This is a genomic window from Cellulomonas sp. NPDC058312 (genome assembly GCF_042880135.1).
In the GTDB taxonomy this organism is placed as follows: Bacteria; Actinomycetota; Actinomycetes; order Actinomycetales; family Cellulomonadaceae; genus Cellulomonas.
The window spans coordinates 638,610-695,994 of sequence record NZ_JBHVZE010000002.1 but is presented as its reverse complement, the minus strand read 5'-3'; the positions used below and the strand labels follow the sequence as shown (position 1 = coordinate 695,994).

The 57,385-nt window shown below is 75.3% G+C and carries 49 protein-coding genes (2 of these 49 only partly in view); 28 read left to right on the top strand and 21 right to left on the bottom strand.

All coding sequences use genetic code 11. The features are described 5' to 3' along the window. The 3 genes from ACFVXN_RS07695 to ACFVXN_RS07685 form a co-directional block, all read left to right on the top strand. On the top strand, positions 1 to 209 hold the 3' end of the coding sequence (locus tag ACFVXN_RS07695; RefSeq protein ID WP_389229769.1) for a DUF4192 family protein. It extends 1,051 nt beyond the left edge of the window; 209 of the gene's 1,260 nt are visible here — the last part of the coding sequence; its start codon lies off the left edge, out of view; the stop codon is at positions 207 to 209. A gap of 127 nt (positions 210 to 336) precedes the next feature. Further along, positions 337 to 735 carry a universal stress protein gene (locus ACFVXN_RS07690; RefSeq protein WP_389229766.1) on the top strand — a complete coding sequence of 133 codons (399 nt, stop codon included), beginning with the start codon at positions 337 to 339 and terminating at the stop codon, positions 733 to 735. A 311-nt stretch (positions 736 to 1,046) separates the two neighbouring features. Further along, positions 1,047 to 2,591, top strand: a complete 1,545-nt coding sequence (locus tag ACFVXN_RS07685; RefSeq protein WP_389229763.1) for an RNA polymerase sigma factor — start codon at positions 1,047 to 1,049, stop codon at positions 2,589 to 2,591. A gap of 439 nt (positions 2,592 to 3,030) precedes the next feature. Here the strand turns inward: ACFVXN_RS07685 and ACFVXN_RS07680 are convergent, their stop codons facing one another. After that, the gene (locus ACFVXN_RS07680) at positions 3,031 to 3,291 is read right to left on the bottom strand and encodes a hypothetical protein (RefSeq protein ID WP_389230533.1); all 261 of its coding nucleotides are present in this window, start codon (positions 3,289 to 3,291) and stop codon (positions 3,031 to 3,033) included. Positions 3,292 to 3,399: 108 nt separating this feature from the next. Between ACFVXN_RS07680 and ACFVXN_RS07675 the strand changes: the two genes are divergently transcribed. From ACFVXN_RS07675 to ACFVXN_RS07665, 3 genes are all read left to right on the top strand, one after another. Then, complete coding sequence (locus tag ACFVXN_RS07675) at positions 3,400 to 5,592, top strand: type IIA DNA topoisomerase subunit B (protein WP_389229760.1); 2,193 nt, start codon at positions 3,400 to 3,402, stop codon at positions 5,590 to 5,592. 80 nt (positions 5,593 to 5,672) lie between these two features. Beyond that, the gene (locus ACFVXN_RS07670; RefSeq protein WP_389229757.1) at positions 5,673 to 6,722 is read left to right on the top strand and encodes a GNAT family N-acetyltransferase; all 1,050 of its coding nucleotides are present in this window, start codon (positions 5,673 to 5,675) and stop codon (positions 6,720 to 6,722) included. 16 nt (positions 6,723 to 6,738) lie between these two features. Continuing rightward, entirely contained in the window at positions 6,739 to 7,230 is a 492-nt protein-coding gene (locus ACFVXN_RS07665) for a MarR family transcriptional regulator (protein ID WP_389229754.1), read from the top strand. Positions 7,231 to 7,600: 370 nt separating this feature from the next. Here the strand turns inward: ACFVXN_RS07665 and ACFVXN_RS07660 are convergent, their stop codons facing one another. Continuing rightward, entirely contained in the window at positions 7,601 to 10,114 is a 2,514-nt protein-coding gene (locus tag ACFVXN_RS07660; protein ID WP_389229752.1) for a DNA topoisomerase (ATP-hydrolyzing) subunit A, read from the bottom strand. Between the two features lie 134 nt (positions 10,115 to 10,248). Here ACFVXN_RS07660 and ACFVXN_RS07655 point away from each other — a divergent pair, with 134 nt between their 5' ends. The 4 genes from ACFVXN_RS07655 (at position 10,249) to ACFVXN_RS07640 (ending at position 15,673) form a co-directional block, all read left to right on the top strand. After that, positions 10,249 to 13,107, top strand: coding sequence for a GNAT family N-acetyltransferase (locus ACFVXN_RS07655; RefSeq protein ID WP_389229749.1), 2,859 nt, complete (start codon positions 10,249 to 10,251; stop codon positions 13,105 to 13,107). A gap of 131 nt (positions 13,108 to 13,238) precedes the next feature. After that, positions 13,239 to 13,808, top strand: a complete 570-nt coding sequence (locus tag ACFVXN_RS07650) for a DUF5998 family protein (RefSeq protein ID WP_389229746.1) — start codon at positions 13,239 to 13,241, stop codon at positions 13,806 to 13,808. Positions 13,809 to 13,810: 2 nt separating this feature from the next. Further along, the gene (locus tag ACFVXN_RS07645) at positions 13,811 to 14,989 is read left to right on the top strand and encodes an alkaline phosphatase family protein (RefSeq protein ID WP_389229743.1); all 1,179 of its coding nucleotides are present in this window, start codon (positions 13,811 to 13,813) and stop codon (positions 14,987 to 14,989) included. Positions 14,990 to 15,013: 24 nt separating this feature from the next. Beyond that, entirely contained in the window at positions 15,014 to 15,673 is a 660-nt protein-coding gene (locus ACFVXN_RS07640) for a thymidine kinase (RefSeq protein ID WP_389229740.1), read from the top strand. Between the two features lie 40 nt (positions 15,674 to 15,713). Here ACFVXN_RS07640 and sepH read toward each other — a convergent pair whose 3' ends face one another. Continuing rightward, on the bottom strand, positions 15,714 to 16,829 hold the full coding sequence (sepH, locus tag ACFVXN_RS07635; protein ID WP_389229737.1) for a septation protein SepH: 1,116 nt from the start codon (positions 16,827 to 16,829) through the stop codon (positions 15,714 to 15,716). Positions 16,830 to 16,932: 103 nt separating this feature from the next. On the opposite strand from sepH, the gene ACFVXN_RS07630 reads away from it, so the two are divergent. From ACFVXN_RS07630 to ACFVXN_RS07620, 3 genes are all read left to right on the top strand, one after another. Further along, the gene (locus ACFVXN_RS07630; protein ID WP_389229734.1) at positions 16,933 to 17,733 is read left to right on the top strand and encodes a trimeric intracellular cation channel family protein; all 801 of its coding nucleotides are present in this window, start codon (positions 16,933 to 16,935) and stop codon (positions 17,731 to 17,733) included. A 156-nt stretch (positions 17,734 to 17,889) separates the two neighbouring features. After that, complete coding sequence (locus tag ACFVXN_RS07625; protein ID WP_389230530.1) at positions 17,890 to 18,684, top strand: inositol monophosphatase family protein; 795 nt, start codon at positions 17,890 to 17,892, stop codon at positions 18,682 to 18,684. A gap of 124 nt (positions 18,685 to 18,808) precedes the next feature. After that, positions 18,809 to 19,108 (top strand): DUF4193 domain-containing protein, encoded by a 300-nt coding sequence (locus ACFVXN_RS07620; protein WP_146835284.1) that lies wholly within the window; start codon positions 18,809 to 18,811, stop codon positions 19,106 to 19,108. A gap of 42 nt (positions 19,109 to 19,150) precedes the next feature. Here the strand turns inward: ACFVXN_RS07620 and ACFVXN_RS07615 are convergent, their stop codons facing one another. Beyond that, positions 19,151 to 19,699, bottom strand: a complete 549-nt coding sequence (locus ACFVXN_RS07615; RefSeq protein WP_389229730.1) for a DUF3093 domain-containing protein — start codon at positions 19,697 to 19,699, stop codon at positions 19,151 to 19,153. Between the two features lie 40 nt (positions 19,700 to 19,739). On the opposite strand from ACFVXN_RS07615, the gene dut reads away from it, so the two are divergent. The 4 genes from dut (at position 19,740) to ACFVXN_RS07595 (ending at position 22,213) form a co-directional block, all read left to right on the top strand. Next, positions 19,740 to 20,213, top strand: a complete 474-nt coding sequence (dut, locus tag ACFVXN_RS07610; RefSeq protein ID WP_389229727.1) for a dUTP diphosphatase — start codon at positions 19,740 to 19,742, stop codon at positions 20,211 to 20,213. 74 nt (positions 20,214 to 20,287) lie between these two features. Then, on the top strand, positions 20,288 to 21,103 hold the full coding sequence (locus ACFVXN_RS07605) for a DUF3710 domain-containing protein (RefSeq protein ID WP_389229724.1): 816 nt from the start codon (positions 20,288 to 20,290) through the stop codon (positions 21,101 to 21,103). A gap of 11 nt (positions 21,104 to 21,114) precedes the next feature. Then, positions 21,115 to 21,483 (top strand): OB-fold nucleic acid binding domain-containing protein, encoded by a 369-nt coding sequence (locus ACFVXN_RS07600; RefSeq protein ID WP_389229721.1) that lies wholly within the window; start codon positions 21,115 to 21,117, stop codon positions 21,481 to 21,483. Beyond that, positions 21,476 to 22,213 carry a DUF3159 domain-containing protein gene (locus ACFVXN_RS07595; protein WP_389229719.1) on the top strand — a complete coding sequence of 246 codons (738 nt, stop codon included), beginning with the start codon at positions 21,476 to 21,478 and terminating at the stop codon, positions 22,211 to 22,213. Before ACFVXN_RS07600 ends, ACFVXN_RS07595 begins: the two co-directional genes overlap by 8 nt. On the opposite strand, the gene ACFVXN_RS07590 is transcribed toward ACFVXN_RS07595, so the two are convergent. Next, positions 22,122 to 22,820, bottom strand: a complete 699-nt coding sequence (locus tag ACFVXN_RS07590; RefSeq protein ID WP_389229716.1) for a potassium channel family protein — start codon at positions 22,818 to 22,820, stop codon at positions 22,122 to 22,124. The two genes, ACFVXN_RS07595 and ACFVXN_RS07590, sit on opposite strands and share 92 nt — an antisense overlap. After that, a complete protein-coding gene (locus tag ACFVXN_RS07585; RefSeq protein ID WP_389230527.1) occupies positions 22,817 to 23,467 on the bottom strand; it encodes a potassium channel family protein in 651 nt (216 codons plus the stop codon). Before ACFVXN_RS07585 ends, ACFVXN_RS07590 begins: the two co-directional genes overlap by 4 nt. Positions 23,468 to 23,584: 117 nt before the next feature. On the opposite strand from ACFVXN_RS07585, the gene ACFVXN_RS07580 reads away from it, so the two are divergent. The 5 genes from ACFVXN_RS07580 (at position 23,585) to ACFVXN_RS07560 (ending at position 30,837) form a co-directional block, all read left to right on the top strand. Beyond that, complete coding sequence (locus ACFVXN_RS07580; RefSeq protein ID WP_389229713.1) at positions 23,585 to 25,588, top strand: APC family permease; 2,004 nt, start codon at positions 23,585 to 23,587, stop codon at positions 25,586 to 25,588. Continuing rightward, positions 25,578 to 26,861, top strand: a complete 1,284-nt coding sequence (locus ACFVXN_RS07575) for a class I SAM-dependent RNA methyltransferase (protein ID WP_389229710.1) — start codon at positions 25,578 to 25,580, stop codon at positions 26,859 to 26,861. The genes ACFVXN_RS07580 and ACFVXN_RS07575 overlap by 11 nt, the downstream gene beginning before the upstream one ends. A gap of 99 nt (positions 26,862 to 26,960) precedes the next feature. Next, on the top strand, positions 26,961 to 27,143 hold the full coding sequence (locus ACFVXN_RS07570; RefSeq protein ID WP_389229707.1) for a translation initiation factor 2: 183 nt from the start codon (positions 26,961 to 26,963) through the stop codon (positions 27,141 to 27,143). Positions 27,144 to 27,335: 192 nt separating this feature from the next. Further along, positions 27,336 to 30,164: an aconitate hydratase gene (locus ACFVXN_RS07565; protein WP_389229704.1), complete on the top strand. Its 2,829-nt coding sequence runs from the start codon at positions 27,336 to 27,338 to the stop codon at positions 30,162 to 30,164. A 106-nt stretch (positions 30,165 to 30,270) separates the two neighbouring features. Further along, positions 30,271 to 30,837 carry a GNAT family N-acetyltransferase gene (locus ACFVXN_RS07560; RefSeq protein WP_389229701.1) on the top strand — a complete coding sequence of 189 codons (567 nt, stop codon included), beginning with the start codon at positions 30,271 to 30,273 and terminating at the stop codon, positions 30,835 to 30,837. A gap of 15 nt (positions 30,838 to 30,852) precedes the next feature. Here the strand turns inward: ACFVXN_RS07560 and ACFVXN_RS07555 are convergent, their stop codons facing one another. From ACFVXN_RS07555 to ACFVXN_RS07525, 7 genes are all read right to left on the bottom strand, one after another. Then, positions 30,853 to 31,275 (bottom strand): DUF1801 domain-containing protein, encoded by a 423-nt coding sequence (locus ACFVXN_RS07555; RefSeq protein WP_389229699.1) that lies wholly within the window; start codon positions 31,273 to 31,275, stop codon positions 30,853 to 30,855. Positions 31,276 to 31,309: 34 nt separating this feature from the next. Then, positions 31,310 to 32,224, bottom strand: coding sequence for an aminoglycoside phosphotransferase family protein (locus ACFVXN_RS07550; protein ID WP_389229696.1), 915 nt, complete (start codon positions 32,222 to 32,224; stop codon positions 31,310 to 31,312). Positions 32,225 to 32,275: 51 nt separating this feature from the next. Beyond that, positions 32,276 to 33,070, bottom strand: a complete 795-nt coding sequence (locus ACFVXN_RS07545; protein ID WP_389229693.1) for an EI24 domain-containing protein — start codon at positions 33,068 to 33,070, stop codon at positions 32,276 to 32,278. Between the two features lie 10 nt (positions 33,071 to 33,080). Further along, entirely contained in the window at positions 33,081 to 34,592 is a 1,512-nt protein-coding gene (locus ACFVXN_RS07540) for an MATE family efflux transporter (protein ID WP_389229690.1), read from the bottom strand. Between the two features lie 129 nt (positions 34,593 to 34,721). Then, positions 34,722 to 35,411: an NUDIX hydrolase gene (locus ACFVXN_RS07535; RefSeq protein WP_389229687.1), complete on the bottom strand. Its 690-nt coding sequence runs from the start codon at positions 35,409 to 35,411 to the stop codon at positions 34,722 to 34,724. Continuing rightward, complete coding sequence (locus ACFVXN_RS07530; RefSeq protein WP_389229684.1) at positions 35,408 to 36,112, bottom strand: type 1 glutamine amidotransferase; 705 nt, start codon at positions 36,110 to 36,112, stop codon at positions 35,408 to 35,410. Before ACFVXN_RS07530 ends, ACFVXN_RS07535 begins: the two co-directional genes overlap by 4 nt. 20 nt (positions 36,113 to 36,132) lie before the next feature. After that, entirely contained in the window at positions 36,133 to 37,587 is a 1,455-nt protein-coding gene (locus ACFVXN_RS07525; RefSeq protein ID WP_389229681.1) for a GuaB1 family IMP dehydrogenase-related protein, read from the bottom strand. Between the two features lie 137 nt (positions 37,588 to 37,724). Here ACFVXN_RS07525 and dxs point away from each other — a divergent pair, with 137 nt between their 5' ends. The 3 genes from dxs to pflA all read left to right on the top strand — a co-directional run bounded on the left by dxs (position 37,725) and on the right by pflA (position 43,000). After that, positions 37,725 to 39,611 (top strand): 1-deoxy-D-xylulose-5-phosphate synthase, encoded by a 1,887-nt coding sequence (gene dxs / locus ACFVXN_RS07520; RefSeq protein ID WP_389229679.1) that lies wholly within the window; start codon positions 37,725 to 37,727, stop codon positions 39,609 to 39,611. A gap of 139 nt (positions 39,612 to 39,750) precedes the next feature. Then, on the top strand, positions 39,751 to 42,018 hold the full coding sequence (gene pflB, locus ACFVXN_RS07515) for a formate C-acetyltransferase (RefSeq protein WP_389229676.1): 2,268 nt from the start codon (positions 39,751 to 39,753) through the stop codon (positions 42,016 to 42,018). Between the two features lie 94 nt (positions 42,019 to 42,112). Further along, entirely contained in the window at positions 42,113 to 43,000 is an 888-nt protein-coding gene (pflA, locus tag ACFVXN_RS07510) for a pyruvate formate-lyase-activating protein (RefSeq protein ID WP_389229673.1), read from the top strand. A 10-nt stretch (positions 43,001 to 43,010) separates the two neighbouring features. Here pflA and ACFVXN_RS07505 read toward each other — a convergent pair whose 3' ends face one another. The 4 genes from ACFVXN_RS07505 to ACFVXN_RS07490 all read right to left on the bottom strand — a co-directional run bounded on the left by ACFVXN_RS07505 (position 43,011) and on the right by ACFVXN_RS07490 (position 48,072). Beyond that, positions 43,011 to 45,245, bottom strand: coding sequence for a 3-hydroxyacyl-CoA dehydrogenase NAD-binding domain-containing protein (locus ACFVXN_RS07505; RefSeq protein WP_389229670.1), 2,235 nt, complete (start codon positions 45,243 to 45,245; stop codon positions 43,011 to 43,013). A 116-nt stretch (positions 45,246 to 45,361) separates the two neighbouring features. Further along, a complete protein-coding gene (locus ACFVXN_RS07500) occupies positions 45,362 to 46,690 on the bottom strand; it encodes an HRDC domain-containing protein (protein WP_389229667.1) in 1,329 nt (442 codons plus the stop codon). A 66-nt stretch (positions 46,691 to 46,756) separates the two neighbouring features. Continuing rightward, on the bottom strand, positions 46,757 to 47,353 hold the full coding sequence (locus ACFVXN_RS07495; RefSeq protein WP_389229664.1) for a response regulator transcription factor: 597 nt from the start codon (positions 47,351 to 47,353) through the stop codon (positions 46,757 to 46,759). Positions 47,354 to 47,490: 137 nt separating this feature from the next. After that, positions 47,491 to 48,072 carry a DUF3000 domain-containing protein gene (locus ACFVXN_RS07490; protein ID WP_389229661.1) on the bottom strand — a complete coding sequence of 194 codons (582 nt, stop codon included), beginning with the start codon at positions 48,070 to 48,072 and terminating at the stop codon, positions 47,491 to 47,493. A 111-nt stretch (positions 48,073 to 48,183) separates the two neighbouring features. Here ACFVXN_RS07490 and gndA point away from each other — a divergent pair, with 111 nt between their 5' ends. Next, on the top strand, positions 48,184 to 49,623 hold the full coding sequence (gene gndA / locus ACFVXN_RS07485; RefSeq protein ID WP_389229658.1) for an NADP-dependent phosphogluconate dehydrogenase: 1,440 nt from the start codon (positions 48,184 to 48,186) through the stop codon (positions 49,621 to 49,623). Continuing rightward, positions 49,620 to 50,885, top strand: a complete 1,266-nt coding sequence (locus ACFVXN_RS07480; RefSeq protein WP_389229655.1) for a hypothetical protein — start codon at positions 49,620 to 49,622, stop codon at positions 50,883 to 50,885. The genes gndA and ACFVXN_RS07480 overlap by 4 nt, the downstream gene beginning before the upstream one ends. A gap of 70 nt (positions 50,886 to 50,955) precedes the next feature. Here the strand turns inward: ACFVXN_RS07480 and ACFVXN_RS07475 are convergent, their stop codons facing one another. Together ACFVXN_RS07475 and ACFVXN_RS07470 are read right to left on the bottom strand one after the other, a co-directional pair. Further along, complete coding sequence (locus ACFVXN_RS07475; RefSeq protein ID WP_389229652.1) at positions 50,956 to 51,441, bottom strand: hypothetical protein; 486 nt, start codon at positions 51,439 to 51,441, stop codon at positions 50,956 to 50,958. Between the two features lie 30 nt (positions 51,442 to 51,471). Continuing rightward, positions 51,472 to 52,278 carry a dihydrofolate reductase family protein gene (locus tag ACFVXN_RS07470; RefSeq protein WP_389229649.1) on the bottom strand — a complete coding sequence of 269 codons (807 nt, stop codon included), beginning with the start codon at positions 52,276 to 52,278 and terminating at the stop codon, positions 51,472 to 51,474. A 68-nt stretch (positions 52,279 to 52,346) separates the two neighbouring features. Here ACFVXN_RS07470 and zapE point away from each other — a divergent pair, with 68 nt between their 5' ends. Beyond that, entirely contained in the window at positions 52,347 to 53,414 is a 1,068-nt protein-coding gene (gene zapE, locus ACFVXN_RS07465; RefSeq protein ID WP_389229646.1) for a cell division protein ZapE, read from the top strand. Between the two features lie 278 nt (positions 53,415 to 53,692). Here the strand turns inward: zapE and treZ are convergent, their stop codons facing one another. After that, entirely contained in the window at positions 53,693 to 55,630 is a 1,938-nt protein-coding gene (treZ, locus tag ACFVXN_RS07460) for a malto-oligosyltrehalose trehalohydrolase (RefSeq protein WP_389229643.1), read from the bottom strand. Next, positions 55,627 to 57,385: the 3' portion of a malto-oligosyltrehalose synthase gene (gene treY, locus ACFVXN_RS07455; RefSeq protein ID WP_389229640.1), read on the bottom strand. Its footprint extends 773 nt past the window's final position; 1,759 of the gene's 2,532 nt are visible here — the last part of the coding sequence; the start codon falls outside the window, past its right edge; its stop codon occupies positions 55,627 to 55,629. The genes treZ and treY overlap by 4 nt, the downstream gene beginning before the upstream one ends.

Sequence of the window (57,385 nt, the reverse complement as noted above, 5' to 3'; positions counted from 1 at the left end):
AGTCGCTGGTCGCCCACGGGCGCCGCGGTCGGCAGGCACCCGCTCTCACGCTCCTCGCGATGCTGGCCTGGTGGGGCGGCGACGCGGTCCGGGCGTCGGTGCTCGTCGAGCGCGCGCTCGACGACGACCCGGGCCACCGGCTCGCGGAGCTCGTGGAGCGGGCGCTCGGCGCGGGCCTGCCGCCGGGCTGGCTGCGTCGCCGCTGCTGAGCGCGCCGCGGCCGGTCGTGCGCGGCACGACGTTCCGGTACCGTCGGGGCACGGTCCACTGCCGCACCCGCGCGACGCGCCGGCGGTGCCGTGCCGTAGACGCAGAGCACACGTGCGAGGAGCACTCATGAGCATCGTGGTCGGGTACCTGGCGACGGTCGAGGGGCGCGCAGCCCTGACCGCGGCGACGGGCGAGGCGGTCCGTCGCTCGGAGCCGCTCGTCGTCGTCGTGACCGAGCGGGGCGACGAGTCCGACGAGCAGAAGGCCGAGCTCGCCACCGCCCTGGACGAGGTCCGCGGCTCGCTGGAGTCGCGGGGCCTGCCGCACGAGGTGCGGGTGATCCCCGGCGGCCGCGACGTCGCCGAGACGCTGATCGGCACGGCGGAGGAGACCTCGGCGTCGCTCATCGTCATCGGCCTGCGGCGGCGGAGCCCGGTGGGCAAGCTCATCCTCGGCGCGAACGCCCAGCGGATCCTGCTCGACTCCCCGTGCCCCGTGCTCGCGGTCAAGCCCGACCCCAGCTGAGCACCTCCCTCGCCGGGGCGGACCCCGGCCGAGCAGGACGCCGCCACCCGGACGGCTGAGTCGCCGCGACCGCGCGCTCGGCCGTCCGGGTGGTGCCGTCCTGCGCCGCCACGCCGCCGTGGGCGGGCTCACGGCCGGTGACCGGGGAATCCTCGTGCAGGCCCGCGCGTTGACCACTCCTGACAGGTACACCGGCACGCGCGAGCGCCCTCTCGCCGCCCGCTCCGCAGGTCCCGGCAGGGACGCGGGCCGGTACAATATCGAGGTACCCGATGCGCCGAACCGGGTCCCTTGCTGCCGAAAGGTCATTCGTGACGCCCCAGACTCCCACCCCCACCCTCCCGCGTGAGTTCGAGCACCCTGCCCTGCAGGACCTCGTCCGCGTCGGGCGCACCCAGGGCAGCGTCGACGCCGCCGCCCTGCGCTCGGCGTGCGAGGCCGCACAGGTGGAGGACGCCAAGCGGCTGAAGGCCGTCGTGCGCGGTCTGGCGAACGCCGGCATCACCGTCTCGGAGCCCACCACGGCTCCGCCCGCTCGCCGCGTCGCCGCCGCGACCACCGCCAAGGCGCGCCCCTCGACCAAGGCCGTCGTCTCGTCCGAGGCCGGCGACGACGCCGCGACGCCCGCGGCGAAGAAGACGCGCGCCGCCGCGGCCAAGCCGGCCGCCAAGAAGACCACCACGAAGGCCGCCGCGGCCAAGCCCGTCAAGGCGACGAAGGCGACCGCGGCGAAGTCCGACGAGGACGAGGTCGAGCTCGAGGACGTCGAGATCGAGGACGTCGAGATCGAGACGACCGACGAGGAGACGACCGAGACCGCCGAGGGCGAGGAGACGCCCGCCAAGGCGACCGCCGCCAAGGAGGAGGAGTCGACCGACGCCGGCTTCGTGGTCTCCGACCGCGACGAGGACGACGCTCCCGTGCAGCAGGTCGTCACCGCCGGTGCGACGGCCGACCCGGTCAAGGACTACCTCAAGCAGATCGGCAAGGTCGCGCTGCTGAACGCCGAGCAGGAGGTCGAGCTCGCCAAGCGGATCGAGGCCGGCCTGTTCGCCGAGGAGCGTCTCGCCGCGATCGCCGACGAGCTCGAGCCGAAGGCCCGGCGCGAGCTCCAGTGGATCGCGGGCGACGGCCGTCGCGCGAAGAACCACCTGCTCGAGGCCAACCTCCGCCTCGTCGTCTCGCTCGCCAAGCGCTACACCGGCCGCGGCATGCTGTTCCTGGACCTGATCCAGGAGGGCAACCTCGGTCTGATCCGCGCGGTCGAGAAGTTCGACTACACCAAGGGCTACAAGTTCTCGACGTACGCGACCTGGTGGATCCGGCAGGCCATCACCCGCGCGATGGCCGACCAGGCCCGGACCATCCGCATCCCGGTGCACATGGTCGAGGTCATCAACAAGCTCGCCCGCGTCCAGCGGCAGATGCTCCAGGACCTGGGCCGCGAGCCCACGCCCGAGGAGCTCGCCAAGGAGCTCGACATGACCCCGGAGAAGGTCGTCGAGGTCCAGAAGTACGGCCGCGAGCCCATCTCCCTGCACACCCCGCTCGGCGAGGACGGCGACAGCGAGTTCGGCGATCTCATCGAGGACTCCGAGGCCGTCGTGCCCGCGGACGCGGTGAGCTTCACGCTCCTGCAGGAGCAGCTGCACCAGGTGCTCGACACGCTCTCCGAGCGCGAGGCCGGTGTCGTGTCCATGCGGTTCGGCCTCACCGACGGCCAGCCGAAGACCCTCGACGAGATCGGCAAGGTCTACGGCGTGACGCGCGAGCGCATCCGGCAGATCGAGTCCAAGACGATGTCGAAGCTCCGGCACCCCAGCCGCTCGCAGGTCCTGCGCGACTACCTCGACTGACCCGCACCGACGACGGGCCCGCCTCCACCTGGAGGCGGGCCCGTCGTCGTCCCGGACGCCGGTGCTTCCTGAGCGCCCTGAGCTGCCCCGCACCCACGGCTGCCGCCGACGAGTGGTCACGACACGCCGCCCGCCCCCCCCCCCCCCCCCACGGGTGGCGACACCGCGGGGAGGGGCCGGCCCCGCGCGGGCCGCGCGACCCGGGCGCCGCCCCCCCCCCCGCCCCCCGGCGCCCCCCTCCGCCCCCCCCCCCCGCCGGCGCCCCGCGGGGGTGCCCCCCCCCGCGGGCCCCCCCCCCCCCCCCCCCCGGGTGCCGCCACCACTCGTCGGGATGCGCGGGACGCGGGACGCGCGGACAGCGGACGGGCCCGCCCGGCGTCAGCCGGACGGGCCCGTCGGGGTCGTCCTGGTGCGGAGCAGGTGCGCTCCGCGGTGCGGCTCAGCGAGCGGCGCCCGCTCCGGCGCCGTGCTCGGCGAGGAGCTTGTCGGTCTCGTCCTGCACGGAGGTCGCGACCTCCGAGTACTTGGGCGCGTGCTCGCGGGCGTGGTGGGCGCAGAACAGGAGCTCGCCCACGGGCAGCAGCACGCGGACGTAGGCCTGAGCGCCGCAGCGGTCGCAGCGGTCGGCTGCGGTCAGCGGGTTCGTGGTCTCGATCGTCTCCGTCACGTTGTCATACAACCATCTCCGGCCTGGATCCATCCCGTCGGGGGCGGGTGGTTCGCTCACCGCGAAGCCGATGTCACCCCGCCGTCACACCCCGGCAACACGAGGCGCACCGGAAGCAGAGGTTCCTCTGCCGTGCGCGGCATGGCAGCAGGGGACTGTCGGCGGGAGCGATTACGCTCGGGCCTCGTGTCGACCGCATCCGCCGAGTCCAGCTACACCGCTCGCCACCTCTCCGTCCTGGAGGGGCTCGAGGCCGTCCGCAAGCGCCCGGGCATGTACATCGGGTCCACGGACTCCCGCGGCCTCATGCACTGCCTGTGGGAGATCATCGACAACTCTGTCGACGAGGCCCTCGCCGGCCACGGCAACCGGATCGACATCGTGCTGCACGCCGACTCCTCGGTCGAGGTCCGCGACACCGGTCGCGGCATCCCGGTGGACGTCGAGCCGAAGACCGGCCTGACGGGCGTCGAGGTCGTGCTGACCAAGCTGCACGCGGGCGGCAAGTTCGGTGGCGGCTCCTACGGCGCGTCGGGCGGTCTGCACGGCGTCGGCGCGTCCGTCGTGAACGCGCTGTCCTCGCGCCTGGACGTCGAGGTGGACCGCGGCGGGAAGACGCACCGGATGACGTTCCACCGCGGAGAGCCGGGTGTCTTCGACGACGCCGCGGGTCGCAGCCCGGAGTCGCCGTTCGAGCCGTTCGTCGCGCGGTCGGAGCTGCAGGTCGTCGGCAAGGTCGCGAAGGGCCGCACCGGCACGCGCATCCGCTACTGGGCGGACCGGAACGTGTTCCCGACGTCGGCGGTGTTCTCCTACGACGAGCTCGTGACGCGGGCGCGGCAGACCAGCTTCCTCGTGCCCGGCCTGACGATCACCGTGCGCGACGAGCGCGGGCTGCCGGGCACCCCCGGTGCGGACGGCCCGACGGAGGAGGTGTTCCGCCACGACGGCGGCACCGTGGACTTCGCGGAGTTCCTCGCGCCAGACGCCCCGGTCACGGACACGTGGCACCTCACCGGCCAGGGCTCGTTCACCGAGACGGTGCCCGTCCTCGACGCGCGCGGGCACATGTCCCCCCAGGAGGTGCAGCGCGACTGCGAGGTCGACGTGGCGCTGCGCTGGGGCACCGGCTACGAGACCGAGGTCCGCACCTTCGTCAACATCATCGCCACGCCCAAGGGCGGCTCTCACCTCGCGGGCTTCGAGACCGCCCTGCTGCGTACGCTGCGCAAGCAGGTCGAGGCGAACGCCCGCCGGCTGAAGATCTCCGCGAAGGACGGCGGCGACCGGATCGAGAAGGACGACGTCCTCGCCGGGCTGACCGCGGTGGTGACCGTGCGCCTGGCCGAGCCCCAGTTCGAGGGCCAGACCAAGGAGGTCCTGGGCACCGCCCCCGTGCGCGGCATCGTCGCGAAGGTCGTGGACACCGAGCTCGCGGCGATCATGACCTCGCCCAAGCGGGAGCACAAGGCGCAGTCGGCGCTGCTGCTCGACAAGGTCGTGGGGGAGATGCGCGCCCGAGTGTCGGCGCGCAAGCAGAAGGAGATCTCCCGTCGGAAGACGGCGCTGGAGTCCTCCTCGCTGCCCGCCAAGCTCGCCGACTGCCGCAGCGACGACGTCGACCGCACCGAGCTGTTCATCGTCGAGGGCGACAGCGCCCTGGGCACCGCGAAGCTCGCGCGGTCCTCGGACTTCCAGGCGCTGCTGCCGATCCGCGGCAAGATCCTCAACGTCCAGAAGGCCTCGGTGTCCGACATGCTCCGCAACGCGGAGTGCGCGGCGATCATCCAGGTGCTCGGGGCGGGTTCGGGGCGCACGTTCGACCTCGACGCGCGCCGGTACGGCAAGGTCGTGCTGATGACCGACGCCGACGTCGACGGCGCGCACATCCGCACCCTGCTGCTCACGCTGTTCTTCCGGTACATGCGCCCGCTGGTCGAGGCCGGCCGGGTGTACGCGGCCGTGCCGCCGCTGCACCGCATCGAGGTCATCGGCGCGGGCAGCCGCAAGAACGAGTACGTCTACACCTACTCCGAGGCCGAGCTCGCGGCGACGCTGAAGAAGCTCGACAAGGCCGGCAAGCGCTACAAGGACGACATCCAGCGCTACAAGGGCCTGGGGGAGATGGACGCCGACCAGCTCGCGGAGACCACGATGGACCCGCGGCACCGCACGCTGCGGCGTGTCACCCTCCCGGCCGCCGAGTCCGCGGACGCCCTCGTCCGGAGCGCGGAGGAGACGTTCGAGCTCCTGATGGGGTCCGACGTGGCCCCGCGCAAGGACTTCATCGTGGCCGGGTCGTCCAGCCTGGACGCGTCGCAGATCGACGCCTGACCCCGCACGCCCCGCGAGGCGGACGCCGGTCGGGGGTTTTGCGCGTGACAGGTCGCGCGGGCTCCGGCACCGTGGACGTCATGCCTGAGACCGACGACGCGACCCGCACGACCACGCCGATCGCCGAGCGCGCCGCCGCGCCGGACGCGCTGCCGGAGCCGGATCCCACCGCGACCGGTCTCGCGTGGCGCCCGCTCGCGCGCGGGGACGCACCCGCGCTGGCCACGCTGGTGGCCCGGGTCGAGGAGTTCGACGCCCAGCCGTTCCGGACCAGCCAGGTCGAGGTCGAGGAGTGGTTCGACGGGGACTGGAAGGACCCGGTCGCCGACTCGCGCGTCGGTGTGGACGCCGACGGCGCGCTGCGCGCGTGGGTGACCACCGAGGCTCCGCCCGGAGACGTCCGCACCGTGCGGGTGCACGTCAGCGGCGGTGTCGACCCGCGATGGCGTGGCCGGGGCGTCGGTCGGTCGCTCGTGGCGTGGGGCACGGCGCGCGCCCGGCAGAAGCTCGCCGCGTCCGGCAAGGACGTGCCCGGCCGCATCGCCGCGTACCTCGAGGACCACCGGGACGACGCGCGGGCGTTGTACACCGCCGCCGGGTACACGCCGATCCGGTACTACACGGACATGCGGCGCGACCTGGCCCAGCCGTTGCCGGAGGTCCGCGCGCCCGAGGGGGTGCGGATCGTGCCCTGGTCCGACGATCTCGACGACGCGGTGCGGCTGGCGCACAACGAGGCGTTCGCCGACCACTGGGGGAGCGAGCCGCGCACACCCGAGTCCTGGCAGGTCGGCCGGGCGATGTTCGCCCCGCAGTGGAGCCACGTGGCGGTGGACGAGGCCACGGGTGAGGTCGTCGGCTACACGGTCGCGGGACGGTACGAGCAGGACTGGCCGGTGGCGGGCTACACGTCCGGGTACACCGAGCTGCTCGGTGTCCGCCGGGCGTGGCGCGGCCGGGGCGTCTCCGTCGCGCTGCTCGAGGCGGCGATGCGGTCGTTCCGCGCGGACGGCATGGAGTACGCCGAGCTGGACGTCGACACCGCGAACCCCTCGGGCGCGCACGGGCTGTACGCGCGGCTGGGCTACGAGGTCACCCACGGCTCCGTCCTCTACTCGATCGAGGTGTAGCCCTACGCTGTGGGCCATGACGGCAGTGGAGGACGGTCGCGAGCGGGTCGCCGTGGGTCCGGTCGACGAGGACACGACGTGGCGGATGTACCTCGGGCTGTCCCGGGAGATGTTCACCGCGCTGGAGCGCGGCCTCGGGGCCGACGCCGGGGTCTCCGTGGCGGACCTGGAGCTGCTCGAGCCGCTGCTGGCCGCGGGGGAGCCCGGACTGCGCGCGAAGGACCTGGCGGCGGCGGCGGAGTGGCAGGACAGCCGGGTCTCCCACCAGCTGCGGCGGATGGAGACCCGCGGCCTGGTCACCCGGTCCCGGGACCGCTCGGACGCGCGGGGGACCGTCGTCGGCCTCACCGCGGCGGGGACCGCCGCGGCGGTGGCGGCCCAGCAGACCCGGCGCGCGTTGGTCCGCGAGCTGCTGCTCGCGCCGCTCGACGAGTCCCAGGTCCGGGCGCTGGTCGAGGTGTCGGCCCTGGTCCGCGCGCGCATCGCGGAGTCGGGCCGGGCGCGCTGAGCCGCGTCGCGCCCGGGCCCGCCCGCCGAGACAGGTCCGCCGCGTCGAGTCAGGGCCTCCGGACGTCCTGAGTCGAGGCCGCGGACCTGTCTCGGGGCGGCCCGGGGGGGGCCCCGCCGCGGGGGGGGCCCCCGGCCCCGCCCGGGGGGGCCGAGGGTGGGCCCCCCCGGGCCGGCGGGGGGGGGGGTAGGGCCCGCCGCCCCGGGGGCCCCCCCGCGCCCGCGGGGTGGGGGGCGGGGGGCGGGCCCCGCGGCGCCCCGGCGCCCCCCGCCCCTCCCGCGCCCGCGGCGCAGTCTCCGGCCCCCCGGGCGCCGGGGTCGTGCGGCCCCCCCCCTGCCGCCCCGCGCCGCGGGGCGCGCCGAGACGGGGGTCAGCCGACGGCCAGCGCCGGGGCGGCCAGAGGCTGGCCCGAGCCGTCGCGGCGGTCGTCGGTCTCCGGCAGCTCGACCGGCTGACCGCCCGACCCGGTGGCACGGGCGGGAGCGGCACCGACCCAGGCGAGCAGGAGCGTGTCCTCGCCCTTGAGGAACCGGTGCGCGCGCACACCGCCGGTCGCGCGGCCCTTGCCGGGGTAGCGGCTGAACGGCGTGACCTTGGCGCTGCCGGACTGGGTGCCGGGCAGCGCGTCGGACGACCCGGCGACCGTCACCACGACCGGCCCGCCGTCCTCCTCGGTCCCGGCCGCGGCCTGCTCGGGCAGCGCCCCGAAGTGCACGACCCGCTGGCCGGCGCCGAGCTTGATGCCCGCCATGCCGCCCGCGGGCCGGCCCTGCGGTCGCACAGCCGAGGCCGCGAAGTGCAGCAGCGCGGCGTCCGAGGTGACGAACACCAGCTCGTCGGTCTCGCCGACGGCCGCGCAGCCGACGACCTCGTCGCCGTCCTTGAGCCCGATGACCTCCCACGAGTCGCGGTTGGCGGGCGGCTCGCCGGGGGTGACGCGCTTGACGACGCCCTGGGCGGTGCCGATCGCGAGCGTCGGGGCGTCCGCCGCCACGGACACCAGGCCGACGACGCGCTCGCCCTTGTCCAGCGCCAGCAGCTCGGTCAGCGGCAGCCCGCCGGACAGGTTCGGGGCGCCGTCGGTCGGCGGCAGCGCGGGCAGGTCCAGGACGGAGACCTTGCGCACCACGCCGCGGGAGGTGAGCACGCCGACCTCGCCGCGCACGCTCGTCGCGACCGTGCCCGCGAGGACGTCGTGCCGGGACCGTCGGGCGTCGGGTGCCGGGCGCAGCTGCACGTCGGTGCTGCCGGTGCGGGCCACCAGGCCGGTCGCGGACAGCAGCGCGTAGCAGGGCGTGTCGGCGATCTCGAGCGACAGCGCGGGGGCGGACCGGCCGGACCGGGGCGCGGGCGCGCCCTCGGCGGCGGTGACCCCGCCACCGGCGGACTCCAGCAGGATGGTCCGGCGCGGGGTGCCGTACGTCGCGGCGACCTCGGCCATCTCGTCGGACACCGTCGTCCGCAGCAGCGCCTCGTCGCCGAGGATCGCGCGCAGGGCGGCGATCTGCTCGGTGAGCTCGTCGCGCTCCTTCTCCAGCTCGATGCGGGAGAACCGGGTCAGGCGGCGCAGGCGCAGCTCGAGGATGTACTCGGCCTGCGGCTCGGACAGGTCGAACACGTCGCGCAGGCGGGTGCGCGCGGTGTCCGCGTCGTCGGAGGACCGGATGACCTGGATGACCTCGTCGATGTCGACGATCGCGACGAGCAGGCCCTCGACCAGGTGCAGCCGCTCGAGCCGCTTGCGCAGCCGGAACTCGCTGCGCCGCCGCACCACGCTGATCCGGTGGTCGACCCAGACCTGCAGCAGGTCCCGCAGCCCGAGCGTGCGGGGCTGGCCCTCGACGAGCGCGACGTTGTTGATGGAGAACGAGTCCTCGAGCGGGGTGTACCGGTACAGCTGCTCGAGCACCGCGTCGGGGTCGAAGCCGGTCTTGACCTCGATGACCAGGCGCAGGCCGTGCTGGCGGTCGGTGAGGTCGAGCGCGTCGGAGATGCCGGAGAGCTTCTTGGACTGCACGCCCTCCTTGATCTTCTCGATGACCTTCTCCGGGCCGACCGTGTACGGCAGCTCCGTGATGACGATGCCCTTGCGCCGCGGCGTGACGTTCTCGATCCGCGCGGTGGCCCGGGTCCTGAACGCTCCGCGGCCCGTGCGGTAGGCGTCGCGCACGCCGTCGAGGCCGATGATCTTGCCGCCGCTCGGCAGGTCCGGGCCGGGGACGAACCGCATCAGCTCGTCGAGGGTGGCCTGCGGGTGCAGCACCAGGTGGCGGGCCGCGGCGACGACCTCGACCAGGTTGTGCGGGGCCATGTTGGTGGCCATGCCGACCGCGATGCCGGACGCGCCGTTGACCAGCAGGTTCGGGATCGCCGCGGGCAGCACGCCGGGTTGGGTCAGCTTGTTGTCGTAGTTCGGGACGAAGTCGACGACGTCCTCGTCCAGGCCGGCCGTCATCGCCAGCGCGGCCGGCGCCATCCGGGCCTCGGTGTACCGGGGGGCGGCCGGCCCGTCGTCGAGCGAGCCGAAGTTCCCGTGCCCGTCGACCAGCGGCAGGCGCAGCGAGAACGGCTGGGCCATGCGGACCATCGCGTCGTAGATCGCGGTGTCGCCGTGCGGGTGCAGCTTGCCCATCACCTCGCCGACCACGCGCGCGGACTTCACGTGCGCGCGGTCCGGGCGCAGGCCCATGTCGTGCATCTGGAACAGGATGCGGCGCTGCACCGGCTTCAGGCCGTCGCGCGCGTCCGGGAGGGCGCGCGAGTAGATGACGGAGTAGGCGTACTCGAGGAACGAGCCCTCCATCTCGCTGGTGACGTCGATGTCGACGATGCGCTCGGCGACGTCCTCCGGCGGGAGGTCGGGGGTGCTGCTGCGGCGCGCCATGCGGATGCGGCTCCCGTTCGGTCGGGGTGGGGCGGTGCCCGGCGGGCCGGGCGGGGGACGGCGCCCATTGTCCCCGCAGACCGGGGCTGTGGACGACCACGACGCGCGGCAGGTGCGACGTTAGGCTCGTGGGCATGGCTCAGGGGACGGCAGACGCGCAGGCGCACGGCGCCGCAGGTGAGCCCTACCCGGCCGGCTGGGAGGCGGACGTCGTGCTGCGCGACGGCAGCACCACGCACATCCGGCCCATCCGCCCCGACGACGCCGACGCGCTCCAGGCGTTCCACGTCGGGCAGTCCGAGGCGTCCACGTACCTGCGGTTCTTCGCGCCGCTCGAGCGGCTGCCGGACCGCGACCTCGCCCGGTTCACCACCGTCGACCACCGCGACCGCGTGGCGCTCGTGGCCGTCACCGCGGACGACGCGATCATCGGCGTCGCGCGCTACGACAAGGTCGGCCCCGAGGAGGCCGAGGTCGCGTTCAACATCGCCGACGCCCACCACGGCCGCGGGCTCGGGTCCGTGCTGCTGGAGCACCTCGCGGCCGCGGCGCGCGAGCGCGGCGTGCGACGGTTCACCGCCGAGGTGCTGCCCCAGAACGGCCGGATGATCGCCGTGTTCCGCGAGGCCGGGTACTCGCCCCAGCAGCGGCTCGACGACGGCGTGGTCACCGTGGGGTTCGACATCGACCCCACGGACCGGTCCCTCGCCGTGATGATGGCGCGCGAGCGGTCGGCCGAGGCCCGCAGCGTGCAGGGGCTGCTGACCGCGCGGTCGGTGGTCGTGCTCGGGTCGTCGACGGCCGAGCCGGGGTCGCTGGAGGACCGTCGCGCGGCCCGGGTGCTCGGCGACCTGCTCGCCGGGGGCGGGCGCGGCGACCAGCCCGAGGACCGGACCGGCGCGGTGACCCCCGCAGGCGGGGACGAGCGGCCGGTCCAGGTGCACGTGGTCGGGCGGATCGCGCCCGGAGCCGACGCCACGGACGTCCCCGACGGCTCGGACGCCCTCGACGGCGCTGAAGGCCCCGGCGCCCCCGTGCCGCGCGACGGGGTCCGGTACTGGGCGACGCTCGACGACGTCCCCGGCCCCGTCGACCTCGCCGTGCTCGCGATGCCCTCGTCCGAGGCCGTCGTCGCGGTCCGGTCCCTCGGCCGGCTCGGGGTGCGCGGCGTGGTCGTGCTGTCCGGCGGCTACGCGGAGCAGGGTCCGACGGGCCTCGCGCTGCAGCGCGCCCTGCTGCGGGCTGCGCACGCCGCCGGGCTGCGGGTGGTGGGTCCCCGGTCGTACGGGCTGCTCGCGCACGCCGCCGGCGGGCTGCTCAACGCCTCCCTCACCGAGGACCCGCCGCCCGCGGGCCGGATCGGCCTGTTCTGCCAGTCGGCGTCGACCGCCGTGTCGATCCTCGGCTCGGTCCGCCGCCGGCACCTCGGCCTGGCGCACCTGGTGTCCGCGGGCAACCGCGCGGACGTGTCGGGCAACGACCTCATGCAGTTCTGGCAGGACGACGACAGCACCGACGTCGTCGCCCTCTACCTCGAGTCCATCGGCAACCCGCGCAAGTTCTCCCGCGTCGCCCGCCGGCTCGCGGCCGTGAAGCCGGTCGTCGTCGTCACCGCGGGGCGGTCCGGGCACGTCGTCCCCCCGGGCCACGCCGTGCGCCCGACCCAGACCTCCCGGCACACGCTCGAGGAGGTGATGCGGCGCTCGGGCGTCGTGCTGGTCGACAACACCCACCAGATGCTCGAGGTGGCGCAGCTGTTCGCGCTCCAGCCGCTGCCGCCCGGCCGGCGTGCCGCCGTCGTGGCGTCCTCGTCCGCGATGGCGGCGCTCGTGTCCGAGGCCGCGCACGCCGCCGGCCTGCTCGTGGAGCGCGCGCCCGCGATCCTGCCCGAGGACGCCGACGACGACCGCGTCGAGCGGGTGTTCCGCGACGTGTACGCCGACCCGGACGTGGACGTCGTCGTCACCGTGCACGTCCCGACCGTCGGGCCGCGCGACGACCGGGTCGCCGGCGCCCTCGCGCGGCACGCCGCGGACTCCGGGCGCACGTCGGTCGCCTGCCTGCTCGGGCTGCACGGATCGACCCCGGCGCTCACCGCGCCCGGTGCCGACGGCCGGCTGCGGACGATCCCCGCGTACACGACGCCCGAGGACGCCGTGCTCGCGCTCGGCCAGGCGGTCCGGTACGCGACGTGGCGGTCGGCCGACCGGGGGCGGCTCGTGCACCCCGAGGGGATCGACGCCCGCGAGGCGCGGCGGCTCGTCGACGGCTGGCTCGCCGAGGCCGGCGGTCCCGCCTCGCTCGACCTCGGGCCGGCGCGGACCGCCGAGCTGCTCGCGCAGGCCGGCGTCCGGGTGTTCCCCGCGGTGGGCGTGCACGACGCGGACGAGGCCGTCGCCGCGGCGGACCGGCTCGGCTGGCCCGTGGCGCTCAAGTCCACCGTGCCCGCACTGCGCCACCGGTCCGACCTCGGCGGGGTGCGGCTCGACGTGCACGACGCCGCCGAGCTGCGGGCCGACGTCGCGCAGGTCCTGGCGCTCGCGGGCGGGCACGAGCCCGAGCCCGGTCGGGCGCCGCTCGAGGTGCAGGCGATGGCACCGCACGGCGTCGCCTGCCTGATCCGCTCGTCGGAGGACCCGCTGTTCGGCCCGGTGCTGGGCTTCGGGCTGGGCGGTGACACCACGGACCTGCTGGGCGACGTCGCGTACGCCGTGCCGCCGCTCACCGACGTGGACGTCGCCGACATGGTGCGCGCGCCGCGGTCCTCGCCGCGCCTCTTCGGCTACCGCGGCGTGCCGCCCCTGGACGTCGACGCGCTCGAGGACGTGCTCGCCCGCGTGTCGGTGCTCGCCGACCAGCTGCCGGAGATGCTCGCGCTGGAGCTCAACCCCGTCGTCGTCGCCGAGCGCGGGGCGTACGTCCTCGGGGCCACCGCCCGTGTCGGCGCGGCGGCGGTCCGCGCGGACGGGCCGCGGCGCGCGCTCCCGGTGTGAGCCCGACCCGACCCCGCCCGACCCGACCCCGCCCGACTCGACCCCGCCCGGCGTGACCGCCGGGCCGGTGCCCGACGTGGCCCCCGGGCCGGTGTGTGACGGCTGCGCCCCCCGGGTGGGAGGATGTCCGGGTGCCTGCACCGTCGACCGACCTGATCCGTGACCTGCACCGCGCCGGGTACTACCCCGACCTGGTGGCGGACGTCCTCGACGTCGCCCTGGCGGACGAGCCCGTCCTGGCGCACCTCGTGCACCCCGAGACGACGTTCGACGCCGCGGAGGTCCGCCGGCACGTCACCGTCCTGGCGCTGACCCCGACGCGCCTGGTCGTCGCGCACGTCGACGACCACCCGGCCGACAGCGAGCACCCGTCGGCCAGCGCCGCCGCCACCACCGAGGCCGTCCCGCTCTCCGAGCTCCGCTCCGTCGCGCTGACGCACGTGATCGGCACGCCCGAGCAGCACACCCCGGGCCAGCCGGCCACCGAGCTCACCCTGGCGATCGGCTGGGGCGCCGTCTCCCGCGTGGACCTCGAGCCGGCCACCTGCGCGGACCCGCAGTGCGACGCCGACCACGGCCTGACCGGCACGCTCACCCCGGACGACGTCGTCGTGCGTGTCAGCGCCGTGGCGGAGGGGGCCGGTGCCGTGCGCGACGCCGTGGCCTTCGCCCGGCGGCTGTCCGCGGCGAGCGCCCGCTGACGATGACGGCTGCCGCGTCCACCACCGTCCCCGCCCGGCTCGCGGACGCGGGCCTGGTCCCGCCGGACTACGACGGCCCGTCCCTGTCCGGCCTGCTGCCCGCCGTCGCCGACGCCCTGGGCGTCCCGGTCGACGGCGGTGCCGCGCGGCGCGCGCAGCTCGGGCTGCCGAGCACGCACCGGGTGTGCGTCGTCCTGGTCGACGGCCTCGGGTACGAGAACCTGGCCGAGCGCGCGGGCCACGCGCCGTTCCTGCGGTCGCTGCTCGACGGCGCGCAGGTGCTGTCCGCCGGCTACCCGTCCACCACCGCCGCGTCGATGGGGTCGTTCGGCACGGGCACCAACCCCGGCCGCACCGGTCTGGTCGGCTACACGGTGCGCAACCCGCGCGACGGCCGGCTCGCCAACATGGTGTCGTGGGACGGCCTCGGCCCCGCGCGCGAGTGGCAGCGCGAGCGGACCGTCTTCGAGTCCCTGGTCGCGCACGGCGTCACCGTCACGACCGTCGGCCCGCGCAAGTTCATGGGCTCCGGGCTGACCGAGGCGGCCCTGCGCGGCGGGGGGTACCGCGCCGCCGAGTCGCTGCCCGACCGGGTGGACGCCGCGCTCCGGCTGCTGCGCGAGCCCGGACTGGTGTACCTGTACTGGGGCGACGTCGACAAGACCGGGCACCACGAGGGCGTCGGCTCCTGGCAGTGGGGGGACCAGCTCGAGGCCCTCGACGGCGAGCTGCGCCGCCTGGTCCGGTCGCTCCCCGGGGGCGCCTCGGTCGTCGTCACGGCGGACCACGGGATGGTCGACGTCGACCCGCAGCGGCGCTGGGACGTGGGCACCGACCCCGCGCTGGCGGCGGACGTCGCGCTGGTCGCGGGGGAGCCGCGCGCCCTGCACGTGCACCTCGTGCCGGACGCCGACCCCGAGGTCGTCGCGGCGCGGTGGACGGACGTGCTCGGCGACGCGGCCGTGGTCCTGACCCGCGCGCAGGCCGTGGGTGCGGGCCTGTTCGGCCCCGTGTCCGCCCACGTCGAGCCGCTGCTGGGGGACCTGGTCGTGGCGACCGCAGGCCGCGCCACGGTCGTCGACTCCCGGACGCAGACGCCCGCGTCGATGCGGCTCGTGGGCGTGCACGGCTCGTTGACGACGGCGGAGCTGCGCGTCCCGCTGCTCGCCGTGCACACCTGACCCGCACGACGGAACGAGGAGAGCGTGGCCGAGCTGGTCTTCTTCTGCGGCACGATGGACTGCGGCAAGTCCACCCTGGCGCTGCAGATGCACCACAACCACACCGCCCGTGGGCGGGGCGGGGTGCTGTTCACCCGGGACGACCGCGCCGGCGAGCACCGGCTGTCCTCGCGCCTCGGGCTGTCCGTCCCGGCGCACGAGGTCACCGACGCCACGGACTTCTGGGACGAGGTCGTCGCCCGGCGCACCCGCGGCGAGGCCGTGGACTTCCTGATCTGCGACGAGGCGCAGTTCTACTCCGCCGCGCAGGTCGAGCAGCTCGGCCGGGTGGTGGACGACCTCGACGTGGACGTGTTCGCGTTCGGCATCACCACCGACTTCCGGACGCGGCTGTTCGCGGGGTCCGCGCGGCTGCTCGCCCTGGCCGACCGGGTGGAGACGCTGCAGGTGCAGGCCCTGTGCTGGTGCGGCGCGCGCGCGACCCACAACGCGCGCACGGTGCACGGCGTGATGGTCGTCGAGGGCGAGCAGGTGGTGATCGGTGACGTGGCGGTCGCCGCGGACGACGACGCCGTCGGCTACGAGGTGCTGTGCCGGCGGCACCACCGGCTGCAGGTCACGGCGCTGTCGTCGCACGCCGGGTCGATGTCCCCCCAGACGCTGGACATGCTCGCCGAGGACTGAGCCCGAGCCCGGCTGCACGGGCCTGGCTGCTCCGCCCTGGCTACTCCGGCTTGGCGCCGAAGACGATCTCGTCCCAGCTCGGCACCTTCGGGCGCGCGCGCCGGCTGCCGCTGGTGCGGGGCCGTGCCTCGCGCTCCTCGGCGGCCGGGGTCGGGCGCTCGTCGGGGACGCGCTCACCGGGCTCGAGGGCGACCGGGGTGTCCGGCTCGTCCGCGGCGGGACGGTTCCGGGCAGGGGCGGGGTAGATCCGCGCGTCGGCGGTGGCGTCGGCCTCCACCGGGTGGGAGCCGGGGATCTCCGGGCCGTCGAGCTGGCCGAAGTCGAACGCGTGCTGCGGGCCGAAGCCCGGGAACTCCTCGTCGCCGTCGTCCTCGAGGTCCAGCGTCTGGCGGACGCCGCGCCGGGCCCGCAGGTCGTCCAGCAGCTCGTGGGTGGCGCGCAGGTCGTCCGCCGGGTCCTGGTCCTGCTCGCGGTGGTGGGGGAGGGACGCGGGTCCGTCGACCGCCGCGAGGACGGGCCGCACGTCGGCGTCCACGTCGAACACGACGTCGCGGACCGCGGACAGGTGCCGGCGCGGCACGGGGCCGTCGGCGATCTCCGTCTCGGACAGCCAGCGGGCCTCGTCCTCCTCGGCGTGCACGGAGCGGGTCGACGCGTCGTAGGACCAGCGCGCCTCGCGGGCGTCGTCCTCCACGCGGAACCGGGCGACGACCGTCCAGCCGCCGCCGGTCTCGCGGTACGCGTCCCAGGTGACCCCGGCCGGGTCCACCCCGCGGGCCGCCAGGCGGTCGACCACCAGGTCGCCCAGGACGGGGGCGCCGACGTCGCGGCCCACCCGGGTGCCGCGCGCCTGCTCGGCGACGAACTCGCGCTCGGCGAGCACGGGGCCCTCGAACCGACGGACGTGCTCGACGGTGGTGCCCGTCTCGTCGGCGATCTGCTCCGCGGAGCGACCGGCGCGCACGCGGGCCTGGATCTCGCGCGGGCTCGGCACACCGGACTGCTCCGCGCGGATCTGCTCCAGCTGCGGGCGGTCGCGGCGCACGGCCGCGCGCAGCGGCTCGTCGATGTGCAGCCGGTAGCGCTGCCCGTCGGCCGCGGCGAGCACGAGGTGTTCCCCGTCCTCGTGCAGTCCGATCAGCTCGAGCTCAGCCATCACATCTCCCATCGTCGCGACGAGACTGCCATCGCGCTCTCCCGAACGCGGGGAGGCTCGCGGGTCGCGCCGCCGAACTCCGCGCCCTGCCATGATCACCCCTGTGCTCGACGACTTCCCCATGCAACCCGTGCTCGAGCTGCTGGGCGTCTTCGTGGGGGCGCTGTCCGGCGGCCTCGCCGCGGTCCGCAAGGGCTTCGACATCTTCGGCATCGTCGTCCTGGCGTGGGTCGCGGGCCTCGGCGGCGGCATCCTGCGCGACGTCCTGATCGGCGCCGTGCCGCCCGTCGGCATCGCCCAGGGCGAGTTCGTCGCCACCGCGTGCGCCGCCGGCCTGGTGACGTGGGCCGCCCACCCCGGGCTCGGCCGGCTGCGGCGGTTCGTCCTGGTGCTCGACGCGGGCGCCCTCGCGCTGTTCACGATCGTCGGCACGGTGAAGGCGCTCGAGTACGGCACCGGGGCCACCGCGGCCGTCTGCGCTGGCGTCATCACGGGGGTCGGCGGCGGCGTGCTGCGCGACCTGCTGTGCGGCGAGGTGCCCGTCGTGCTGCACCACCGCCAGCTGTACGCGATCCCGTCCCTGCTCGGGGCGGTGCTCGTGGCGGTGCTGTGGCGGGAGGAGGCGCTGACCGTCGGGACCGAGGTCGCCGCGGTCGTCGCGGTCCTCGTGATGCGGCTCGTCGCCCTGCGGTTCCGGATCCAGGCACCCGGGCCGTGGGACCCGGGCACCGTGCGGATCGGGCGCGCCGGACGCTCGGGTCGGGCGGCCCGCGCCGGGCGGGTCGAGCGCGACGCCCGCGGCCGGCGTCGGCCGCGCGGTCCCGCGTCCGACGAGCCCGCGCCGCTGCTGCGCTGGGTCGCCCGGCTCCGGCGCCGCGGCGCGCACGGTCCCGGCGAGGGCTGACCCCGCTCCGCCCGGCCCCGCCCCGACGACCTCGTCCGGCAGGATGGCGGGGTGACGAGCGCACCTGAGCACCGACCGACCGATCCCGCCCCCACTGCCGCCACTGCCGCCACGACGTCCGCGGCGCTGCCCGGTGCCGACGAGGTCCGGGCCCTGATGGCCGTCGCCGAGCAGGTCGCCCGGTCCGCCGGCGACCTGATCCGGGCCACCCGGCCCGCTCGGGTCCAGGTGGCCGCGACCAAGTCGAGCGACGTCGACCCGGTCACCGCGATGGACCTCGCGTCCGAGGCGCACCTGCGCGAGCTGCTCGCCCGGCTCCGCCCGGACGACGCCGTGCTCGGCGAGGAGGGCGACGACCTGCCCGGCACCTCCGGGCTCACCTGGGTGCTGGACCCCGTCGACGGGACGGTCAACTACCTCTACGGCGTCCCCGCGTACGCGGTCTCGGTGGGGGTCGTCGTGGGGGAGCCGGACCCGGAGCGGTGGACCGTCGTCGCCGGGTGCGTGCACGCGGTCGTCGACGGTCGCACCTACACCGCGGGTCACGGGCTCGGGGCGTACCGCGACGGGGAGCGCCTCGCCGTGAACCCCGCGCGCCCGCTGGCGACGTCGTTGGTCGGCACCGGGTTCGGCTACCGGGCCGAGCGCCGGCGCGTGCAGGGGCGGGTGCTGGCCGAGCTGCTGCCGCAGGTGCGGGACATCCGCCGGATCGGGTCGGCCGCGCTGGACCTGTGCCGGGTCGCCGAGGGGTCGCTCGACCTGCACTACGAGCGGGGCCTGAACCCGTGGGACCTCGCCGCGGGGGAGGTCGTCGCCCGCGAGGCCGGGGCGCTCGTGACGGGTCTGCGGGGCCGTGCGGCGAGCCGGGACATGTCCGTCGTCGGCCCGCCGGAGACCGTCGCGGAGCTCGCGGCGATCCTCGCCGACCTCGGCGCCGACGCGGACGACTGAGCCGGGCTCGCACCGGCCGCCAAAATGAGGCACAATCCGGGGCGCCCGACGGGAACAAACGTCCACCCGGACGACTTGATCCCGCGTACGCCATCACCGACCTGACGGAGCGTGACCCCACCTCATGGCAACCGACTACGACGCCCCGCGCAAGACCGAGGAGGACCTGAGCGAGGACTCGCTCCAGGAGCTCCAGGCCCGGCGCTCCGACAAGAACTCGGGCGTGGTGGACGAGGACGAGACCGAAGCGGCCGAAGGGTTCGAGCTCCCGGGCGCGGACCTCTCCGGCGAGGAGCTCTCCGTCCGGGTGCTCCCGCGCCAGGCCGACGAGTTCACCTGCTCCAAGTGCTTCCTGGTCCATCACCGCAGCCAGCTGGCCTACGAGAAGGACGGCATGCCCGTCTGCTCGGAGTGCGCTGCCTGAGCCGCCGTCCGGACGCGCCCCCCGGCGCGCCCGCACCAGCCGTCACGACGCCGGCCGTGCCCCCGTGGGCCGGCCGGCGTCGTCGTCCCCGGCGGGACCCGCGGCCGGCGCCTCGGGCGCAGCGCCCGCAGCGCCCGCGGCGACCAGCGCGCGCACCAGGTCCTCGGGCCGGCGGGTCGAGACCAGCCACGACGGCGTCGGGTCGGCGGGGTCGGCGACCTCCACGACCACGGCCGTGCGGACCCAGCCGCGCAGCACCACGTGGGCGCGGGCGTCGAACCCGGGGCCCAGCGCGTGCCGGGTCGCGTCGGCGTCGAGCGCCCGGGGCGCACGCAGCAGCGTGGCCGGGATGTGCGCGTCGCCGGCGTGCAGCTCGCCGCCGGCCACCCTCACGGGGGTCGCCAGCCGCACCGCCCCGGCCGTCGCGGCGACGAGGGCGACGCCCCCGGCGACCAGGCCCGCGACGTGGCTCACGGGCCACAGCACGATCGCGGCCATCAGCCCGAGGGCGGGCACCGCGACCCAGCCGGCGGGGGACGGCCAGAGCCGCTCGTCGAAGGCGGGCGGGGGCGGGGGCTGAGTGGTCGGCACGCCCCCATCGTCCCACTCGGTCCCGGTACTGTCGGGGACCGTGACGCACGACGAGCCCCTGACCATCCTGCTCCAGCGCCTCGACGAGGGCGTCCCCGTCCCCGCCTACGCGCACCCCGGTGACGCGGGCGCCGACCTGGTGACCCGGGTGGACGCGACGCTCGAGCCGGGAGAGCGGGCGACCCTGCCGACCGGCATCGCCATCGCCCTGCCCGAGGGGTACGCCGCGTTCGTGCACCCGCGGTCCGGTCTCGCGGCCCGGCACGGCCTGACGATCGTGAACGCGCCCGGGACGGTCGACGCCGGCTACCGCGGCGAGATCGCCGTGACGCTGCTCAACACCGACGCCCGCGAGCCCGTCGTGCTGCACCGCGGCGACCGGATCGCGCAGCTGGTGGTCCAGCGGGTCGAGCGCGCGACGTTCGTGCCGGCGGACGCCCTGCCGGACTCCGTGCGGGGCGCGGGCGGCTTCGGGTCGAGCGGCGGCTGGCAGGCCGCCGACGCGCCCCGCTAGGTCCGTCGGACCGGGCGGACTACTGTGATCGTGTTCGCGCCCGCGCAGCGGGCGACCTGTGGAAGGGACTGAGGGTGGCGCTATTCCGGCGCGGTGCGAAGGGTCGTACCGCCCAGGACGAGACCACGGGCGGCGTCGACGCCCCCGAGGACACCGCCGACCGCGCGGCAGACGCCGGGACGACCGACGTCGTCGCGGACGACGCACCGTCGTCGCCCGTCCCGGACCGGTCCGCCGGCCCGTGGGACGCGCAGGAGGACGTGCCGGCCGGCCCCCGGGTCGACCTCGGTGCGCTCCGGCTGCCCGGGGTGCACGGCATGGAGCTGCGGATGGAGATCGACAAGAAGTCGGGCACCGTCACCGCGGTCGGCGTGACGCTCGACGGGTCGACCCTGCAGATGCAGGCGTTCGCCGCCCCGCGCAGCGACGGCATCTGGGACGAGATCCGCGCCGAGATCGGCGAGTCCGTCGCCAAGCAGGGCGGGGCCGTCGACGACGTCCCCGGCCCGTTCGGCCGCGAGCTGCTCGCGCGGCTCCCCGTGCGCACCCCCGAGGGCCGCACCGGTCACCGGCCCGCGCGGTTCGTCGGGGTCGACGGCCCGCGCTGGTTCCTGCGCGGTGTCATCACCGGCCGCGCCGCGGTCGACGAGGCCGCCGCCGCCCAGCTCGAGGACGTGTTCCGGCGCACCGTCGTCGTCCGCGGCACCGAGGCACGCGCCCCGCGCGACCTCCTGGCGCTCACGCTGCCCTCGGACCAGAAGGGCATCACCCCCCAGCCCGGCACGCCCGCCGACGGCACCGCCGCCGACGGTGCGCCCGCCGGGGCGACCCCCGCGCCCGGCGAGTTCGACCCGCTGACGCGCGGCCCCGAGATCACGGAGATCCGCTGACCATGTCCCCCGTGTCGCTGCGCGAGAGCCTGCGCAAGGCGGTGGCCTCCCGCGAGGAGGTCGAGGCCGACGAGGAGCGCGTCGACGCGGTCAAGGCGACCGGCTGCACGCCGGTCGCGCAGACCGCGGAGCGCCGCCGCGTCAAGGTGTCGGGTGTCATCCGCTCGGTCGTGCTGCGGCCGCGCCAGGGCGTGCCCGCGCTCGAGGCCGAGCTGTACGACGGCAGCGGCAACCTGGTGCTGGTCTGGCTGGGGCGCCGCGAGATCGCCGGCGTCGAGCCCGGCCGCCGGCTCAAGGTCGAGGGCCTGGTCTGCACGCGCGACGGCCGCCGGTCCATGTTCAACCCGCGCTACGAGCTGCGGCCCCGACCCGGTGAGTGACCCGACGCCGGCCGGTCCGGGCTCGTCCGGCCCCGACGGCGCACCTGCCCGCGGGATGCGCGCGATCGAGGCCGAGCAGTTCTCGTTCGCGGACTCGGTCGGCGGCGTACGCGGCGTCGTCGAGTCCGTGGCGCCGGGCCTGCTGTTCGTCGTCGTGTTCATCGCGAGCGGCCAGCAGCTGCGGCCCGCGCTCGTCGCCGCCGTCGCGGCGGTGGTCGTGGCCGTCGTCGCCCGGCTGGTGCAGCGCACCCCCGTGACGCAGGCCCTGTCCGGTGCCGTCGGCATCGTGATCGGCGCCGTCGTCGCCGCGCGCACGGGGCAGGCGGAGGACTTCTACCTGTGGGGCCTGCTGGTCAACGGCGCGTACCTGCTGCCGTTCGCCGTGTCGGCGCTCGTGGGCTGGCCCCTGGTCGGCGTCGTGCTCGGCCTGTTCCGGGCGGACGGCCCGCTGCAGCCGGACGGGTCGTGGGCCGGTGCGTTCGCGTGGCGCCGGGACGCGGAGCTGCGCCGCCGGTACACGTGGGTCACGTGGCTGTGGGCCGGGATGTTCGCGCTGCGCCTCGCGGTGCAGCTGCCGCTCTACCTCGCGGGCGAGGTGGCCTGGCTCGGCACCGCGAAGCTCGTGATGGGCGTCCCGCTCACCGCTCTGCTGCTGTGGCTGAGCTGGATCCTGGTGCGCGGGACGACAGCAGCGCGGCCAGGTCCTCCTCCGACGCCTCCCGCCCCGTGACGAACAGCAGCTCGTCGCGGCCCTCGAGGGTGTCGTCCGGGCTGGGGGAGAACGGGCGGTCGTCGCGGACCACGCACGCGAGCACGGTGTCGGCGGGCCACTCGATCTGACCGACGAGCACGCCGGCCAGCGGGGAGTCCTCGGGCAGCGTGATCTCGAGGATGTCCGCGCCGGACTGGTGGAACGTGAAGATCCGCACCAGGTCGCCGACGGAGACGGCCTCCTCGATCATCGCCGTCATGATGCGCGGCGTGGACACGGCCACGTCGACGCCCCACGCCTCGTCGAACATCCACTCGTTCTTCGGGTTGTTGACCCGCGCGACCGTGCGCGGCACGCCGTACTCCGTCTTCGCGAGCAGCGAGATGACGAGGTTCGCCTTGTCGTCGCCGGTCGCGGCCACCACGACGTCGCACTCGTCCGTGCGCGCCTGGGTGAGCGTGGGCAGCTCGCACGCGTCGGCCAGCAGCCAGTCGGCGTCGGCGACCTGCGCGACGCGCATCGCGGACGGCTGGCGGTCGATCAGCGTGACCTCGTGCTGGTTCGCGAGCAGCTCGCGCGCGATGGACCGGCCGACCGACCCGGCGCCGGCGATGACGACCCTCATGCCTGGACCTCCGGGGCGGCGGTGACGGTGCGCTCGACGGCGGACGAGTCCTCGGCGCGCAGCAGCAGGTGCACGATGTCGTTCTCCTGCAGGACGGTCTGGGCGTCGGGCAGGAACCCGTCGCCGTAGCGGGTGAGGTACGCGACCCGGGCGCCGGCGGCCTCCTCGAGCGCGCGCAGCGGCTTGCCGATCCAGCCCTCGTGCACGTCCACCTCGGAGAGCTGGATCTTGCCGGAGGCGTCGGTGAACTGGCTGGTGGCGCCCATCGGCAGCAGCCGGCGGAGCACCTGGTCGGCGGTCCAGCGCACCGTCGCGACGGTCGGGATGCCGAGCCGCTGGTAGATCTCCGCGCGGTGCGGGTCGTAGATCCGCGCGACGACGTTCTCGATCCCGAACGTCTCGCGCACGACGCGCGCCGCCAGGATGTTGGAGTTGTCGCCGTCCGAGACCGCCGCGAACCCGAACGCGTCGTCGATGCCGGCCTGGCGCAGCGTGTCCCGGTCGAAGCCGAGCCCGGTGACCTTGCTGCCGGCGTAGTCGGCCTCGAGCCGACGGAACGAGTCGGGGTTCTGGTCGATCACCGCGACGGAGTGGCCGTGGCTCTCGAGCGACTGCGCGAGCGTCGCGCCGGCCCGGCCGCAGCCCATGATGACGAAGTGCACAACGCGGAACGCTATACCTAGCGCGGGCCGCGCGTGCACCACCTCGGTCCCGGTGGCCGCGCGTGCACCGGATCGGCGCGCGCGGGCCTAGCATGGTCCCTCGTGCCGGACCTCGCGGATGCCGCCAAACGCTTGTTGCTGGGCCGACCGGTCCGCAGCGAGAACCTGGGGCACACCCTCCTCCCGAAGCGCATCGCGCTCCCGATCTTCGCCTCCGACGCGCTGTCGTCCGTCGCGTACGCACCGGACGAGGTGCTGCTGACGCTGGCGCTCGCCGGCGTGGGTGCGACGATGATCTCGCCGTGGGTCGGCCTCGCCGTCGTGATCGTCATGGTCACGGTGATCGCGTCGTACCGGCAGAACGTGCACGCGTACCCGTCGGGCGGCGGCGACTACGAGGTCGCCACGGTGAACCTCGGGCCCAGGGCCGGTGTCACGGTCGCCAGCGCGCTGCTCGTGGACTACGTGCTCACGGTCGCCGTGTCGGTGTCGTCCGGGGCGCAGTACGCGGCGTCCGCGCTGCCCGCGCTGCGGGGGCACGAGGCCCTGTTCGCCGTGGCCGTGGTGGTGCTGCTGACCCTCGCGAACCTGCGCGGCGTCCGGGAGTCCGGGAGCGCGTTCGCGATCCCCGTCTACCTGTTCATGATCGCCGTGGGCAGCACCGCCGTCGTCGGCTTCGTGCAGTACCTCACGGGCAACCTGGACCAGGCCGCCACGCACGACCTGACGATCGTCCCCGCCGAGGGGCTCGACCAGGGCCTGATGGGGGCCGCCGGCGCGTTCCTCGTGCTGCGTGCGTTCGCGTCCGGCTCCGCGGCGCTCACGGGCGTCGAGGCGATCAGCAACGGCGTGCCGTCGTTCCGCAAGCCCAAGTCCCGCAACGCCGCGACCACGCTGCTGCTGCTGGGCTCGCTGTCGGTGTTCCTCATCATGTCGATCCTCACGCTGGCGAACCTCACGGGCATCCACTACGTCGAGGACCCGGCGACGCAGCTGCTCCGCGACGGCGTGCCCGTCGGGCCGGACTACGTCCAGGACCCGGTGATCGGGCAGCTCGCGCAGACGATCTTCGCGTCGTTCCCGCCGGCGTTCTACCTCGTCGCCGTGGTCACCGGCCTGATCCTCGTCCTCGCCGCGAACACCGCGTTCAACGGGTTCCCGGTGCTCGGGTCGATCCTCGCCAAGGACGGCTACCTGCCGCGCCAGCTGCACACCCGCGGCGACCGGCTCGCGTTCTCGAACGGCATCCTGGCGCTGGCCGCCGGCGCCATCGCGCTGATCATCGCGTTCGACGCCCAGGTCACCCGGCTGATCCAGCTCTACATCGTCGGCGTCTTCGTGTCCTTCACGCTGTCCCAGCTCGGGATGATCAAGCACTGGACCCGCGAGCTGCGCACCCAGCCCGACCCCGACCGGCGCCGGCAGATGGTCCGGTCGCGGGTGATCAACGCGATCGGCTTCGGGATGACCGCGACCGTGCTGGTCATCGTGCTGCTGACGAAGTTCACGCACGGCGCGTGGATCGCCATCCTCGCGATGATCATCGTGTTCATCGGCATGCAGGGCATCCGCCGGCACTACGACCGGGTCCGCGACGAGCTCGCGCTCGGCGACGACCTGTCCGCCGCCCGCGCCCTGCCCAGCCGGGTGCACGCGATCGTGCTCGTCTCGCACCTGCACCGGCCGACGATGCGCGCCGTCGCCTACGCCCGCGCGTCCCGCCCGCAGGTGCTCGAGGCCGTGACCGTCGGCGTCGACCCGGAGGAGGCGCAGGCCCTGCGCGCGCAGTGGGAGGCGATGGACCTGCCGGTCCCGCTGCGGATCCTCGACTCCCCGTTCCGGGAGATCACCCGCCCGATCATCACCTACGTCCGCTCGATCCGGCGGGACAGCCCGCGGGACCTGGTGGTCGTGTACATCCCCGAGTACGTCGTGGGCCACTGGTGGGAGCAGCTGCTCCACAACCAGAGCGCCCTGCGGCTCAAGGGCCGGCTCCTGTTCACCCCCGGTGTGGTGGTGGCCTCGGTGCCGTGGCAGCTCGCGTCGACGGAAGGCCAGACCGGTATGGAAGAGCACGTGCGCAGGACGACGTCCCGTGGCCTCTGAGCGCAGCGCCGCGGCGGCGCGCGAGGGCGACCTGGTCGAGCTCGAGATCGGGCCGGTGGCCCACGGCGGCCACTGCGTCGCCCGGCTGCGGGCCCCCGGTGAGGCCGGGCCGGGCCGGGTCGTGTTCGTGCGGCACACCCTGCCGGGCGAGCGCGTCCGCGCGCGGATCACCGACGCCGGCGCGAAGGCGTCGTTCTGGCGCGCCGACGCCGTCGAGGTCCTCGAGGCCTCGCCGGACCGCGTCCCGTCCGCCTGGGAGGAGGCCGGCCCCGGCGGGGTCGGTGGCGGCGAGCTCGCGCACGTGCGGCTCGACGCCCAGCGCGCGTGGAAGTCCGCCGTCCTGGTCGAGCAGCTGCAGCGGCTCGCGAAGGTCGAGCGCGAGGTCCCCGTCCTGGCGCTGCCCGGCGACGACGAGGCCGGTGGCCTGGGCTGGCGGACCCGCGTCGGGTTCCTCGCCGACCGCGAGGGCCGTGCCGGGATGCGCCGGTTCCGGTCGCACGACGTCGTGCCCGTCGACCGGATGCCGCTGATGAGCGACGCTCTGGCCGAGCTCGACCTCCTCGGCCGGCGCTGGGCGCCCGGTGCGCGGATCGAGGCCGTCGCCCCCGCGGGCGGCGACGCCCCGATGGTGCTCGTCGACGACCAGCCGTTCGACCTGCGCCGCGGCAAGGTCGACCCGCGTCCGAACGCCCGCAGCGCCGTGCGCGAGCAGGTGCGCGTCGGCGAGCGGGAGTGGGCGTACCGCGTGGCCGCCGCCGGGTTCTGGCAGGTGCACCGCGAGGCGCCCGCCGCGCTCACCGCCGCCGTGCTCGCCGCGGTCGGCGACGTCGCGGACGGCACCGTGCTGGACCTGTACTCCGGCGCGGGCCTGTTCACCCTGCCGCTGGCCGACGCCGTGGGGGAGCGCGGCACCGTCGTCGCCGTCGAGGGCGATGCCCGGGCCGTGAAGGACGCGCGCCGCAACGCCCACGACCGTCCCCAGGTCCAGCTGCACGCCGGCGACGTCGCGGGCGTCCTCGCCGGCGGGACCGCCGGGTCCGGGGCGGACGCCGTCGTGCTCGACCCCCCGCGGGTCGGCGCCGGGCGGGACGTGGTGCGCGCGGTCGCGGGCCTCGCGCCGTCGCGCATCGTCTACGTCGCGTGCGACCCGGCCGCCCTCGCGCGCGACGTGGCGTACCTGGCGGAGGAGGGCTACGCCCTGACCTCCGTCACCGGGTACGACCTGTTCCCGATGACGCACCACGTCGAGGCGGTCGCGGTCCTGGAGCGCTGACGGGCCCGGGCCGTCGGACCGCTCGCCAGGGCGGGGTCGGCGGCCTAGCGTGGGTGCGGACGCCCCTGGTCGGGGCGTCGGGACCGGAAGGAGTCGACGATGACGACAGCGCACGAGGGCGACCGCGAGTCCGCCGCGGAGGCGACGCGCCGCGTGGCCGAGGCGAGCCGCCGCGCGACGGCCGAGCTGCACAAGCAGGGGACCCCGGACTACGACCCGCGGCAGCACGAGAAGGCGGTCGAGCGCGAGCGCCGCGCCGCCGAGGGGCTCGACCAGCAGTGATCCCGGGCGGGTCGCCGACCCGCTCCGCCACCCGACCTCCTCCCCGGCGCGGTCCCGTGGGGTGACGCCCGAGCGCGTCGCTCCGTGGGGCCCGCCGGGGTAGGATGTATCTTGACGTCAAGATACTTGCCGACCGGCCCCCCCAGCACGCCCAGAACCGGTCGGAACTCGCCGAACGAAGGAGAGCCCACTGTGAGCAGCGTCGACAGCTTCGGGTCGAAGTCCCGGCTGCAGGTCGCCGACGAGTCCTACGAGATCTTCCGGCTCGACGCCGTGCCCGGGACCGAGAAGCTGCCGTACAGCCTCAAGGTGCTGGCGGAGAACCTGCTGCGGACCGAGGACGGCGCGAACATCACCGCCGACCACGTGCGCGCGCTCGCCGCGTGGGACCCGGCCGCCGAGCCCGACACCGAGATCCAGTTCACGCCCGCCCGCGTGATCATGCAGGACTTCACCGGCGTGCCCTGCGTCGTCGACCTCGCCACCATGCGCGAGGCCGTCGCCGACCTCGGTGGCGACCCCGCCCGGATCAACCCGCTCGCCCCCGCCGAGCTGGTCATCGACCACTCCGTGCAGATCGACGTCGCCGGTCGTCGCGACGCCTTCGAGCGCAACGTCGAGCTCGAGTACCAGCGCAACCACGAGCGCTACCAGTTCCTGCGGTGGGGCCAGACGGCGTTCGACGACTTCAAGGTCGTCCCCCCGGGCACCGGCATCGTCCACCAGGTCAACATCGAGTACCTGGCGCGTGGCGTCATGGTCCGCGACGGCCGCGCCTACCCCGACACCTGCGTCGGCACCGACTCCCACACCACGATGGTCAACGGCCTCGGCGTCCTCGGCTGGGGCGTCGGCGGCATCGAGGCCGAGGCGGCGATGCTCGGCCAGCCCGTCTCGATGCTGATCCCGCGCGTCGTGGGCTTCAAGCTCACCGGGCAGATCCCGTCCGGCGTCACCGCCACCGACGTGGTCCTCACCATCACCGAGCAGCTGCGCGCCCACGGCGTCGTCGGCAAGTTCGTCGAGTTCTACGGCGACGGCGTCGCGGCGGTGCCGCTGGCCAACCGCGCGACCATCGGCAACATGAGCCCCGAGTTCGGCTCCACCTGCGCGATCTTCCCGGTCGACCAGGTCACCATCGACTACCTGCGGCTCACCGGCCGCTCCGAGCAGCAGCTCGCCCTCGTCGAGGCGTACGCCAAGGAGCAGGGCATGTGGCTCGACCCGGCCGCGGGTGTCGCGGACGCGGTCTACTCCGAGTACCTCGAGCTGGACCTGTCCACCGTCGTGCCGTCCATCGCCGGCCCGAAGCGCCCGCAGGACCGCATCGAGCTCTCCGGGGCCAAGGAGTCGTTCGCGACGTCCATCCTCGACTACGTCGACGCCGACGAGGCCGCCCCGTTCACCGGCGCCGCCCGCGGCATCACCGGCCTGGACGAGTCCGTCGACGAGACGTTCCCGGCCTCCGACCCGATCGCCGCGGGGGAGCACACCGACGCCAGCGACGCCCCGGCCCACGTGCACGGCGGCGACAGCAGCCGTCGCCCGCACAAGCGCGTGCCCGTCACCCTCGCGGACGGCACCGCCACCGAGCTCGACCACGGTGCCGTCGTGATCGCCTCGATCACCTCGTGCACCAACACGTCGAACCCGTCGGTGATGCTCGCCGCGGCGCTCCTGGCCCGCAAGGCCGTCGAGCGCGGCCTGTCCGCCAAGCCCTGGGTCAAGACCTCGATGGCGCCGGGCTCGCAGGTCGTCACGAACTACTACGAGAAGGCCGGCCTCTGGCCCTATCTCGAGAAGCTCGGCTTCCACCTCGTCGGCTACGGCTGCGCCACCTGCATCGGCAACTCGGGCCCGCTGCCCGAGGAGGTCTCGGCCGTCGTCAACGAGCACGACCTGTCCGTCGTCTCGGTGCTGTCCGGCAACCGCAACTTCGAGGGCCGGATCAACCCCGACGTGAAGATGAACTACCTGGCCTCGCCGCCGCTGGTCATCGCCTACGCCCTCGCCGGGACGATGGACTTCGACTTCGCGAACGAGCCGCTCGGGCAGGACGAGTCCGGCGCCGACGTCTTCCTCACCGACATCTGGCCCACGCCCGAGGAGGTCCAGGCGACCATCGACGCGTCGATCGACCGCCAGATGTTCGAGGCCGACTACGCCGACGTGTTCGCGGGCGACGACCGGTGGCGGGCGCTGCAGACCCCCGAGGGCGACACCTTCGCCTGGGACCCGCAGTCGACCTACGTGCGCAAGCCCCCGTACTTCGAGGGCATGGGCGCCGAGCCGTCCCCGGTCACCGACGTCACCGGGGCGCGCGTGCTCGCCAAGCTGGGCGACTCCGTCACCACCGACCACATCAGCCCCGCGGGGTCGATCAAGGCCGACAGCCCGGCCGGCGCGTACCTCGCCGAGCACGGCGTCGAGCGCCGCGACTTCAACTCCTACGGCTCGCGCCGCGGCAACCACGAGGTGATGATCCGCGGCACCTTCGCCAACATCCGGCTGCGCAACCAGCTGGTCCCCGGCGTCGAGGGCGGCTTCACCGTCAACCACCTCACCGGCGAGCAGACCTCGATCTACGACGCCGCGCAGGCCTACGCCGCGGCCGGCCTGCCGCTCGTCATCCTCGGCGGCAAGGAGTACGGCTCCGGATCGTCCCGCGACTGGGCCGCCAAGGGCACCGCGCTGCTCGGCGTGAAGGCCGTCATCACCGAGTCGTTCGAGCGGATCCACCGCTCCAACCTCATCGGGATGGGCGTCCTGCCGCTGCAGTTCCCGGTCGGCGAGTCCGCGGACTCGCTCGGGCTCGACGGCACCGAGACGTTCGACATCGCGGGCGTCACCGCGCTCAACGAGGGCAGCACCCCGCGGACCGTGCACGTCACGGCGACGAAGGGCGACGGCTCCGTCGTCGAGTTCGACGCGGTCGTGCGGATCGACACCCCCGGCGAGGCGGACTACTACCGCAACGGCGGCATCCTGCAGTACGTGCTCCGGTCGCTCGTCGCGGCCTGATCCGTCCCGCTCCACGCCACCCCCGGACCCGCGCGGTCCGGGGGTGGCGTGCGTCCGGGCCGAATACCGGTGCGCGGCGCCCGCGGGAGCGGTTACGGTCTCGGCCGTGATCCGGATCGCCGCACTCGCCCCCGTCCCGACCCTCGTCACGCCCCGGCTGCGACTGGTGCCGCTGGGCCCCGAGCACCTCGAGCCCACCTGGGCGTCCCTCCAGGACGCCGAGCACCTGCGCCTCACGGGCACCCGCGCGGCGTTCACCCGGGAGCAGGTCCTCGCCCACCTCGAGCGCGTGGCCGGTGACGACGAGCGCGGTGACTGGGCGATTACCCACGCCGACGACGGCCGCTACCTCGGCGAGGTCGTGCTGAACGACCTCAACCCCGACGACCGGGCGATGAACGTGCGGATCGCGCTGGCGCCGGGGGAGCCGGGCCGCGGTTACGGGACCGAGGCGATGACCGCCGTCCTCGACCACGCCTTCGGCGCCGTCGGCCTGCACCGGGTGTCCCTGGACGTGTTCGCGTTCAACCCGCGGGCGCAGCGCTCGTACGAGAAGGTCGGGTTCGTCGTCGAGGGCCGGCAGCGCGACACGCTGCTGTGGGACGGCGAGTGGACGGACTCCGTGCTGATGGGGGTGCTCGCCACCGACCCCCGACCGACGCTGCGGGGGTGACGCCGGCGCGGCCGCTCAGTCCCGCGGGTTCCGGCCGCGCCGCTCCCAGGCGTCCCGCACGATGCGTTCCAGCACGGTCGGGTCGACCGCCTCGAGGTCCTTGAGGTGCAGGCAGCCGGCCCCGACCGTGTGCGGCCCGAGCCGCGCGAGCTCGTCGGCGTGCGCCTCGGTCCCGTCCATGAGGTAGAGGGTCAGCGCGGCCCGGCGGGGTGCGAACGCGACCGGCGGCCAGTGGCCGGTCCGGCCGCTGGCGTACGTGTAGCGGACCGACCCGAACCCGACCATCGAGGGGCCCCACATCACCGGCGGCTCGCCGGTGACCTCGGCCATCAGCCGCAGCACGCGCTCCGCGTCCCGGCGGCGGCGCTGCGGGGTGACGCCGGCGACGAACGCGTGCGGGTCGGCGTCGGTCGGGACGGTCTTCGGGGCGTCGGCCATGCCGCCCATGATGCCGGTCCGGCTCCCGCGGGGCTCAGGTCGCCAGCAGCTCGCGGACGGCGTGGGCGCCGATCGCGGCGATGACGGGGTCGTCGTCGCCGTGGGTCACCATCGCCGACGCCATGACCAGCGCCCACCCCGCGGCGCGCCGCCAGCGTCCGGGGTCGGCGTCGGCCCCGGCGGCGTCGGCCAGCTCGTCGGTGCGGGCCCGGAACGCCGCCCGGCCGTCGGCGTCGAACGTCAGCCACGCGGTCGCGAGGTCGCACGCGGGGTCACCGGCGGTGACGTCGCCGAAGTCCAGCAGGGCGGCGAGCGTCCCGTCGCGCACCAGGAGGTTCGCCGGGTGCGGGTCGCCGTGCACCCACACCGGCGGCCCCGGCCAGGCCGGCGCGTGCAGGGCGTCCGCCCAGAGGTCCTCTGCCGGGGCGCGGGTGCCGGGGAGCAGGGGGTCGAGGTGGCCCGCCGCCAGCCGCTCCCGCAGCGCCGTGCTGCGGCCCGCGAGGGCGCCGCCGCGCACCGGGTTGACCGGCGCGCCGGTCGGGGCGGTCACGTGCAGCGCGTGCAGCGCCTCCGCGAGCGTGCCGGCCCACCGGGTGCGCTCGGTCACGGGCTGGTCGGCGGCGGGCCGGCCGTCGAACCACGGCACGACGCTCCACGCCCACGGGTAGCCGGAGGTGGGCCGGCCCCGGCGCACCGGCGCCGGCACGGGGACCGGGGACAGCCGCGCGAGCACCGGGAGCCACTGCTGCTCGTGCTCCACCAGGCGGGCGGCGGCGGCGCGGCGGGGGAGCCGGACCGCCAGGTCGTCGCCGAGGCGGTACGTGGCGTTGTCCCAGCCGTGCACCGCAGGTCCCAGCGGCAGGGCGGCGAGGTCGGGGTGCTGCGCCGCGAGCAGCGCACGCACGAGATCGGTGCCGAGGACGACCTCGGCGGGGGGCCGGGTGGGCACGGCGGGGGACCTCCTGGGCGGGCGGGGGGGGGCGGGGCGGGTCGCCCGACGCTACACCGCGCCGCGGCCCCGGATCTGCTGCGGGGCGGGGGTGACCGGCGGCCCGGCGGGCGGCCGGGGCCCCGGCCCGAGCAGCGACTGCGCCAGCAGCGTCGACCCGGCCACCGCGGCCGGCATCGTCGCCACCGCGCCGCCGGGGACCAGGAAGCACAGCTGGGTCGCCACCCCGAACCCGAGGGCCCGCGCGCGGTGCGCCCGGAGCAGGGCGTTGCGCTCGCGCCGCCCGATCCCGCGGGCGACCAGCGCGCGGGACGAGAGCTCGTGCGCGAGCACCCACCCGGTGAGCAGCACGCCGACGAGCCAGCCGGCCACGGTGCCGACCACCGGGATCAGCCCGACGAGCCCGGCGAGCACCGCCGCGACCAGGCCCCGCGTCACCAGCGAGAAGCCGTCCACGGCCCCGCGCCAGAACCCGGTCGAGCCCTCCGGGACCGTGCCGGTCGACTCCTGCTCGACCGCCTTCCAGATCCGCTCGTAGAACGGCTCGCCGACGGTCAGCGTCAGCGCGGTGAACGTGACCACGACCAGCACCACCGACGCGACCAGGACGACCGCCTGGGCCGCGAGCTGCGCGGTGCGCTCCCAGAACGGCGTCCAGTCGTCGGCGAACGGGGTCAGCCACTCGCCGATCGGCCCGAGGTTGAGCGCCAGCGTGCCGATCGCGACCACCGCCACCAGGCCGACCAGCGCGGCGGGGATCAGCCCGCGCGCCATCGTGCCCGGCCGGCGCCGCCACATGCCCCAGCCGCGGCCGAGCAGCCGCGCGCCCTCGAGGAACTCCTGCATGGCCCGCAGCCTAGGTGGCGGGCGTGGTCGCGCGCGTGCCGGCGATCTCGTCCTCTGCGGCCTCGTCCCCGTCGGCGGCGAGCCGCGGCTGCGGCACCACCGCGTCGACGACCATCGAGCCGTCGTGCGGTCCCTCGACCGGCACGGGCTCGGGGGTGGCCTCGACCTGGGACAGCGGGGCGATCGGCATCGTCGCGAGCCGGCGGTGCGCCCGGAGGTAGGCGGGGACCAGGAGCACCACGGCGCCGATCCAGGCGAGCGGGTTGCCCCACACCACGCCGATGTACCCGAACACCGCGCCGAGGACGACGGCCGCGCCGACGCGCATCACCAGCTCGACGACGCCGGTGAGGGTGGGCACGCCGGTGTGGCCGAGCCCCTGGAGCGCGCCGCGCAGCACGAACAGGACGCCGAGCGAGATGTACAGCGCCCCGTTGACGTGCAGGAACTGCGCCGCGAGGTCGACGACCGCGTCCGACCCCGTGCCGTGGCCGACGAACAGCCGGACCAGCGCCGCCCCGGACAGCACGACGACGGCACCGACCGCGACGGACCCCGCCACGGCGAGCCAGGTCGCCTGCACGACGCCCTGCCGGATCCGGTCGGGGCGACCGCCGCCGAGGTTCTGGGCGACGAACATCGACACCGCGAGTCCGAGGGACTGCAGCAGCGCGACGGCCAGGCCGTCGACCCGGGACGCCGTCGTGTACGCCGCGACGGCGTCGGGCCCGAGCTCGTTGAGCCGCACCTGCACCGCGAGGGTGCCGATCGCGATGATCGACGCCTGGAAGCCCATCGGCAGGCCGAGCCGCAGGTGCTCGACGAGGTCCGCGCGGGAGACGCGCCAGTCGGCGCGGTGCACGTGCAGCACCGGGATGCGGCGGCGGACGAACTCCAGGCAGAGCGCGACGGACAGGGCCTGCGACACGACGGTCGCGAGCGCGGCGCCGCCGACGCCCAGGCTCAGCGGCCCGACCATGACGACGACGAGCACCACGTTGAGCACGCACGCGACCGTGAGGAACACCAGCGGCGTCCGGGAGTCCCCGATGGCGCGGACGATCGCGCCGAGGAAGTTGAAGAACATCACCGCGCTCGCGCCGAGGAAGCTCACCTGCGCGAACGTCGTGGCCTCGGCCATCAGCACGTCCGGGGTGCGCAGCAGCCGCAGCATCGGGCCGGCGAGCAGCGGCGCTCCGACGGTCAGCACCACGCTGAACGCCGCGGTCAGCACGGTGCCGGCGGCGACGGACCGGCGCACCGCGGCGTGGTCGCGGGCGCCGTACGCCTGGGCGGTGGGGATCGCGAAGCCCGAGGTCATGCCCCACGCGAACCCGAGCAGCAGGAACAGCAGGCTCCCGGTCGCGCCGACGGCGGCGAGCGAGTCGACGCCGAGGTGCCGGCCGACGACCACGGCGTCGGCGAAGTGGTAGAGCTGCTGGACGACGTTGCCCACCAGCAGGGGGACGGCGAACACGAGGATGACGCGCCAGGGACTGCCGGCGGTCAGGACCTTGGCCATGACGAGGATGCTCCGGGACAGGAGTGCGGGAGGGGTGGTCGTGCGCGGGGACGCGGTCGCACGTCCTCACGGATCGTATCGTTACGACCCGGCCCGACCTCCAGGGGTTTCCCGGGTGATCCGCACCACTCAGACGGGCGCCGGCACCGTCCGCGAGGCGTCCCACGGCACGGCCCAGCCGAGCGCGTCCAGCACCCGGTCGAGCACGTACGCCGTGAACCCCCAGACCAGCACGCCGTCCGCGTCGAACGCCGGCCCCCGGTGCGTGCGACCGACGTGGGTGAGCGTCGCCGTCACCCGGTTCGCCGGGTCGACGAGGTCCGCGACCGGCACCCGGAACACGTCGACCGTCTCCGCGGGGTCGGTCGCCGCGACGGCGGAGGGCCGGTCCCACCAGCCCAGCACGGGGGTGACGAGGTTGCGGCTCGCGGTGACCGGGAGCGGGGGCAGCGTTCCCAGCACCCGCACGCCCGTCGGGTCGAGGCCCGTCTCCTCCTGGGCCTCCCGCAGCGCGGCGCCCGCGGGGCCGTCGTCGCCGGGGTCGATGCCGCCGCCCGGGAACGACACCTGGCCGGGGTGGTGCCGCAGCGTCGGGGACCGCCGCGTCAGCAGCACGTCGAGGTCCGCGGCGACCGCCGGGTGCGCGGCGTGGGCGGCGGCGGCGTCCAGCACGCCGAACAGCACCAGCACGGCCGACTCCCGCACCGGGCGGTCGCCGGGCCCGAAGGCCTGCTCCGGGTCCGGCGCCCACACGGGCCGGGCGGCGCAGAGCGCCAGCAGGTCGGCCAGGGCGGCCCCCGGGGCCGCGGCGGGCGTCACGCGCGCTCGCGCACCGACCGCGCGAACGCGGCCAGCCCCAGGTCCGCGCCGGGGCGCAGCGCCGCGAGGTGCTGCCGCGAGCCGAGCCGGATGGCGTCGACGTCGGCCTGCTCCAGGTCCGCGGTCATCTGCGGTGTGCCCAGCCACAGGTCGAGCACCCCGGCGTCGACCTCCAGGTGGAACTGCGCGCCGACGCCGCTGCCCGCGCGGAACGCCTGCACGGGCGTCACGTCCGTCGAGGCCAGCAGCGTCGCGCCCGGCGGGAGGTCCACGGCGTCGGAGTGCCAGTGCAGCACCGTCGGCCGCGGGCCCGCGCCGGCGAGCAGCGGGTCGTGGGCGACCACGTCGACCGGCGCGAAGCCGATCTCCGTGCCGTGCCGCCGGTGCAGCCGCGCGCCGAGCGCGAGCGCCAGCAGCTGCATGCCGAGGCACACGCCGAGCGTGGGCACCCCGGCGTCGACGGCATCCGCGAGCAGCCGCCGCTCGGCCGCCAGGCCGGGGTGGCCGGCGTCGTCGTCCGCGTCCTGCGGCCCGCCCATGACCACCACGCCGGCGAGGTCCTGGACGGCCGGGAGCCGGGGGCTCGGGTCGTCCAGGACCGTGCGCGTGGTGATAGGCAGCCCGTCCAGCGCCCGGGCGATCAGCCCGGGGCCCTCGTGCGCGACGTGCGTGAGGACGAGGACGGGGCGCTGCGGGGTCACGGGCCGACGATAGCCGTCGGTCACCACCCGTCGGGCAGCGGCCGGCCCTCGTCGTAGCCGGCGGCGGACTGCACGCCCACCGTCGCGCGCTCGGCGAACTCGGTCAGCGACGTCGCGCCGACGTAGGTGCACGAGGAGCGCACGCCGGAGGTGATCCGGTCCAGCAGGTCCTCCACGCCGGGACGCTGCGGGTCGAGGTACATCCGCGAGGAGGAGATGCCCTCCTCGTAGAGCGCCTTGCGCGCCCGCTCGAACGCCGAGCCGCCGCGGGTCCGGGCGGCCACCGCGCGGGCCGAGGCCATGCCGAACGACTCCTTGTAGAGCCGGCCGTCGCCGTCGGCGTGCAGGTCGCCGGGGGACTCGTGGGTGCCGGCGAACCAGGACCCCACCATCACCTGGGACGCGCCCGCCGCCAGGGCGAGCGCGACGTCCCGCGGGTGCCGCACGCCGCCGTCGGCCCAGACGTGCTTGCCGAGCTCGCGCGCCGCCGCGGCGCACTCCAGCACCGCGGAGAACTGCGGGCGGCCGACCGCGGTCATCATGCGCGTCGTGCACATGGCGCCGGGACCGACACCGACCTTGACGATGTCCGCGCCCGCGGCGATCAGGTCGCGGGTGCCCTCGGCGGTCACGACGTTGCCCGCGACGACCGGGACCTGCGGGTCGAGCGAGCGCACGGCCTCGAGCGCGTCGAGCATCTTGCGCTGGTGCCCGTGCGCGGTGTCCACCACGAGGACGTCCACGCCGGCGTCGAGCAGCGCCGCGGCCTTGCCCCTGACGTCGCCGTTCACGCCGACGGCCGCGGCGACCCGCAGCCGGCCCTGCGCGTCCAGGGCGGGGGAGTAGATCGACGACCGCAGCGCGCCGACCTGGGTCAGCACGCCGACGAGCCGCCCGTCGCGGACCACCGGGGAGAACTTGCGGCGGGAGCCGTGCAGGCGCTCGAACGCCGCCTCCAGCCCGCGCGCGCCGCCGGACTCGACGACGGACAGCTCGACGGTCGTCGGGTCGGAGGACATCACGTCGGCGATCTGGGTGAACCGGTCGACGCCCTCGCAGTCGGCCGGGGTGACGACCCCGACCGGCCGGTCGTCGACGACCACCACGGCCGCGCCGTGCGACCGCTTGCCGATCAGCGTCAGCGCCGTGTGCACCGTGTCGTGCGGCGACACCACGACGGCGCTCTCGACCACGGTGTGCTTGGCCTTGACGGACGCGACGACGTCGGCGACGACCTCGGTCGGGACGTCCTGCGGCAGCACCGCGATTCCGCCGCGCCGGGCGACCGTCTCGGCCATCCGGCGGCCGGCGACGGCCGTCATGTTCGCGACCACCACCGGGATGGTCGTGCCGGTGCCGTCGGGCGCGGACAGGTCCACGTCGAAGCGGGAGGCGACCTCGGAACGCGACGGGACGAGGAAGACGTCGCCGTACGTGAGGTCGGAGGTGGGCTCGTGCCCGGGCAGGAAGCGCATAGGTGGGTTCCCCTTTCCACCAGATGCTACCCGGAGCCGCCGTACGACCGGGTCCCGCAGTGCTCGCGACGCGCAGGGCCCGTAAAGTGGCCCCTTCGGACGCGAGCCGCGCGGACGAGGGCGACGGGCGGTAGGACATGGGGCTGCTGGAGCGGATCGGCTCCCCGGCGGACGTGCGCGCGCTGTCGCACGGCCAGGTCCGGGCGCTGGCGGGCGAGATCCGCACGTTCCTGGTCGACCAGGTCTCGCGCACGGGCGGGCACCTCGGGCCGAACCTCGGCGTCGTCGAGCTCACGCTGGCGCTGCACCGGGTGTTCGAGTCGCCCCGCGACACCCTGGTGTTCGACACCGGCCACCAGGCGTACGTGCACAAGCTGCTGACGGGGCGGCAGGACTTCGCCCGGCTCCGGCGTCGCGGCGGTCTGTCGGGCTACCCGAGCCGCGCGGAGTCGCCGCACGACGTGGTCGAGAACTCGCACGCGTCGACGTCGCTGAGCTGGGCGGACGGCATCGCGCGGGCGAACGCGCTCGCGGGCCGCACGGACCGGCACGTCGTGGCGGTGGTGGGGGACGGCGCGCTGACGGGCGGGATGGCCTGGGAGGCGTTGAACAACGTCGCGGACGGCACGGACCGGCGCCTCGTCGTCGTGGTGAACGACAACGGCCGGTCCTACGCGCCGACGATCGGCGGGCTCGCGCTGCACCTCGACGCCCTGCGCACGACGCGCGGCTACGAGACGGTGCTGACCTGGGGCAAGCGGACGCTGCGCCGGTCGGGGCCGCCCGGGCGGGTGGCGTACGACGCGCTGCACGGCCTCAAGAAGGGCATCAAGGACGTCGTCGCCCCGCAGGGCATGTTCGAGGACCTCGGGCTGAAGTACGTCGGTCCGGTCGACGGGCACGACACGCGCGCGGTGGAGTTCGCGCTGCAACGGGCGAAGGCGTTCGGCGGTCCGGTGATCGTGCACGTCATCACCGAGAAGGGCCGCGGGTACACCCCGGCGGAGCAGGACGTCGCCGACAGGTTCCACGCGGTGGGGCAGATCCACCCGGAGACGGGTCTGCCGGTCGCGCCGTCGCGGTTCGGCTGGACGGGGGTGTTCGCCGACGAGATCGTCCGGATCGGCCGCCGCCGGCCCGACGTGGTGGCGCTGACCGCCGCGATGCTGAACCCCGTGGGTCTGGCGCCGTTCGCGGCGGAGTTCCCCGACCGGACGTTCGACGTGGGCATCGCCGAGCAGCACGCGGTGACCACCGCGGCGGGCATGGCGTTCGCGGGGCTGCACCCCGTGGTCGCGGTGTACGCGACGTTCCTGAACCGCGCGTTCGACCAGGTGCTCATGGACGTCGCGCTGCACCGTGCGGGCGTGACGTTCGTGCTGGACCGGGCGGGGTTGACCGGCGACGACGGCGCGAGCCACAACGGGATGTGGGACCTGGCGCTCCTGGGGGTGGTCCCCGGGCTGCGGCTCGCGGCGCCGCGGGACGAGGAGACGCTGCGCTCGGCGCTGCGGGCGGCGGTGGACGTCGACGACGCGCCGACGGTCGTGCGGTACCCCAAGGGGGCGCTCGTGGACCCGCTGCCCGGGGTGGACGAGGTGGACGGCGTGGACGTCCTCGCGCGGCACCCCGGCGCGGACGCGCGGTCGCGGTCAGTGCTCGTGTGCGGGGTGGGGTCGATGGCGGGCACGGCGCTGGCGCTGGGCGACCTGCTGGCTGCGCACGGGCTCGGCGTGACGGTCGTCGACCCGCGCTGGGTGCTGCCGGTCCCGGCGGCCCTGGTCAAGCTGGTCGGCGAGCACGATCACGCGGTGACCCTGGAGGACGGGGTGCGCGAGGGCGGGATCGGCTCGGCGGTGGCGCAGCGGGTGCGCGACGCCGGGATCGCCGTGCCGGTGCAGACGTTCGGGGTGCCGCGGGCGTTCCTCGAGCACGCGAGCCGCGACGAGCTGCTGACGTCGCTGCGCCTGACCGCGCCGGACGTCGCGGCGGACGTGCTCGCCGCCCTGGGCGCGCCGGCCTGACGCCTGCCGTGCGCAGGGCGTGAGCGGCGTCACGTGGCGTTCCGGCTGGTCGGGCCGCAGCCGGGCCGTAGGTCCCAAGACATCCCATGACCTCGTGAATAGCGTCACTAGTACGACGCACTCAGCGAGGGAGCATCAGATGTCCACCACAGCAGTACCCCAGACCGGCACCGACGCAGCCGCCGACGCCTGGGCCGGGTTCGTCACCGGTCCCTGGTGCGACGGGATCGACGTCCGCGACTTCATCCAGCGCAACTACACGCCCTACACCGGCGACTCGGCGTTCCTCGCCGGCCCGACGGAGCGCACGACCGGTGTCTGGGCCAAGCTCAGCGCGATGTTCCCGGCCGAGCGGGCCAAGGGCGTCTACGACATCGACAACCACACCCCGTCGACGATCGTCTCCCACCCCGCGGGCTACATCGACGAGCCGAACGAGCTGATCGTCGGCCTGCAGACCGACGCCCCGCTCAAGCGCGCCATGATCCCCAACGGCGGGTGGCGCATGGTCGAGAAGAGCCTCGAGACCTACGGCTACGACGTCGACCCCGAGGTCGCCAAGATCTTCAGCCTGTACCGCAAGACGCACAACGACGGCGTCTTCGACGTGTACCCCCCGAACGTGCGCGCCGCGCGCTCCTCGCACCTCATCACGGGCCTGCCCGACGCGTACGGCCGCGGCCGGATCATCGGCGACTACCGCCGCGTGGCCCTCTACGGCGTGGACGCGCTGATCGAGGCCAAGCGCCTCGAGCGGCACGAGCTCGACATGGAGCCGTCGGTCGAGGACATCATCCGCGACCGCGAGGAGAACGCGGAGCAGATCCGCGCGCTCAACGAGCTCAAGCGGATGGCCGCGACGTACGGCTACGACATCTCGAAGCCGGCGACGACGGCCCGCGAGGCCGTGCAGTGGCTGTACTTCGCCTACCTGGGCGCGGTGAAGGAGCAGAACGGCGCGGCGATGTCGCTGGGCCGCACCTCGACCTTCCTCGACGTCTTCCTGCAGCGTGACCTCGCCTCCGGCGCGATCACCGAGGAGTTCGCGCAGGAGCTGATCGACGACTTCGTCATCAAGCTGCGCATCGTCCGGTTCCTGCGCACCCCCGAGTACGACAACCTGTTCTCGGGCGACCCGACGTGGGTGACCGAGTCCATCGGCGGCATCGGCGAGGACGGGCGGCCGCTGGTCACCAAGTCGTCGTTCCGGTTCCTGCAGACGCTCTACAACATCGGCCCGGCCCCGGAGCCGAACCTCACGGTGCTGTGGAGCAACCGCCTGCCGGAGGGCTTCAAGAAGTACTGCGCCCAGGTCTCGATCGACACCTCGGCGATCCAGTACGAGTCCGACGACCTGATCCGCAACTCGTGGGGCGACGACGCGGCGATCGCCTGCTGCGTGTCCCCGATGCGGGTCGGCAAGCAGATGCAGTTCTTCGGTGCGCGGGTCAACATCGCCAAGGCGCTGCTGTACTCGATCAACGGCGGCCGCGACGAGATCACCGGCAAGCAGGTCGCACCGGTCAGCGCCCCCGTCGAGGGCGACGTCCTGGACTACGAGGACGTGGCGGCGAAGTACGACAAGCTGCTCGACTGGCTGGCCGAGACCTACGTCGACGCGCTGAACTGCGTGCACTACATGCACGACAAGTACGCGTACGAGCGGCTCGAGATGGCGCTGCACGACCGCACCATCCTGCGCACGATGGCCTGCGGCATCGCCGGCCTGTCGGTCGTGGCGGACTCGCTGTCGGCCATCAAGTACGCCACGGTCCGCCCGGTGCGCGACGAGGACGGCCTCGTGACGGACTACGTCGTCGAGGGCGACTTCCCGGCCTACGGCAACGACGACGACCGCGCCGACGACATCGCCGTGGGCATCGTCAAGGCGTTCATGGAGAAGATCCGCCGGCACAAGACGTACCGCGACGCGCTGCACACCCAGTCGGTGCTGACCATCACGTCGAACGTCGTCTACGGCAAGGCCACGGGCAACACCCCCGACGGCCGCCGCGCCGGCGAGCCGTTCGCCCCGGGCGCCAACCCCATGAACGGGCGCGACTCGCACGGCATGCTCGCCTCGGCGATGTCGGTGGCGAAGCTGCCGTACTCGGAGGCGATGGACGGCATCTCGCTGACCTCCACGGTCGTGCCCTCGGGCCTCGGCCGCACCAAGGACGAGCAGGTGACGAACCTCGTGGGCCTGATGGACGCGTACAACGTGTCCTCCGGGTACCACCTGAACGTCAACGTCCTCAACCGGGACACCCTCGAGGACGCCATGGAGCACCCCGAGAACTACCCGCAGCTCACCATCCGGGTCTCCGGCTACGCCGTGAACTTCGTCCGCCTGACGCGCGAGCAGCAGCTCGACGTGCTCTCCCGGACGTTCCACGGCGGGCTCTGACCCCACCGCGCGGCGCCCGCCGGGGAGAGCAGTCCCCGGCGGGCGCCTGCCACCCGCACGACCGGCACCGAACCGCAGCCCGGAGGAGCACGAGATGACCAGCAGCCAGACCGTCGTCGGCGCCGGCGGCGCCCCGGTGATCGAGCTCGGCGTCCCGCTGGTCGGCGGCTCGCACCACCGCTCCTCGGCCGGCACGGCGGGGCTCGAGGTCAGCGACGCCGACCGGAGCGAGAAGTTCGCGCAGATGCGCGCCGGCGAGCTCGGCTCGCTGCACTCCTGGGAGCTCGTGACCGCGGTCGACGGCCCGGGGACGCGCCTGACGACGTTCCTCGCCGGCTGCCCGCTGCGGTGCTTGTACTGCCACAACCCCGACACGATGGAGATGCGTCGCGGGGAGCCGGTGCTCGCCGAGGAGCTGCTGCGCCGGATCGCCCGGTACCGGGGGGTCTTCGAGGTCACCGGCGGCGGTCTGACGATCTCCGGCGGCGAGCCGCTGATGCAGCCGGCCTTCGTCGCCCGCGTGCTGCGGGGCGCGAAGGAGCTGGGCGTGCACACCGCGATCGACACGTCCGGCTACCTCGGGGCGCACTGCACCGACGCGATGCTCGACGACCTGGACCTGGTGCTCCTGGACGTGAAGTCCGGGATCCCCGAGACGTACAAGAAGACCACCGGCCGGGAGCTGCAGCCGACGCTCGACTTCGGTCGCCGGGTCGCCGCGAGCGGCACCGAGATCTGGATCCGGTTCGTCCTGGTCCCGGGGCTGACGGACGCCCCCGAGAACGTGGACGCGGTGGCCGACTACGTCGCGACGCTGTCGACCGTCACCCGCGTCGAGGTGCTGCCGTTCCACCAGATGGGCCGGGACAAGTGGGACTCCCTCGGGATGCCCTACGAGCTCGACGAGACGCAGCCGCCGAGCCCGGAGCTCGTCGCCCGGGTCCGCGACCAGTTCCGCGAGCGGGGCCTGACGGTCTACTGAGCCGTCCGCCTCACGCCGCGACCCCGCCGACGTCGGCCACGCCGGGCGGCAGCAGCCGCCGGCCGAGCACGCGCTCGGACCACCCCGACCGGTCCAGGTAGGGGCAGATCCCGCCGAGGTGGGCCGGCCAGCCCGCGCCGAGCAGCATCGCCAGGTCGACCTGCTCGGCGGACGGCACGACGCCCTCCGCGAGCAGCAGCCCGATCTCCTCGGCGAGGCCGCGCGAGACCCGGTCCAGCACGGCGGCCCGGTCGCGGCTGCCGGTGGGCTCACCGAACGCGTCCTGGATCGTCGGGTCGACCTCGCCGAGCCCCGACGAGCCGGTCCGGGCGACGGTGCGGCCGTCGGCGACGAGGCGGTCGAGCCCGGGGGAGCGCGGGTACCGCGGGCCGAGCTCGTCGTGCAGGGTGACGAGCACGTGCCGGGCGACGGGCAGGCCGACGAGCTGCAGCAGCGCGAACGGGCTCATCGGCAGCCCGAGCGGCCGCAGCGCCGCGTCGGCGACCTCGACGGGGGTGCCGTCCTCCACGGCGCCGAGCACGTCGGCGAGCATCCGCAGCAGGACGCGGTTGACGACGAACCCGGGCCGGTCGGTGGTGCGCACGACCGTCTTCCCGGCGCGCCGGGCGACGTCGACGGCGGTCGCCAGGGCCACGGCGTCGGACGACGCGGTGGCGACCACCTCGACGAGCGGCATCTGCGCGACGGGGTTGAAGAAGTGCAGGCCGACGACCCGCTCCGGGTGCGCGAGGCCGTCGGACATGGCGGTGATCGACAGGGCGGAGGTGTTCGTCGCCAGGACGCAGTCCGCCCGCACGAGCGTCTCGAGCTCGCCGAGGACGGCACGCTTGACGTCGAGCACCTCGGTCACGGCCTCGATCACCAGATCGGCGCCGGCGAGGGCGGCGAGGTCGGTCCCGACCTGGACGCGGTCGAGGAGCCGGTGGGCGTCGTCGGGTGCCATCCGGCCGCGCGCGGCGGCCTGCTCGACGAGCCCGCGCACCCGGTCCCGCCCGGCGGCGGCGCGCTCGTCGTCGACCTCCCGCATGTGCACGGGGACGCCGAGCCGCGAGCCGAGCAGGACGGCGAGCTGGGCCGCCATCAGCCCGGCGCCGACGATGCCGACGCTGCGCACGGGGCGCGGGTCGGTGTCGTCCGCGGTGTCGGAGGCGCCGGCGCGGCGCGGCCCGCGGCCGGTGAGCCCGGCGGCGTACAGGGCCGCTCGGGCCTGGTCGGACAGCAGCAGCGTCGACAGGACGTCGTCCTCGGCGCGGAACCCGGCCTCCCGCTCGCGGGTCCCCGCGCGGGCGAGCAGGTCGAGCACGTGCGCGTACGCGGGCGCGGCCCCGTGCAGCCGGGCGTCCAGGACGCCGGCGGCGCGGGTCACGGGGTCCGGCTCGCCGTCGGGCAGCGGGGGGACGAGCGCGGTGCGGCGAGCGGTCGCGGCCCCCGCGCGCAGGGTCCGCGCGGTCCAGGTGAGGGCGGCGTCCGCGAGGCCCTCGGCGGGCAGCACGGCGTCCACCAGCCCGATCTCCGCGGCCTGCTCGGCGGTGGTGAGGCGGTTGCTCGCGAGCGGCCGGGTGACGGCGAGCTCGACGGCCGCGGGCAGGCCGACCAGGCGGGGCAGCAGCCAGCACCCGCCCCAGCCGGGCACGATGCCGAGCGAGGCCTCGGGCAGCCCGAGCGACCGGACTCCGGCGGCGACGACCCGGTGGTCGCAGTGCAGGGCGAGCTCGAGCCCGCCGCCGAGGGCGTGACCGGTGATCCAGGCGAACGTCGGCACGGGCATCTCGCCGAGCAGCCGCAGCGTGGCGTGCCCGGCCTCGGCGAGCGCGCGGGTCCCCGGCAGGTCGCGCAGCTCGCGCGCCACGGACAGGTCGGCCCCGGCGACGAAGCAGCCCGGACGGCCGGTGACGGCGACCGCGGCGACCTCGCCCGCCGCCGCGCGGTCGCGCACGGCGAGCAGGGCGTCGCGCAGCACGGCCAGACCGCGCGGGCCGAGCGTGGTGGGCCGGCGCTCGTCCGTGGCCGTGAGGGTCAGCACCGCGAGGACCCCACCGCCGTCGGGCAGGGTGACGTCCTCGGCCCGGACGCGCAGGACGTGGTCGTCGGCCTCGCCCGGCAGGTGCGCGCGCGGTGCGGTGCCGGCGGGCGGGGCGGTGCCGGCGGGCGGCGCGGGGACCGCGGGCGGGGCGGCGGGCTGCTGCGGGGCGGTGGACGACGACTGCTCGGGCGCGTGCGGCATGGGCTCTCCTGCGGGACGACGGTGTCCGACGGAACTCCGGTGACACTAGCCGGAGGACACCCCCGTGTCGCGGCGGTCGGCGCCGTGCGTCCGCCGCGCTGACCTGCGCACGCGCGTCAGGCCCGCGCGCCCTGCGAGGCGAACGCCTCCGCCAGCCGGCCGGCGAGCAGCCCGACCTGCCAGGGCCGTGCGCCGCCGGCGGCGAGGCGCTCGGCGAGGTGCTCGGCGTCGGCGGGCACGGGCGGGCTCCAGCAGACCCGGCGCAGCAGGTCCGGCTGCAGCAGGTTCTCGGCGGGCACGGTGTGCGTCTCGGACAGCTCGGCGACGACGTCGCGAGCGGCGGCGAGCCGGTCCGCGGCGGCCGGGTCGCGGTCGGCCCAGGCCCGCGGCGGCGGGGGTCCGTCGCTGCGCGGCCCGCGGCTGCTCGGGAGCTGGTCGTCGGGCACGGCGAGCCCCGTGTCGATCGCGCGCTGCCAGAGGGCGGCGCGCCGACGGGTGCCCTTGCCGGAGAAGGCGGGGAGCGCGACGAGCTGCGGCACCGACCGGGGGAGCGCCTGGGCGGCCGCGACGATCGCGGCGTCGGGCAGGACGCGGCCGGGGGAGACGTCCCGCTGGCGGGCGTTCTCGTCGCGGGCCTCCCAGAGCGCGCGCACGACGGCGAGGCGACGCGGGTCCCGGATCGCGTGCACGCCGGAGACGCGGCGCCACGCCTCGACGCGCGGGGCGGGCGGCGGGGCGAGCCGCACGGCCTCGAACTCCTCGGCGGCCCACTGCGCCTTGCCGGCCAGGGCCAGCCGCTCGGCGAGCACCTCGCGGAGCTCGACCAGCACCTCGACGTCGAGCGCCGCGTACCGGAGCCACTGCTCGGGCAGGGGGCGGGTGGACCAGTCGACGGCCGAGTGCTCCTTGGCGAGCCCGAGGCCCAGCAGCTCGGCGACCACGGCGGCGAGGCCGACCCGCTCGAGGCCCAGCAGGCGCGCGCCGAGCTCGGTGTCGAACACCCGGGACGGGCGCATGCCCTGCTCCGCGAGGGCGGGCAGGTCCTGCGACGCGGCGTGCAGGACCCACTCGACGCCGACGAGGGCCTCGGACAGGGCGGACAGGTCGGGCAGGGCGGCGGGGTCGATCAGGGCCGTCCCGGCGCCCTCGCGGCGCACCTGGACCAGGTAGTTGTGCTGCCCGTACCGGTAGCCGGACGCGCGCTCGGCGTCGACGGCGACGGGTCCGGTGCCCGCGCCGAACGCGGCCACCACCCGGGCCAGGGCCTCGGGGGTGTCGACGACCGGGGGGACGCCCTCGGCGGGCTCGGTCAGCGGCGTGACGACGGGGGCGTCGGCCACCTCGGGCACCGCGTGCGCGTCGGGCGTGATCGGGGTGGGGACGGCGCCGGCCAGGGCGGGGTCGTCAGCGGCCGGGGTACCGGCCGGGTGCGGGACGGACTGCATGGGTCAACCGTAGGCCGTCGCCGCACCGGATCCGTGCCGCCGCGCTCGCGCGACGGGCAGCGGGTGTCAGGCGAGCAGGCCCGTGCGGATCGAGATCGCGACGAGCGCGGCGCGGTCGCCGGTGCCGAGCTTGCGCGAGATCCGGGCGAGGTGGCTCTTGACGGTGAGCGCGGACAGCCCGAGCTCCTCGCCGATCGACCGGTTGCTGAAGCCGTCGGCGACGAGCCGCAGGACGCTCAGCTCACGGGTCGTGAGGTCGGGCCGGGTCCGCGCGAACGGCGAGGGCACGGCACCGGGCTCGGCACCGGGCTGGCCGACGGTGGCGTTGGGCTCGGTCGCGACGGCCCCGCGCAGTCCGCCGGTGAGCAGGCCGACGAGGTCACGGCGTCCGGCCCGGCGGGCGAGCAGGATGACGCGGCCCGAGCCGCGGCGACGCAGGTTCCGCACGAGGGTCTGGCCGTCGCCCTCGGCGAGCTCGGTGACCACGACGCACATCTGGCCCAGGGGGCGACGGCGGGGGTCGGTCGACGCGGGGGCGGCCGGGGCGGAGGTGGTGGGCCGACGCAGTCCGGGGGAGCGCGGGGCGAGCGTCGTCGCGGTGCGGGCGCCGGCAGGCGTGCCCGGTGCCAGGCCGGTACCCCGGCGGATCGGCTCGATGCTCACTGCGGTGCCCCCTCGACTGTCCAGCTGCTTGTCCCTCCTATCGGCCCGCGGTCACCCTGTCTTGAGCGGAACGGGTGACATCGTGACCGCGCCGTGACCACCGGGTCACAGCCCGGCGCGCTCGGCGGGCGGGCCGGTCAGCGGCGGGTACCGAGCGCGACGACGCCGTCCGGCAGCGGCGGCAGCCCGGCGACGGTGCACAGCAGCTCGGCCCAGGCGCGCAGGTGCGGGGCCAGGTCCTCGTCGCGGGCGGTCCACGACGCGCGCAGCTCGAGCTCGCACAGCTCGGGCCGCTCGTCGAGGGCGCCGAACGACTGGGACAGCACCCGGGTGACCGTGCCGCCCGCGGCGCGGGCGTCGACGCCCTGCCCGGCGAGGGCGTCGGAGAACCAGCTCCACGCGACCTCGGCGAGCATCGGGTCCTGCCCGACCTCGGGCTCGAGCGTCGACCGGACCAGCGTGACCAGGCGGAAGGCGCCCTCCCAGGCCTCCTGGCCGGCGGGGTCGTGCAGGACGACGAACCGGCCGGACGCGAGCTCGTCGGCGTCGGGGTCCCGGCGGGTGCCGTGCACCTCGGCGACGAGCGCCGCGGTGTACGGGGCGATGCGCGCAGGGCCGGGCGCCTCCTCGAGCTCGACCTCGGCCCGCAGGCTCACGCCGCGCAGCGACCGGAGCGCACGCAGGAACTCCTCGGGCGCGTCGCGGGGGCCGGTGGTCACAGTCGCCGACTGTAGGGGCGGGCGCCCGGTGGGTGGGCGAGCCACGCCGGGCGTCGGCGGGCGGCACTACGCTGGAGGTCCTTGGCACCGCCTCGTAAGGAGCACCTGCGCATGTCTGCACCTGCCGCACAGATCGGCGTGACCGGCCTCGCCGTGATGGGTCGCAACCTCGCCCGCAACCTGGCCCGGCACGGCTACACGGTGGCGGTGCACAACCGCTCGTACGCGAAGACCGCCTCGCTGGTCGCGGACCACGGCGACGAGGGCACGTTCGTCCCGTCGGAGTCCGTCGAGGACTTCGTCGCGTCGCTGGAGCGGCCCCGCAAGGTGATCGTCATGGTCAAGGCCGGCGGCCCGACCGACGCGGTCATCGACGAGCTGGTGCCCCTGCTGGACGAGGGCGACATCGTCATCGACGCGGGCAACGCGCACTTCCCCGACACCCGCCGCCGTGAGGCCGCGCTCAAGGCGAAGGGCCTCCACTTCGTCGGCACCGGCGTGTCCGGGGGCGAGGAGGGCGCGCTGAACGGCCCGTCGATCATGCCCGGCGGCTCGCGCGAGTCGTACGAGGTCCTCGGCCCGATCCTCGAGGACATCTCGGCGAAGGTCGACGGCACGCCGTGCTGCACCTACGTCGGCCCCGACGGCGCCGGCCACTTCGTCAAGATGGTGCACAACGGCATCGAGTACGCCGACATGCAGCTGATCGCGGAGGCGTACGACCTGCTCAAGCAGGGCCTGGGTGCCTCTGCCGCGGAGATCGCGGACATCTTCCGCACGTGGAACGAGGGCGACCTGGAGTCGTTCCTCATCGAGATCACCGCCGAGGTGCTCTCGCAGGTCGACGCCGAGACGGGGTCGGCGTTCGTCGACGTCGTCCTGGACCAGGCGGAGCAGAAGGGCACCGGCCGCTGGACGGTGCAGAACGGCCTGGACCTGGGCGTGCCGATCACCGGCATCGCCGAGGCGACGTTCGCCCGCGCGCTGTCCGGGTCGGTCCCGCAGCGCACCGCGGCGCTCGGCACGCTGCCGGCGCACGCCCAGGCGTTCGACGTGACGGACCGCGACGCGTTCATCGAGGACGTCCGGCTCGCGCTGTACGCCTCGAAGGTCGTGGCGTACTCGCAGGGCTTCGACCAGATCGCCGCGGCCTCGGCCGAGAACGACTGGGCGATCGACCGCGGTGCGATGGCCCGGATCTGGCGCGGTGGCTGCATCATCCGCGCCCGGTTCCTCAACCGGATCACCGAGGCGTACGAGCGCGACGCGGACCTCCCGCTGCTGCTCGCGGACGAGTACTTCACCGGGGCCGTCGGCAACGGCGTGCAGGCGTGGCGCCGCGTGGTGTCGCAGGCCGCCCTGGCCGGCGTGCCGACGCCCGCGTTCTCCTCGTCGCTCGCGTACTACGACGGCGTGCGGGCCGATCGCCTGCCGGCGTCGCTGATCCAGGCGCAGCGCGACTTCTTCGGCGCGCACACCTACCGCCGCACCGACCGCGAGGGCACGTTCCACACGGACTGGTCCGGCGACCGCGCCGAGCACACCGCGTGAGCGCCGCCGCACCGGTGGCGCCGGGGGTCGCGGGCCTGCAGCCCGTGATCCTGGGCGCCGACATCGGCGTGTACGCGCTCGCCCGGGCGTTCCACGAGGAGTACGGGGTCCGCTCGGTCGTCGTGAGCGGGGCTGCCCTCGGGCCGGTCGCGCACTCGCGCATCCTCGACAACGTCCTGGTCGCCGACGGCCACGACCCGCGCCAGCTCGTCGACGCCCTCCTGCGGGTCGCCGCCGAGCACGCCGGGGCGCGCCTCGTGCTGCTCGCGAACTCGGACTGGCTGGTGCGCGTGGTCGTGCAGCACCGGGCCGAGCTCGAGCCGCACTACGTGGTGCCGTTCCTCGGCGAGGAGCTGATGGACCGCCTCTCCGACAAGGCGACGTTCGCGGAGGTCGCCACGGAGCTCGGCATCGCGGTGCCGCGCACGATCGTGCAGGACTTCGCCCTCGCCGACGACCCCGCCTGGGCGCCGGTGCCGGTCGACGTCGGCTACCCGCTGATCGCGAAGGCCGCGAGCAGCGCCGACTACCAGGACGTCGAGTTCGCGGGGAAGAAGAAGGTCTTCGAGATCCGCACGCCCGACGAGCTCACCGCGCTGTGGGCGTCCCTGCGCGGCGCCGGGTTCCGGGGCCGGTTCGTCGTCCAGGAGCTGGTCCCCGGTGACGACACGCAGATGCGGTCCATCACCGCGTACGTCGACTCGGCGGGCGTCATCACGCTGCTGTGCTCCGCGCACGTGCTGCTCGAGGAGCACACGCCGTCCGGCCTGGGCAACCCGGCCGCGATGGTCGTGACCCGCGAGGACGACATGCTGGAGCAGGCGCGCACGTTCCTGCGCGGCGTCGGCTACGTGGGGTTCGCGAACTTCGACGTGAAGGTCGACCCGCGCGACGGGTCGTTCCGGTTCTTCGAGGTCAACCCGCGCATCGGCCGGAACAACTACTACGTGACCGCGGCCGGGGCGAACGTCGCCCGGTTCCTCGTCGAGGACCGGGTGCTCGACCACCGGCTCGAGCCCGTGGTGGTCGACACGGAGGTGCTGTACTCGATCCTCCCGCACCGGCTGCTGCTCGGGTACGTGCTCGACCCCGCGCTCGCCGCCCGGGTCCGCGGGCTGATCCGGGACCGGAAGGTCGCGCACCCGCTGCGGTACGCGAAGGACGCCGGTCCGCGGCGCCTCTGGTACGCGCTCGCCGCGTCGGTCAACCAGGTGCGCAAGTTCCGGCGGTACTACCCGAAGGTCACCGGCACCGGGTTCTGACCCGCGACGCCGGACGCACGACGGCCGCCGTCCCCGCACGGGGGAGGGCGGCCGTCGTGGGGCCGGAGCCTCAGCCGAGCTCGCTGGTGCCCGAGTACAGGTGCAGGACCGGCACGTGCAGCTCCTCGCGGGCGCGGGACGCCCAGTCCCGGTGGAACGTGTCCTCGAGCGCGTGCGGGTACGTCACGACGACGACCTCGCGCGCGCCCTCGGACGCGACGGCGGACCGGAGCGCCGGCAGCGGGTCGTCGTCGACGACCACGCCGCTGGCGGTCGCGCCGGCCTCGGCGAACGCGGCGAGGCTCTCGGCGAGCTGCTCGGCGGCATCCGCGGCGGCCTCGGTCGGCTCGGGCTCGCGACCCAGGACGGTGTCGAGCGCGTCGCGCAGCTCGCCCATGCTCAGCTGGTCCACCAGCGACACGAGCACGTTGCGCTCGGTGTCCGCGGGGACGAGGACGCGGTACGCGAGCGTCTCGCCCTCGTGCAGCGAGAGGATGTGCGAGACGTCCGCCGAGGCGAGGGTGTCCTCCGTGAGGACCAGGATGGTGTCGGTCACGGGTCCGACACTATCGGGCGTCGGCGCTGCTCACCCGTCCGCCTCGCCCGTCCCCCCGGCGAGGTGCCACCGGCCCAGCAGCATCCCGTCGTGGTGCAGCAGGTGCGCGGCGGTGGCCCGCCGCGGGTGGATCCACTCGGCGCCCTGCACGGCCCGCAGCCCGGGGCCGGCCACGAGCAACGGGCTGGTCGTCAGGCACAGCTCGTCGACCAGGTCGGCGCGCACCAGGTCGGTGAGCAGGCGCGGCCCGCCCTCGGCGAGCACCCGGGTCAGGCCCCGCGCGGCGAGCGCGTCGAGCGCGGCGGGCAGGTCGACGGCGTCCGAGCCCGCGACCAGCACCCGGTCGGCTCCGAGCTCCGCGCGCAGCTCGTCCAGGCGCGGGCACGCCTGCGTCGTGACGACGTACGGCGGGCGGTCCGTGCCCAGCAGTCCCGGCGGGACGGCACCGGACGCCGTGACGAGCGCGAGCTCCAGGTCGGGCGCCTGACCCCGGGCGGCCCGGGCGGCGCGGAGGTCCGCGGGCACCGCCAGCGGCGTGTAGCCCTCCGCCCGGGCCGTCCCGGCACCGACGAGGACGACGTCCGCGACGGCCCGCATCACCCGGAACACCCGCCAGTCCGCGGGGCCGTTGATGCTGCGCGACCGGCCGTCCGGGCCCTGGGCGGCGCCGTCGAGCGTCGCGATCATGTTCCCGCGGACCGACGTCGTGCGACCGGGCCGCCGCGTGGGGTGCGCGTACAGCGCGTGCAGGGCGGGCTCGCCGGGCTCCGGGGCCAGGGCGCTCCCCGCGCGGTCGAGGGGCAGCAGGACGTCCAGGGGCGGGAGCTCGCGGGCCATGCCGGTCAGCCTAGGCGCGGCGTGGTCGGTCCTGCGCCGGGCGCCCGCGCGGCATAGGCTCAGCGGCCGTGACCCCGAGCACCACGCCGACGACGGCGAGCCTGACCGAGCGACGCCCCGAGGTGGCGCCCGACCGGCTGCTGGCCGAGCGCGTCCCCCCGCGCCACTTCGCCCACGAGTCGTTCGACACCTACCGGCCCGACACCCGGTACCCGAGCCAGCAGGCCGCGGTCGACCGGCTGCGCGAGGTCGCCGCGACGCTCACGGGCGGATCCCGGCCCGGTGGTGGGGGCGGCGGGGGACTGCGGTGGTTCCGGCGCAAGCCGCCCGCCGCGGTGCCCGCGGTGTACCTCGACGGCGGGTTCGGCGTCGGCAAGACCCACCTGCTCGCGTCGCTGGCGACCGCGGTCGGGCCCGAGGCGTCGTCGTACGGGACGTTCGTGGAGTACACCAACCTCGTCGGCGCCCTCGGGTTCCGACCGACCGTCGACGCCCTCGCCACGCGGCGCCTCGTCTGCATCGACGAGTTCGAGCTCGACGACCCCGGCGACACCGTGCTGATGTCCCGGCTGCTGCGCGAGCTCACCGACCGCGGCGTGGCGCTGGCCGCGACGTCGAACACCCTCCCGGAGTCGCTCGGCGAGGGTCGGTTCGCGGCGGACGACTTCCTGCGGGAGATCCAGGACCTGTCCGGGCGGTTCGAGGTGCTGCGGATCGACGGTCAGGACTACCGGCAGCGGTCCACGGTGACCGACGCGCCGGGGCTCGACGACGCCGCGGTGCGCGCGGCCGTGGACGGGGTGGCCGGCGCGACGCTCGACGACTTCGGGGCGCTGTGCGCGCACCTGGCCACGGTGCACCCGTCCCGGTACGGGGCGCTGCTCGACGGCGTGGACCTCGTCGGGCTCACCGGTGTCGGACCGCTGCGCGACCAGGACGTGGCGCTGCGGCTGGTCGTCCTGGTCGACCGGCTCTACGACCGCGACGTGCCGGTGCTGCTCGGCGGTGCGGGGGAGTCCGTGCTGTTCTCCGAGCAGATGCTCGGCGGCGGGTACCGCAAGAAGTACTTCCGGGCGCTGTCCCGGCTCGGCGCGCTCGCCGAGCGCGGCCGCGCGGAGGTCACCCCCGCCCCCTGACCCTCGCACCTTGACCCCCCGCACCGAGCGCGCCCGGCCCGCCGCGCGCTGAGCGCGGGGTCGGCCGGTCACCCCTGAGGCTCGCCGAGACAGGACCGTCGCGCCGAGATCGGGCCGTGCACCGACCTGTCTCGCCGCGGATGTCCTATCTCGGCGCGCGCCCGGCGCGCACGCCTGCGCCCGCGCCTGTGCGCACGCCGAGACAGGGCTCACACGTCGAGATGGGCCGTGCACCGACCTGTCTCGACGCGGGCGCCCTGTCTCGGCGTGCGCGGGGGTCAGGTCAGGATGGTGACCGAGCGGGGCGGGACGACCACGCGGGTGTCGGTGTCCGGCACCACGTCGTCCCGCGGGGCGGCGTCGGTGCCTGCCGCGTCGGGGCCTGCGCCCTCGTGCCCTGCGCCCGCGTGCCCTGCGCTCTCGTACCCCGGGTCGCCGGGGCGGACGACCCGGGCGTGCGTCCACGCCGCCCGCACGGTGAGGTCGCGGTCCGTGCGCAGCGGCACTGTCCGCTCGGCGTCCGCGAGGTTGACCACGACGCGGGCGTCACCGCGGTGCAGCACCAGCCAGTCCGCCCACGGGCCGTCCGCGGGCACCTCGACCGGCGCCCAGGTGAGGTCGGTGACCCGCCGGTCCCCGGACGCGAGGTCGGGGACGTCGCGTCGCAGCGAGATCAGCGTCCGGTACCAGTCGAGCATCCGGGCGTGGCCGGGGAGGTCGGGCTCGGCCCAGTCGAGGCGGCTGGCCTCGAAGGTCGCGGGGTCCTGCGGGTCGGGCACCTCGAACGCCTCGTCGCTCTCCCCGTACATCGACGCCCAGCCGTGGCCGCCGAACTCCCGGGAGCGGCCCTCGCGGACGGCCTGGGCGAGGTCGGGCTCGGGGTGGTCGGTCACGTACATCCAGGGGGTGCGCGCGGCCCACTCCTCGCCCATGAACAGCATCGGCGTGTACGGGGACAGCAGCACGAGCGCGGCGGTCGCGGCGAGGGCACCGTCGTCGAGCACCGCGGTGGGCCGGTCGCCGCGGGCGCGGTTGCCGACCTGGTCGTGGTCGGAGCCGAACACGACGAACCGGTGCCCGTCGACCTCGGGCGGCACGGGCCGGCCCCAGTGCTCCCCCCGGAACGTCGAGAAGGAGCCGTCGTGCACGAACACCCCGGTCATCGCCTGCCGCAGCGTGGCGGGCGACCCGAAGTCGACGTAGTACCCGTGCCGCTCCCCGGTGAGGAGGGCGTGCAGGGCGTGGTGGACGTCGTCGGCCCACTGCCCGGTCATGCCCCACCCGCCGTCGGCGGTCGGCGTGACGCTGACCGGGTCGTTGAGGTCGACCTCGGCGATCAGGGACAGCGGCCGCCCGAGCTCGGTGGCCAGGGCGGCGACCTCGTCGGACAGCTGCGCGAGCACGTGCCGGGGCGAGTCGTCGACGAGGGCGTGCACCGCGTCGAGGCGCAGGGCGTCCACGTGGAAGTCGCGCAGCCACCGCAGCGCGCTGTCGAGGACCCAGCGGCGGACCTCGTGCGAGCCGTCGTCGTCGAGGTTGACGGCCGCACCCCACGGGGTGTGGTGGGCGTCGGTGAAGTAGGGCCCGAACTCGCCCAGGTAGTTCCCGGACGGCCCGAGGTGGTTGTGCACGACGTCGAGGCAGACGGCGAGCCCGGCGCCGTGCGCGGCGTCGACGAACCGCTGGAGCGCCGCGGGGCCGCCGTAGGGCTCGTGGACGCCGTAGAGGCCGACGCCGTCGTACCCCCAGCCGTGCACGCCGCTGAACGGCGCGATCGGCAGCAGCTCGACGACCTGGACGCCGAGCGCGGCGAGGTGGTCGAGCCGCTCGGCGGCGGCGTCGAGGGTGCCGTCGGGCGTGAAGGTGCCGACGTGCAGCTCGTACACGACCGAGCCCCGCACGTCCCGGCCGAGCCAGCCCGCGTCGGACCAGGCGTGCCGCGTGGCGTCGAACACCCGGCTGGGGCCGTGCACGCCGTCGGGCTGCCACGCGCTGCGCGGGTCGGGCCGGGGGTCGCCCCCGTCGAGCACGAACGCGTAGTCGGTGCCGTGCGGCAGGTCCCGGTCGACCGTCCACCAGCCGTCGCCCGCGGCACGCAGGGGCAGGTCGGCCTCCCCGGCGTCGTCGGTCGCGGGCAGGTGCAGGGCGACCGTGCGCGCGTGCGGTGCCCAGACGTCCCCGGGCCGGCGGGCGGCGCCGGGTCCGGCGGCGGTCACGCGTCGCTCCGGCGGACGAGGAGCGCGACGGGCAGCCGGTCGAGCAGCTCGGCCAGCGGGCGGACGCCGCCGTCGACGCGGCGGTCGCCGAGGACGTCGTGCCACTCGCCCTCGGGGAGGGCGACGGTGTGGTCGCCCCACCCGCCGAGCCGGTCGACCATCGCGGCGAGCCGGGTGGCGACGACCACGACGCGGGGCTCGCCGTCGGCGGTCCGGGCGTAGGTGAGGACGTGGCCGGAGGAGTGCGGCAGCGGCACGAACCCGGCGCCGGGGCCGACGAACGCCTCGGGGACGTCCCGGCGCAGGCGAAGGGCGCGGGAGGTGACGAGCAGCTTCTCGTCCGCGAGGTCCCGCGGGCCGGCGCCCTCGTCGAGGCGGGCGAGCCGGGCGGCGAGCGCCTCGGTGTCGACGGGCCGGCGGTTGTCCGGGTCGACGAGCGCGACCGCGGGCACCTCGGTGCCCTGGTAGACGTCGGCGACGCCCGGCAGGGTCAGCTGCACGAGCTTCTGCCCGAGGGTCGCGCCGCGCACGGCGGCCCGGGTGCGGTGCTCCCAGGCCTCGAGCAGCTCGGCGACGCGCGGGTCGGCGAGCACCTGCGTGGCGGCGTCGAGCACGGCCCGCTCGTAGGCGTCGTCCGGCGCGGTCCACGACGTGTGGTCCTTCGCCTCGCGGACGGCCTTGGTCAGGTACTCCGTGAGGCGGTCGGTGGCGATCGGGCCGTCCGCGGTCCAGGTGCCGGCGAGGGTCTGCCAGAGCAGGTTCTCCGTGCGGCCGTCCAGCAGGGTGCTGCGGTACGCGGCGGACGCGGCGCGCAGCCCGGCGACGAGCTCCGTCCACTCCACGGGGAGCTCCGACAGCACGCCCAGGCGGGCGCGCACGTCCTCGCTGCGCTTGGTGTCGTGCGTGGAGAGCGTGGTCATGCCGAGGGGGGTCTGGAGCTGGGCACGCGACGCCCAGGCCAGCAGCTCGGTGGGGGACAGGGCGAACCGCTCGGGCTCGCCGCCGACCTCCGTGAGCGCGACGAGGTGCGTCCAGCGGTAGAACGCGGTGTCCTCGACGCCCTTGGCCATGACGGCGCCGCAGGTCTGCTGGAACCGGACGACGAGCTCGTCGCGCCGGGCGTCCCGGGTGCGGCCGGCGCTGCCGACCTCCCGCCCGAGGAGCAGGTCGACGACGACGTCCATGGTGGCGGCGCGCTCGGGTGCGAGGCGCTCGCGGGCGATCCGCGCGGCCTGCTCGAGCGCCTCGGTGTCGGTCGGGTGCGGCGTTGCACCGGGGACGACGTACGCCCGGTACCGGTCGAACGCGACCAGCAGCTCGACGAGGCAGTCGTGCAGGGACCGCCAGGTGTGGTCGCGCAGGCGCAGGTCGTCGCGGCAGACCTCGGCGGCGAGCTCGGTGAGCCGGTGCACCTCCGCGTAGAGCGCACGGTCCACGACCTGGCGCTTGGCGGTGTCGACGAGCTCGGGCAGCGTGTCCACGGACTCGCCGGTGAGCCGGTGCATGAGCGCGCCGAGCCTGGCTGCACCGCCCGGGTCGACGAACGCCTGCTGGATCCGCCAGAGCGCCTCGTACCCGGTGGTGCCGGCGGTGTCCCAGTCGGCGGGGAGCTCCTCGTCGCCCTGCAGGATCTTCTCGACCACGACCCACGCGCCGCCGGAGCGGTCGCGGAGCCGGTCGAGGTAGCCGCCGGGGTCGGCGAGCCCGTCCGGGTGGTCGATCCGCAGGCCGTCGAGCACGCCCTCGTCGAGGAGC

What these genes read in the sequence shown, in the direction of transcription:
- ACFVXN_RS07690 (WP_389229766.1), top strand. Translation starts at nt 337, where the DNA reads ATGAGCATCGTGGTCGGGTACCTGGCGACGGTCGAGGGGCGCGCAGCC.
- ACFVXN_RS07680 (WP_389230533.1), bottom strand. Translation starts at nt 3,291, where the DNA reads ATGGATCCAGGCCGGAGATGGTTGTATGACAACGTGACGGAGACGATC.
- ACFVXN_RS07675 (WP_389229760.1), top strand. Translation starts at nt 3,400, where the DNA reads ATGGCAGCAGGGGACTGTCGGCGGGAGCGATTACGCTCGGGCCTCGTG.
- ACFVXN_RS07670 (WP_389229757.1), top strand. Translation starts at nt 5,673, where the DNA reads ATGCCTGAGACCGACGACGCGACCCGCACGACCACGCCGATCGCCGAG.
- ACFVXN_RS07665 (WP_389229754.1), top strand. Translation starts at nt 6,739, where the DNA reads ATGACGGCAGTGGAGGACGGTCGCGAGCGGGTCGCCGTGGGTCCGGTC.
- ACFVXN_RS07660 (WP_389229752.1), bottom strand. Translation starts at nt 10,114, where the DNA reads ATGGCGCGCCGCAGCAGCACCCCCGACCTCCCGCCGGAGGACGTCGCC.
- ACFVXN_RS07655 (WP_389229749.1), top strand. Translation starts at nt 10,249, where the DNA reads ATGGCTCAGGGGACGGCAGACGCGCAGGCGCACGGCGCCGCAGGTGAG.
- ACFVXN_RS07645 (WP_389229743.1), top strand. Translation starts at nt 13,811, where the DNA reads ATGACGGCTGCCGCGTCCACCACCGTCCCCGCCCGGCTCGCGGACGCG.
- sepH (WP_389229737.1), bottom strand. Translation starts at nt 16,829, where the DNA reads ATGGCTGAGCTCGAGCTGATCGGACTGCACGAGGACGGGGAACACCTC.
- ACFVXN_RS07625 (WP_389230530.1), top strand. Translation starts at nt 17,890, where the DNA reads ATGGCCGTCGCCGAGCAGGTCGCCCGGTCCGCCGGCGACCTGATCCGG.
- ACFVXN_RS07620 (WP_146835284.1), top strand. Translation starts at nt 18,809, where the DNA reads ATGGCAACCGACTACGACGCCCCGCGCAAGACCGAGGAGGACCTGAGC.
- ACFVXN_RS07590 (WP_389229716.1), bottom strand. Translation starts at nt 22,820, where the DNA reads ATGAGGGTCGTCATCGCCGGCGCCGGGTCGGTCGGCCGGTCCATCGCG.
- ACFVXN_RS07585 (WP_389230527.1), bottom strand. Translation starts at nt 23,467, where the DNA reads ATGGGCTGCGGCCGGGCCGGCGCGACGCTCGCGCAGTCGCTCGAGAGC.
- ACFVXN_RS07570 (WP_389229707.1), top strand. Translation starts at nt 26,961, where the DNA reads ATGACGACAGCGCACGAGGGCGACCGCGAGTCCGCCGCGGAGGCGACG.
- ACFVXN_RS07555 (WP_389229699.1), bottom strand. Translation starts at nt 31,275, where the DNA reads ATGGCCGACGCCCCGAAGACCGTCCCGACCGACGCCGACCCGCACGCG.
- ACFVXN_RS07545 (WP_389229693.1), bottom strand. Translation starts at nt 33,070, where the DNA reads ATGCAGGAGTTCCTCGAGGGCGCGCGGCTGCTCGGCCGCGGCTGGGGC.
- ACFVXN_RS07540 (WP_389229690.1), bottom strand. Translation starts at nt 34,592, where the DNA reads ATGGCCAAGGTCCTGACCGCCGGCAGTCCCTGGCGCGTCATCCTCGTG.
- ACFVXN_RS07525 (WP_389229681.1), bottom strand. Translation starts at nt 37,587, where the DNA reads ATGCGCTTCCTGCCCGGGCACGAGCCCACCTCCGACCTCACGTACGGC.
- dxs (WP_389229679.1), top strand. Translation starts at nt 37,725, where the DNA reads ATGGGGCTGCTGGAGCGGATCGGCTCCCCGGCGGACGTGCGCGCGCTG.
- pflB (WP_389229676.1), top strand. Translation starts at nt 39,751, where the DNA reads ATGTCCACCACAGCAGTACCCCAGACCGGCACCGACGCAGCCGCCGAC.
- pflA (WP_389229673.1), top strand. Translation starts at nt 42,113, where the DNA reads ATGACCAGCAGCCAGACCGTCGTCGGCGCCGGCGGCGCCCCGGTGATC.
- ACFVXN_RS07505 (WP_389229670.1), bottom strand. Translation starts at nt 45,245, where the DNA reads ATGCCGCACGCGCCCGAGCAGTCGTCGTCCACCGCCCCGCAGCAGCCC.
- ACFVXN_RS07500 (WP_389229667.1), bottom strand. Translation starts at nt 46,690, where the DNA reads ATGCAGTCCGTCCCGCACCCGGCCGGTACCCCGGCCGCTGACGACCCC.
- gndA (WP_389229658.1), top strand. Translation starts at nt 48,184, where the DNA reads ATGTCTGCACCTGCCGCACAGATCGGCGTGACCGGCCTCGCCGTGATG.
- ACFVXN_RS07470 (WP_389229649.1), bottom strand. Translation starts at nt 52,278, where the DNA reads ATGGCCCGCGAGCTCCCGCCCCTGGACGTCCTGCTGCCCCTCGACCGC.